This window comes from Trichocoleus sp. DQ-U1 (assembly GCF_039961925.1).
Lineage (GTDB): Bacteria > Cyanobacteriota > Cyanobacteriia > Cyanobacteriales > FACHB-T130 > FACHB-T130.
The window spans coordinates 1-57,535 of record NZ_JAMPKB010000033.1 but is presented as its reverse complement, the minus strand read 5'-3'; the positions used below and the strand labels follow the sequence as shown (position 1 = coordinate 57,535).

Annotated in this window: 55 protein-coding genes and 1 tRNA gene; 35 read left to right on the top strand and 21 right to left on the bottom strand. The window is 47.2% G+C overall.

Annotated elements, in window-relative coordinates; all coding sequences use genetic code 11:
• Nucleotides 1-72 precede the first annotated feature (72 nt).
• A complete protein-coding gene (gene dnaA, locus NDI34_RS15570; protein WP_190688557.1) occupies nucleotides 73-1,455 on the top strand; it encodes a chromosomal replication initiator protein DnaA in 1,383 nt (460 codons plus the stop codon).
• A gap of 417 nt (nucleotides 1,456-1,872) precedes the next feature.
• Nucleotides 1,873-3,045 (top strand): DNA polymerase III subunit beta, encoded by a 1,173-nt coding sequence (gene dnaN / locus NDI34_RS15565; protein WP_190986293.1) that lies wholly within the window; start codon nucleotides 1,873-1,875, stop codon nucleotides 3,043-3,045.
• Here dnaN and NDI34_RS15560 read toward each other — a convergent pair.
• From NDI34_RS15560 to NDI34_RS15535, 6 genes are all read right to left on the bottom strand, one after another.
• Entirely contained in the window at nucleotides 3,042-4,481 is a 1,440-nt protein-coding gene (locus NDI34_RS15560; protein WP_348233107.1) for a trypsin-like peptidase domain-containing protein, read from the bottom strand. The genes dnaN and NDI34_RS15560 overlap by 4 nt on opposite strands.
• A gap of 127 nt (nucleotides 4,482-4,608) precedes the next feature.
• On the bottom strand, nucleotides 4,609-5,094 hold the full coding sequence (locus tag NDI34_RS15555) for a PD40 domain-containing protein (protein ID WP_190429606.1): 486 nt from the start codon (nucleotides 5,092-5,094) through the stop codon (nucleotides 4,609-4,611).
• Between the two features lie 215 nt (nucleotides 5,095-5,309).
• Complete coding sequence (locus tag NDI34_RS15550) at nucleotides 5,310-5,834, bottom strand: PD40 domain-containing protein (RefSeq protein WP_190410187.1); 525 nt, start codon at nucleotides 5,832-5,834, stop codon at nucleotides 5,310-5,312.
• A gap of 2 nt (nucleotides 5,835-5,836) precedes the next feature.
• Nucleotides 5,837-6,331: a biopolymer transporter Tol gene (locus NDI34_RS15545; RefSeq protein ID WP_348233108.1), complete on the bottom strand. Its 495-nt coding sequence runs from the start codon at nucleotides 6,329-6,331 to the stop codon at nucleotides 5,837-5,839.
• 163 nt (nucleotides 6,332-6,494) lie between these two features.
• Entirely contained in the window at nucleotides 6,495-7,325 is an 831-nt protein-coding gene (locus tag NDI34_RS15540) for a Ycf66 family protein (RefSeq protein ID WP_348233106.1), read from the bottom strand.
• 237 nt (nucleotides 7,326-7,562) lie between these two features.
• On the bottom strand, nucleotides 7,563-7,682 hold the full coding sequence (locus tag NDI34_RS15535; RefSeq protein ID WP_190410189.1) for a photosystem II reaction center X protein: 120 nt from the start codon (nucleotides 7,680-7,682) through the stop codon (nucleotides 7,563-7,565).
• A 271-nt stretch (nucleotides 7,683-7,953) separates the two neighbouring features.
• Between NDI34_RS15535 and NDI34_RS15530 the strand changes: the two genes are divergently transcribed.
• A complete protein-coding gene (locus tag NDI34_RS15530) occupies nucleotides 7,954-8,247 on the top strand; it encodes a YggT family protein (RefSeq protein ID WP_190410190.1) in 294 nt (97 codons plus the stop codon).
• A gap of 61 nt (nucleotides 8,248-8,308) precedes the next feature.
• Here NDI34_RS15530 and accC read toward each other — a convergent pair whose 3' ends face one another.
• Entirely contained in the window at nucleotides 8,309-9,661 is a 1,353-nt protein-coding gene (gene accC / locus NDI34_RS15525) for an acetyl-CoA carboxylase biotin carboxylase subunit (protein ID WP_190410191.1), read from the bottom strand.
• 192 nt (nucleotides 9,662-9,853) lie between these two features.
• On the opposite strand from accC, the gene NDI34_RS15520 reads away from it, so the two are divergent.
• Nucleotides 9,854-9,934: transfer RNA gene (locus tag NDI34_RS15520), tRNA-Leu, on the top strand.
• Between the two features lie 167 nt (nucleotides 9,935-10,101).
• Complete coding sequence (locus NDI34_RS15515; RefSeq protein ID WP_348233105.1) at nucleotides 10,102-10,725, top strand: chorismate lyase; 624 nt, start codon at nucleotides 10,102-10,104, stop codon at nucleotides 10,723-10,725.
• A gap of 246 nt (nucleotides 10,726-10,971) precedes the next feature.
• Here the strand turns inward: NDI34_RS15515 and purF are convergent, their stop codons facing one another.
• The 3 genes from purF to pdhA form a co-directional block, all read right to left on the bottom strand.
• Nucleotides 10,972-12,465 (bottom strand): amidophosphoribosyltransferase, encoded by a 1,494-nt coding sequence (purF, locus tag NDI34_RS15510; RefSeq protein ID WP_190410193.1) that lies wholly within the window; start codon nucleotides 12,463-12,465, stop codon nucleotides 10,972-10,974.
• A gap of 164 nt (nucleotides 12,466-12,629) precedes the next feature.
• Complete coding sequence (purL, locus tag NDI34_RS15505) at nucleotides 12,630-14,987, bottom strand: phosphoribosylformylglycinamidine synthase subunit PurL (protein ID WP_348233104.1); 2,358 nt, start codon at nucleotides 14,985-14,987, stop codon at nucleotides 12,630-12,632.
• Between the two features lie 186 nt (nucleotides 14,988-15,173).
• Nucleotides 15,174-16,208 (bottom strand): pyruvate dehydrogenase (acetyl-transferring) E1 component subunit alpha, encoded by a 1,035-nt coding sequence (pdhA, locus tag NDI34_RS15500; RefSeq protein ID WP_190426886.1) that lies wholly within the window; start codon nucleotides 16,206-16,208, stop codon nucleotides 15,174-15,176.
• A 169-nt stretch (nucleotides 16,209-16,377) separates the two neighbouring features.
• Between pdhA and NDI34_RS15495 the strand changes: the two genes are divergently transcribed.
• The 6 genes from NDI34_RS15495 (at nucleotide 16,378) to NDI34_RS15470 (ending at nucleotide 24,182) form a co-directional block, all read left to right on the top strand.
• The gene (locus tag NDI34_RS15495; RefSeq protein ID WP_348233103.1) at nucleotides 16,378-18,816 is read left to right on the top strand and encodes an IMS domain-containing protein; all 2,439 of its coding nucleotides are present in this window, start codon (nucleotides 16,378-16,380) and stop codon (nucleotides 18,814-18,816) included.
• A gap of 88 nt (nucleotides 18,817-18,904) precedes the next feature.
• Nucleotides 18,905-19,867 (top strand): AEC family transporter, encoded by a 963-nt coding sequence (locus NDI34_RS15490; RefSeq protein ID WP_190688539.1) that lies wholly within the window; start codon nucleotides 18,905-18,907, stop codon nucleotides 19,865-19,867.
• 731 nt (nucleotides 19,868-20,598) lie between these two features.
• A complete protein-coding gene (locus NDI34_RS15485) occupies nucleotides 20,599-21,867 on the top strand; it encodes a DUF4912 domain-containing protein (protein ID WP_348233102.1) in 1,269 nt (422 codons plus the stop codon).
• A 99-nt stretch (nucleotides 21,868-21,966) separates the two neighbouring features.
• Nucleotides 21,967-22,536, top strand: a complete 570-nt coding sequence (locus NDI34_RS15480) for a hypothetical protein (protein ID WP_190410199.1) — start codon at nucleotides 21,967-21,969, stop codon at nucleotides 22,534-22,536.
• 23 nt (nucleotides 22,537-22,559) lie between these two features.
• The gene (locus NDI34_RS15475) at nucleotides 22,560-22,961 is read left to right on the top strand and encodes a DUF2358 domain-containing protein (protein ID WP_190524184.1); all 402 of its coding nucleotides are present in this window, start codon (nucleotides 22,560-22,562) and stop codon (nucleotides 22,959-22,961) included.
• Nucleotides 22,962-22,994: 33 nt separating this feature from the next.
• Nucleotides 22,995-24,182: a TRC40/GET3/ArsA family transport-energizing ATPase gene (locus tag NDI34_RS15470; RefSeq protein WP_190410201.1), complete on the top strand. Its 1,188-nt coding sequence runs from the start codon at nucleotides 22,995-22,997 to the stop codon at nucleotides 24,180-24,182.
• Between the two features lie 148 nt (nucleotides 24,183-24,330).
• Here the strand turns inward: NDI34_RS15470 and NDI34_RS15465 are convergent, their stop codons facing one another.
• Both NDI34_RS15465 and NDI34_RS15460 read right to left on the bottom strand, forming a co-directional pair.
• On the bottom strand, nucleotides 24,331-24,531 hold the full coding sequence (locus NDI34_RS15465) for a chlorophyll a/b-binding protein (protein ID WP_190672816.1): 201 nt from the start codon (nucleotides 24,529-24,531) through the stop codon (nucleotides 24,331-24,333).
• A gap of 30 nt (nucleotides 24,532-24,561) precedes the next feature.
• Nucleotides 24,562-25,581 (bottom strand): succinate dehydrogenase/fumarate reductase iron-sulfur subunit, encoded by a 1,020-nt coding sequence (locus NDI34_RS15460; RefSeq protein ID WP_190410203.1) that lies wholly within the window; start codon nucleotides 25,579-25,581, stop codon nucleotides 24,562-24,564.
• A 453-nt stretch (nucleotides 25,582-26,034) separates the two neighbouring features.
• Between NDI34_RS15460 and NDI34_RS15455 the strand changes: the two genes are divergently transcribed.
• Both NDI34_RS15455 and NDI34_RS15450 read left to right on the top strand, forming a co-directional pair.
• A complete protein-coding gene (locus NDI34_RS15455; RefSeq protein ID WP_190410204.1) occupies nucleotides 26,035-26,460 on the top strand; it encodes an AbrB family transcriptional regulator in 426 nt (141 codons plus the stop codon).
• Between the two features lie 229 nt (nucleotides 26,461-26,689).
• Nucleotides 26,690-27,571, top strand: a complete 882-nt coding sequence (locus NDI34_RS15450; protein ID WP_348233101.1) for a type II CAAX endopeptidase family protein — start codon at nucleotides 26,690-26,692, stop codon at nucleotides 27,569-27,571.
• Nucleotides 27,572-27,582: 11 nt separating this feature from the next.
• Here NDI34_RS15450 and cbiE read toward each other — a convergent pair whose 3' ends face one another.
• From cbiE to NDI34_RS15435, 3 genes are all read right to left on the bottom strand, one after another.
• A complete protein-coding gene (gene cbiE, locus NDI34_RS15445; RefSeq protein ID WP_348233100.1) occupies nucleotides 27,583-28,866 on the bottom strand; it encodes a precorrin-6y C5,15-methyltransferase (decarboxylating) subunit CbiE in 1,284 nt (427 codons plus the stop codon).
• 94 nt (nucleotides 28,867-28,960) lie between these two features.
• Nucleotides 28,961-29,578 carry a cobalt-precorrin-8X methylmutase gene (locus tag NDI34_RS15440; protein WP_190410207.1) on the bottom strand — a complete coding sequence of 206 codons (618 nt, stop codon included), beginning with the start codon at nucleotides 29,576-29,578 and terminating at the stop codon, nucleotides 28,961-28,963.
• Between the two features lie 52 nt (nucleotides 29,579-29,630).
• Nucleotides 29,631-30,416, bottom strand: a complete 786-nt coding sequence (locus tag NDI34_RS15435; RefSeq protein WP_190410208.1) for a DUF1868 domain-containing protein — start codon at nucleotides 30,414-30,416, stop codon at nucleotides 29,631-29,633.
• Nucleotides 30,417-30,450: 34 nt separating this feature from the next.
• Here NDI34_RS15435 and holA point away from each other — a divergent pair, with 34 nt between their 5' ends.
• The 11 genes from holA (at nucleotide 30,451) to NDI34_RS15380 (ending at nucleotide 42,326) form a co-directional block, all read left to right on the top strand.
• Complete coding sequence (gene holA / locus NDI34_RS15430; protein ID WP_190410209.1) at nucleotides 30,451-31,470, top strand: DNA polymerase III subunit delta; 1,020 nt, start codon at nucleotides 30,451-30,453, stop codon at nucleotides 31,468-31,470.
• A gap of 339 nt (nucleotides 31,471-31,809) precedes the next feature.
• Nucleotides 31,810-32,289, top strand: a complete 480-nt coding sequence (locus NDI34_RS15425; RefSeq protein ID WP_190410210.1) for a DUF4168 domain-containing protein — start codon at nucleotides 31,810-31,812, stop codon at nucleotides 32,287-32,289.
• A 98-nt stretch (nucleotides 32,290-32,387) separates the two neighbouring features.
• On the top strand, nucleotides 32,388-32,831 hold the full coding sequence (gene ureE, locus NDI34_RS15420; RefSeq protein WP_348233099.1) for an urease accessory protein UreE: 444 nt from the start codon (nucleotides 32,388-32,390) through the stop codon (nucleotides 32,829-32,831).
• Nucleotides 32,832-32,977: 146 nt separating this feature from the next.
• Nucleotides 32,978-33,679: an urease accessory protein UreF gene (locus NDI34_RS15415; RefSeq protein WP_348233098.1), complete on the top strand. Its 702-nt coding sequence runs from the start codon at nucleotides 32,978-32,980 to the stop codon at nucleotides 33,677-33,679.
• A 96-nt stretch (nucleotides 33,680-33,775) separates the two neighbouring features.
• Nucleotides 33,776-34,393, top strand: a complete 618-nt coding sequence (gene ureG, locus NDI34_RS15410) for an urease accessory protein UreG (protein WP_190410213.1) — start codon at nucleotides 33,776-33,778, stop codon at nucleotides 34,391-34,393.
• A gap of 140 nt (nucleotides 34,394-34,533) precedes the next feature.
• A complete protein-coding gene (gene urtA / locus NDI34_RS15405; protein ID WP_348233097.1) occupies nucleotides 34,534-35,868 on the top strand; it encodes an urea ABC transporter substrate-binding protein in 1,335 nt (444 codons plus the stop codon).
• A gap of 289 nt (nucleotides 35,869-36,157) precedes the next feature.
• Complete coding sequence (urtB, locus tag NDI34_RS15400; RefSeq protein ID WP_190440244.1) at nucleotides 36,158-37,318, top strand: urea ABC transporter permease subunit UrtB; 1,161 nt, start codon at nucleotides 36,158-36,160, stop codon at nucleotides 37,316-37,318.
• 63 nt (nucleotides 37,319-37,381) lie between these two features.
• Nucleotides 37,382-38,512, top strand: a complete 1,131-nt coding sequence (gene urtC / locus NDI34_RS15395) for an urea ABC transporter permease subunit UrtC (RefSeq protein WP_348233096.1) — start codon at nucleotides 37,382-37,384, stop codon at nucleotides 38,510-38,512.
• Nucleotides 38,487-39,266, top strand: coding sequence for an urea ABC transporter ATP-binding protein UrtD (urtD, locus tag NDI34_RS15390; protein WP_190410217.1), 780 nt, complete (start codon nucleotides 38,487-38,489; stop codon nucleotides 39,264-39,266). Before urtC ends, urtD begins: the two co-directional genes overlap by 26 nt.
• A gap of 62 nt (nucleotides 39,267-39,328) precedes the next feature.
• A complete protein-coding gene (gene urtE, locus NDI34_RS15385) occupies nucleotides 39,329-40,030 on the top strand; it encodes an urea ABC transporter ATP-binding subunit UrtE (RefSeq protein WP_190688519.1) in 702 nt (233 codons plus the stop codon).
• Between the two features lie 175 nt (nucleotides 40,031-40,205).
• Nucleotides 40,206-42,326, top strand: a complete 2,121-nt coding sequence (locus NDI34_RS15380) for an ATP-binding protein (RefSeq protein ID WP_348233095.1) — start codon at nucleotides 40,206-40,208, stop codon at nucleotides 42,324-42,326.
• Between the two features lie 123 nt (nucleotides 42,327-42,449).
• Here the strand turns inward: NDI34_RS15380 and NDI34_RS15375 are convergent, their stop codons facing one another.
• Complete coding sequence (locus NDI34_RS15375) at nucleotides 42,450-43,271, bottom strand: hypothetical protein (protein ID WP_348233094.1); 822 nt, start codon at nucleotides 43,269-43,271, stop codon at nucleotides 42,450-42,452.
• Between the two features lie 112 nt (nucleotides 43,272-43,383).
• On the opposite strand from NDI34_RS15375, the gene NDI34_RS15370 reads away from it, so the two are divergent.
• The 7 genes from NDI34_RS15370 to ureC all read left to right on the top strand — a co-directional run bounded on the left by NDI34_RS15370 (nucleotide 43,384) and on the right by ureC (nucleotide 48,434).
• Complete coding sequence (locus NDI34_RS15370) at nucleotides 43,384-44,271, top strand: urease accessory protein UreD (RefSeq protein ID WP_190440233.1); 888 nt, start codon at nucleotides 43,384-43,386, stop codon at nucleotides 44,269-44,271.
• Between the two features lie 49 nt (nucleotides 44,272-44,320).
• Nucleotides 44,321-44,623, top strand: coding sequence for an urease subunit gamma (gene ureA, locus NDI34_RS15365; protein ID WP_348233093.1), 303 nt, complete (start codon nucleotides 44,321-44,323; stop codon nucleotides 44,621-44,623).
• A 27-nt stretch (nucleotides 44,624-44,650) separates the two neighbouring features.
• Nucleotides 44,651-45,208 carry a DJ-1/PfpI family protein gene (locus NDI34_RS15360; protein ID WP_348233092.1) on the top strand — a complete coding sequence of 186 codons (558 nt, stop codon included), beginning with the start codon at nucleotides 44,651-44,653 and terminating at the stop codon, nucleotides 45,206-45,208.
• A 63-nt stretch (nucleotides 45,209-45,271) separates the two neighbouring features.
• Nucleotides 45,272-45,577 carry an urease subunit beta gene (locus tag NDI34_RS15355; protein ID WP_348233091.1) on the top strand — a complete coding sequence of 102 codons (306 nt, stop codon included), beginning with the start codon at nucleotides 45,272-45,274 and terminating at the stop codon, nucleotides 45,575-45,577.
• Nucleotides 45,578-45,597: 20 nt separating this feature from the next.
• Complete coding sequence (locus tag NDI34_RS15350; protein WP_190676827.1) at nucleotides 45,598-46,062, top strand: cupin domain-containing protein; 465 nt, start codon at nucleotides 45,598-45,600, stop codon at nucleotides 46,060-46,062.
• Between the two features lie 12 nt (nucleotides 46,063-46,074).
• Entirely contained in the window at nucleotides 46,075-46,611 is a 537-nt protein-coding gene (locus tag NDI34_RS15345; RefSeq protein WP_190676852.1) for a DUF1349 domain-containing protein, read from the top strand.
• A gap of 98 nt (nucleotides 46,612-46,709) precedes the next feature.
• Complete coding sequence (gene ureC / locus NDI34_RS15340) at nucleotides 46,710-48,434, top strand: urease subunit alpha (protein ID WP_348233090.1); 1,725 nt, start codon at nucleotides 46,710-46,712, stop codon at nucleotides 48,432-48,434.
• 59 nt (nucleotides 48,435-48,493) lie between these two features.
• Here ureC and NDI34_RS15335 read toward each other — a convergent pair whose 3' ends face one another.
• Nucleotides 48,494-48,928 carry a hypothetical protein gene (locus tag NDI34_RS15335; RefSeq protein ID WP_190426776.1) on the bottom strand — a complete coding sequence of 145 codons (435 nt, stop codon included), beginning with the start codon at nucleotides 48,926-48,928 and terminating at the stop codon, nucleotides 48,494-48,496.
• A 608-nt stretch (nucleotides 48,929-49,536) separates the two neighbouring features.
• Between NDI34_RS15335 and NDI34_RS15330 the strand changes: the two genes are divergently transcribed.
• Together NDI34_RS15330 and NDI34_RS15325 are read left to right on the top strand one after the other, a co-directional pair.
• Nucleotides 49,537-50,676: a hybrid sensor histidine kinase/response regulator gene (locus NDI34_RS15330; protein ID WP_348233089.1), complete on the top strand. Its 1,140-nt coding sequence runs from the start codon at nucleotides 49,537-49,539 to the stop codon at nucleotides 50,674-50,676.
• A 78-nt stretch (nucleotides 50,677-50,754) separates the two neighbouring features.
• Entirely contained in the window at nucleotides 50,755-52,131 is a 1,377-nt protein-coding gene (locus NDI34_RS15325; protein ID WP_348233088.1) for an aldehyde dehydrogenase, read from the top strand.
• Nucleotides 52,132-52,243: 112 nt separating this feature from the next.
• Here the strand turns inward: NDI34_RS15325 and NDI34_RS15320 are convergent, their stop codons facing one another.
• From NDI34_RS15320 to NDI34_RS15310, 3 genes are all read right to left on the bottom strand, one after another.
• Entirely contained in the window at nucleotides 52,244-52,837 is a 594-nt protein-coding gene (locus NDI34_RS15320; RefSeq protein ID WP_348233087.1) for a sulfite oxidase-like oxidoreductase, read from the bottom strand.
• Nucleotides 52,838-52,961: 124 nt separating this feature from the next.
• The gene (gene rpmF, locus NDI34_RS15315; protein ID WP_190410231.1) at nucleotides 52,962-53,135 is read right to left on the bottom strand and encodes a 50S ribosomal protein L32; all 174 of its coding nucleotides are present in this window, start codon (nucleotides 53,133-53,135) and stop codon (nucleotides 52,962-52,964) included.
• A 165-nt stretch (nucleotides 53,136-53,300) separates the two neighbouring features.
• A complete protein-coding gene (locus NDI34_RS15310; RefSeq protein WP_348233086.1) occupies nucleotides 53,301-54,272 on the bottom strand; it encodes a hypothetical protein in 972 nt (323 codons plus the stop codon).
• A 191-nt stretch (nucleotides 54,273-54,463) separates the two neighbouring features.
• On the opposite strand from NDI34_RS15310, the gene NDI34_RS15305 reads away from it, so the two are divergent.
• Both NDI34_RS15305 and NDI34_RS15300 read left to right on the top strand, forming a co-directional pair.
• Nucleotides 54,464-54,952, top strand: a complete 489-nt coding sequence (locus NDI34_RS15305; protein WP_348233085.1) for a DUF2808 domain-containing protein — start codon at nucleotides 54,464-54,466, stop codon at nucleotides 54,950-54,952.
• Nucleotides 54,953-55,118: 166 nt separating this feature from the next.
• Nucleotides 55,119-56,714: a DUF1565 domain-containing protein gene (locus NDI34_RS15300; protein ID WP_348233084.1), complete on the top strand. Its 1,596-nt coding sequence runs from the start codon at nucleotides 55,119-55,121 to the stop codon at nucleotides 56,712-56,714.
• A gap of 76 nt (nucleotides 56,715-56,790) precedes the next feature.
• On the opposite strand, the gene NDI34_RS15295 is transcribed toward NDI34_RS15300, so the two are convergent.
• A partial coding sequence (locus NDI34_RS15295) for a chemotaxis protein CheB (RefSeq protein ID WP_348233083.1) occupies nucleotides 56,791-57,535 on the bottom strand: 745 nt, incomplete at its 5' end.

The window sequence follows — 57,535 nt, the reverse complement described above, 5'->3', positions numbered from 1 at the left end:
CTGGTTTAAAAGAGCGATCGCTCTTCACAAGAATGGATAATACTATTCTGCACAAAGCCGTAGAGGTGAGGCGTGGATATTTCTCTTGAACAGCTCTGGAGCCAAGTGCTAGAGCGTCTACAGCTACAACTGAGCCGTCCTACCTTTGAAACGTGGATCAAAACTGCCAGCGCTCAAGAGCTGGAAAATAACTGCTTGGTGATTTGCACGCCTAACCCGTTTGCCCGGAATTGGTTGCAGAAATATTACATCAAAACAATTGCTGATGTCGTACAAGATATTCTGGGACAGCCGGTGGAAATTCACATCACGGTTGCCAAAGGAAATGAAATCTCTAGCGCTGATGATGCCGAAATTTCCTGGTCGCTGCCTATAGAAACCAGTGTCCCCGAAATTTCTCCTAACCAGCGACCCAGACCGACCGAATTAAATCCTAAATACGTTTTTTCACGCTTTGTTGTCGGCTCTAATAATCGGATGGCTCATGCAGCTTCTTTAGCTGTGGCAGAATCTCCAGGACGTGAGTTTAATCCATTATTTTTGTGTGGGGGTGTTGGGCTAGGAAAAACTCACTTAATGCAAGCAATTGGGCATTACCGTTTGGAAATTCACCCAGATTCAAAAATATTTTATGTTTCTACTGAGCAGTTTACAAACGACTTGATTGCAGCAATTCGTAAAGATAGTATGCAACGGTTTCGAGAACATTATCGAGCTGCCGATGTACTGTTGGTGGATGATATTCAATTTTTAGAAGGAAAGGAATATACTCAAGAAGAATTCTTTCATACTTTTAATACTTTACATGAAGCTGGAAAGCAAGTAGTAATCGCTTCTGACCGCCCTCCTAATCAGATTCCTCGCCTGCAAGAACGTCTTTGCTCCCGCTTTTCTATGGGATTAATTGCCGATATTCAGCGCCCAGACTTAGAAACACGGATGGCAATTTTACAAAAAAAGGCAGAATATGAAAATATGCGATTACCGCGAGATGTTATTGAATATATAGCGACTAACTATACTTCAAATATTCGGGAATTGGAGGGCGCTTTAATTCGGGCTGTGGCTTATATTTCAATTTCCGGTTTGTCGATGACTGTCGAAAATATTGCTCCAGTTTTGAATCCACCTGCGGAAAAAGTAGCGGTTTCTCCAGAAGCGGTAATGATAGCGATCGCAGAAACTTTTGAGCTTCGCATTGAAGATTTAAAAAGTAATTCTCGCCGTCGAGAAATTAGCTGGGCGCGACAAATTGGTATGTATTTAATGCGTCAGCACACAGATTTGAGTTTACCCAGGATTGGTGAGGAATTTGGAGGTAAAGATCACACCACAGTAATGTATAGCTGCGAGAAAATTACTCAATTAAAGGATAGCGATCCTGATGTAGCTAGAACGCTACGCCAACTTAGCGATCGCATCAATTTTGCTAGCAGAAGCCAAAATAAATCCTGATACTCCTCTCACAGCTAGCCAGTAGCCGTTAATTTAAGTTTTCGGAAAGTACTTATAAAGAATGATTCACCTTTAGAAGGGTTGTGGAAAACTCCTGGTTTTCTGTGGAAAAGCTTGTGGTAAAGCCGTGAAAAATTTTGTGCCATCAGTGGAAAACAATGACAAGTATAAATACCTTGTGGAAAAGTGACTCTTTTTTCCACAAGGTTTCCACAATTCATTAGAGCTGCTAAAACATACACAGGAAATTCATTTGACAACATTTTCCACATTTTCCACAGCTCCAGCAGTTTTGCCTGAAGCAGGTAAGCAGGCTAATCTGGATTGCTGAGGACAAGGGTGCTACGATCTCCTTCTGTGCCAAAAGTACCGCGCTATGAGCGTCGGTTGGCTGAACAACTCCAAGGTTGAACATCTATGAAACTGGTTTGCACCCAAAACGATCTCAGTACCAACCTTTCTCTCGTCAGCCGAGCAGTGCCATCGCGCCCGACACATCCTGTCCTCGCAAATGTCAAGCTGGAAGCTAACAAAAAAACTCAGCTCGTCAGTTTGACGGCATTCGATCTCAGCCTTGGCATTCAGACCAGCTTTCCAGCACAAGTGGAAGAGGAAGGTTTTCTCACGTTACCCGCTAAGCTGTTAAACGATATTGTTTCCCGTCTAGCAGAGGGAGAAATTACTTTAGAGGATAAAGGGGAGGAAGCTACGAGCGAAGGGATTATTGCCACGCTGACTTCTGCCTCTGGGCGTTATAAAGTCCGGGGCATGGGAGCAGAAGAATTTCCAGAACTGCCAGTGATTGAAAATGGCGAAGCTGCCCAATTACCTGCTGCGGCATTAATTGATGGCTTGCGGGGTTCTTTATTTGCCACCAGTCCGGACGAAACGAAGCAGGTTCTCACGGGCATCCATTTAACAGTCAAGCCAGAATATTTAGAATTTGCTGCGACCGATGGTCATCGTTTATCAGTTGTCGAAACGACTAACCAAAGTCAAACGGATGAAGAATCCTCGGAACCGATTAGTCAGACGGCTCCGTTAGAAGTCACAATTCCAGCGCGGGCACTGCGAGAACTAGAACGAATCTTAGGGATGCGCCAGTCGGCGGAAGCGATCGCTCTCCATCTTGACCAAGGGCAGGTCGTATTTGAGTTAGCCGATCAACGTTTGACTAGCCGCACCCTAGAAGGGCAATATCCCGCTTATCGTCAGTTGATTCCGCAACAATTTGAGCGGCAGGTGACAATCGATCGGCGTCAGCTACTCAATGCATTAGAACGAATTGCCGTGCTAGCTGACCAAAAAAATAATATTGTCAAATTCACGATAGACAGCACCAACCAGCAGATTGCCTTATCAGTGGAAGCACAGGATGTCGGTAGCGGACGCGAATCTCTACCTGCACAGATATCGGGAAAGGATCTAGAGATTGCCTTCAACATCACTTATCTCAGAGATGGACTGAAGGCGCTGCAATCCTCCGAGATTCAAATGCAAATGAATACAGGGAATAGCCCGGTGATTTTGACACCGCTAGGAGGTCTCAAAATGACTTACTTAGTGATGCCGGTGCAGATTCGTGCTTAACGAATTGTCAAGAGATAGCGACCTCGACCGCGCGGATTTGAGGCGGTGGCGATCGCTCGATAAACGCCTGTTCGGGGTAAAGTCACACTCATCTGAGAATTGGGATTGCTGCGGCTGATGTTATCATTCTCAGCAATCTTCCGGCCATTTTGATCGACCAAAATCAGATAGGTATCAAAATCAGGACTGGCAAGTGCGATCGTCAGAGGCTGTCCGGCACGACCTTGAAAGGAATATTCCTGAAACAAACTGCCATCAGAAAGCACCTTGGCACCCCGACCCAGAATACCCGCTTGCCGCATCAGCAAACGACTTTGGGAAGTTTGATAGCGATCGCCTCCGGCAGCCGCCATTGCTCGAAGACGGTAAGCACCTACTTGTCTTCCCTCAGAGGAATTGGCAATGATTAGATAAGTGCCACTTGCAGGCAGTGTCGCCACAAGGCTAGCGTTTCCCCTACCGCCCCTATCATCGTCTTGTGCAACTTCATTGCCATTGGGGCCAAGCAGAATTAAGTAGGAATCAATCTGCTGACTCGCCATATCAATTCTGACTTGCTGACCGGCTCTCCCCTGAAAGGTGTAAAGGTCAAAATAGCTATTATCCGCTCGGAGAACATTATCACCACTGCTAAGAGTGGCGTTAATCACCGCACCATTCAAAACAATGGGCTGAGGCGGTTGTCTTCCAGAAGCGGGTTGTTGCCGTTGAGCAGTGGTAGGGGCGCGTCCTTGGCGCACAGCGGTCAAGAACGGCTGTACCCGGTCTACAGAAATCGCAAATCCAATGCCAATGTTTCCCGCAGTCTGACCGCTGGTAAAAATAGCAGTATTGACGCCAATCAATTCTCCTTGGCTATTGAGAAGAGGACCACCGGAATTGCCTGGGTTGATGGCTGCATCGGTTTGGATTAAACCGCGCTGTTGGTCAATCCGGCTAACAATACCAACGGTGAAGGTTCCTTGAAATCGACCAAAAGGATTCCCAATCGCAAATGCCCGCTGACCGACTTGTACAGAGTTTGGAGGAGCGATCGCTACGGTGGGCAAATTGTTCTGTCCGCGAATTTTCAGAACGGCTAAGTCTAGACTGCTGTTAGCAAAAGCAATGATATCGGCTGGAAGTTTTCTACCATCTGAGAGAATAACGGTGACAGTTTGGCGACCGTTTGCCACAACGTGAGCGTTGGTCAATACCAGACCGTCTTGGCTAATGATGCTACCGCTGCCGCTACCGTCACCAGCCTGGATGGATACCACTCCTGGACTAGCGCGTCTATAAACCTGAATATTTGTTTGTTCTTCAGCATCTTGGGCAACAGCGATATTTGACTGTTGCCAGTTAAAGGGAACGATTGCGTCAATTGCATTAGCACCAATGGCAGCGGCGGCTGCGATGATGCCAGAAGTGGCAATACGCAGAACTTTGGTACTCATTATGTTAACTTTTTAAGCTTTTTTGACTGTTCTAGCATATTTAGCAGCGATCGCTTTTAGCGAAGCTCTTTCTATAGAAGAAGCGCATACCGTAACAATGCGGTATCTCGCTCATTTCATTTATCTTCTACTCTTGTAAAGAGCCAGAACTTGTCGCTGAAGTTCCTCTTTCTACAGTTGCAATATGCCATTGCCCTAGCTGGCTAGTTTCAAACGCGACGTAGCGACCATCACCGGAAATAGTGGGATGGCGTACCGAGCCTCGGATGCTGCTAGTGAGCAATTCGGAGCGTTGAGTTTGACGGTCGTAGACAAAGATATCCGTCTTGCCTCGTTCGCTAGAAACATAAGCAATAAATCGACCATCAGCATTCAAAGCGGGTTGATCCTGTCTGGAGTCGCGACGATTGATATTGGGAAGATCGACGAGACGGCGTTGCTGCAAGTCGTAAAGGAAAATGTCTCGATTATTATTGCGGTCAGAAGCAAAGGCGAGATAGCGACCGTCACTGCTGTAGGCGGGATATTCGTCAGGGGTCTGGCTGTTGATACCGCCAGTCAATATTTGCGGCGGGTTGAAGAGCTGGGTATCAAGACAACCAGTTATCCCCATTGTGAATAAAATCGTTAGCCAGCGCCAGTTAATTAGCCATTTCATATCACTTGCGCCTAAATACCTGATGACTGTAGCTGTGAAGTGCGACTACACGAATCAAGCCTGCCTTTATAAGCTAAAAAAATCCCCTGATTCGCCAAAGCTGTGTATTCAGATAAGCGGGTATTTACTTTTTCCAACCATTCCTTCCCAAATACTCAGCACTTTTATCCTCAAGGAGGTGCTGGAAGATTCAGCGTTTGTCCAGAGCGATCGCTAACTACAATATCCCACTGACCATTTTCACTAGATTCAAAGGCAATCGTACTGCCATCAGCGCTAATCGTTGGATTTCGCACTTCTGCTTGCACGTTTTCCGCGAGATTCCTTAACTGGCGAGTTTCCCGGTCATAGAGGTAGATTCCCGACCGACCCTGACGACTTGCAGCAAAGACAATGTAACGACCATCAGCGGAAACAGCAGGGTTAGATGCGATCGCATCCAGGGAATTTAATCCAGGCAAATCAATCAAACGCCGATCCACCGTGTCGAAAAGGTAAACATCCTGACTGCTGCGCCGGTCAGAAATTAGCACAATGTACCGACTGGCGATTTGAGGATTAATGTCAGAAGCTGGGCTATTTAAACTTCGCCCTGCTGAATCAAAGGGAAAACTCATAAGACGACCTGAGCCAGTACAACTACTCAATAAACTGGCTAAGGTAACAAATACTGATAGAAAAAGGTTACGTTTCACGCTCAGGGAGAGGCAGATGGACTGCCATCGGGGATATCTAACTCAATATTAGACCCCCGGTCTAGCACCTCTACATCCCACTGACCGCGACTGCTGCTTTCAAAGGCAATATAGCGACCATCTGGACTAATGCTAGGATTTCGCACCCAACCGCGATAGCCCATTGTAAGAATTTGTGAGGATTTGGTGCTGCGATCGTAAAGTTCAACTTCCGGGCGTCCTTGGTCGCTGGCAATGTAGACAATGTAACGACCGTTCTGACTGAGACTGGGATTTTCTGCGATCGCGTCTTGTCGGTTCAAGCGCGGTACATCTACAAACTGCCGCTGCTGCAAGTCGTACAACCAAATCTGTCGGCTGCCATTGCGGTTAGAAACAAAGGCGAGCAACCGACCATTGCCGCTCAAAGCCGGTTGCTCATCTGTATAACGACTGTTAAGAGCAACTGGCCCTGTTGAGCGATTGACTGGGGTACAGGCAACAACTAACCCAGCCATACTAAACCAGATTCCCCATTTGACCCAGGTATGGATTCCCAAACCGCACGCCAATCTTTTCACGTCAAAGCTGCATTGTTGCTTGCAAAAATAGCCTGACCCAATGAACCAGCCGCGTCTCATGAAACGCGGGGCAGACACGAAGACACCGCCCTTACCAGACTCATTCTTGGTCAAAATTGCTGGAGTTGCCGCCTTCGTCTTCCGGGTAGCCTATGGGTTTGTAGTCCACATAGTCGGTTGGGGTTGCTTCTACATCTTCCCGGCTCTCTCGATTAGGCGATCGCTCCGATGATTCTCCCCTAGGTGGACGACTTCTTCGTGGCTTGGCAGCAGTCTCTGGATCTCGGCTGGGTGGACGAGTCGAGCTGGGACGGCTACTGCGAGACGGTTTTTCCTCCCATGTGTCTGAGACTTCCCAATCGTCCGGTTGTTCGGTTGGGCGAGTTTCTGTTGGACGGGGACGACGCTTGCGAGGACGGTCTCCTTGCGCCAGCCTTTCAGGATTACTATTACTAGGATTACTGTTACTCCGACTGGATGGACGGCGACGCGGTTCATCGTCGTAAGTCTCTACCGTTCGGCTATTGCGAGATTCTTGCGTTCCCCGAATCCGGCGTCTCGGTGGTTCCTCATCCATCGGTTCGAGTTGATCCAACTCGGCTCGATACACGCGGCTTACGGGACGATCGTCATCGACAATTTGCGTATTTCGCTTTGCAACCTCCGTCGCCACTCCACGCATCCGAATACTTTCAAATGCAAAAAAGATAGCAGAGCCGGTCAACAGAAATTGACCGAATTGCAAAATCGGATCGAGTCGCCATCCTTGAAATAAAAGAATGAAGCCGCACAAGAGACCGACCGCTGCAAAAAAGATATCGTGATCTCGCGCTAGCTCTGGACGCACGGTACGCAGAAAGTACAGTGCTGCCCCTGCCACTGCCAGAAAAATACCCAGAAGACTGGCTGAGTTAAGCCCGAAGTTTACCATTGCTGTTTTCCCAAGACAAATCTATGTTAACGAGTTAACCGCAGAAATTGGTACGCAGGTTGGGAATTTTAATTCTAAGTATCCTGGGTCAGCAGGAGAACGAGCGGGCAGAAACTGGCTTGCTGCATCGCATCAGCTCTTCTCCCTTTAACATATAAAACCTCAGTTTTTTTAGAGGGAGCAACTAATTTAATAATTACTCTCTCGATAAACTGAGGTTTCCGGCTATTCCGAAATCTAGGAACGTTGGATTTTATCCTTCTGACTGATAAAAATCAGCGCCACCGTGGCTGGGATGACAACAATTACAGCACCCCAGAGCAGACTATAGAGAAAATTCGCTAATGAAGGCGTCATTTTTTTTCGCTCGCTTTGACAACGATTTCTTTTGATCAATTTTAACGATATGTTATGAACTTGAGAAGCCTATTTGTCGCTTCATTTTGTTTTTACGTCTCTTATACCCCTGTACCAGTCTGGCTGAATAGGATTGAGTGCCACGCTGCGTTAGAATAATGAGAGATTTGGTTACAAAACTTTAACTATAATGCCTTGCCGCGTCAGTTGCATGACAAATACGCGACACGGCTAAAGTTTTGACGCCTGGAAATTTCTTGATTAAGAACCAATGGACGCTGTTTCGCTTGCTAGCTGGATTCTTGGCCCGCTTGTGGGCTTGATGACTTTGCTGTTTATCTTTCGGATCGTCCTTACCTGGTATCCTCAGATAGACCTAAATCGGCTTCCCTTTAACTTGATTGCTTGGCCTACAGAACCTTTTTTAGTGCCATTGCGGAAAATTGTGCCCCCTATCGGTGGTGTGGACATTACCCCGATCGTTTGGGTAGGGATCTTTAGCCTAGTGCGAGAGATTCTCTTGGGTCAGCAAGGACTGCTGACGATGTTTGCTCATACTCATTAAGGCGCTTCGGAGGTTAGTAAAAGTGGGTAACGGAAAAAATTACCGATTACCCACTCCTTACTTACTGCTGGGACTGCATTAATTGCTCAACAAAATTGGTATAAACCTCGCCTTGTAAAAACTCCGGTGTCTCCATAATTTTTTGATGGAAGCCAATGGTTGTGGGCAAACCCGTGATGGCACACTCCCGCAATGCCCGTTTCATCCGCTTAATTGCAGTAGGGCGATCGCTACCCCAAACAATTAACTTACCAATCAGGGAGTCATAGTAAGCAGGGATTTCGTAGTCCGTGTAAACATGAGAATCCATCCGAACACCAAAGCCACCAGGAGGCAGATAGCCGCTGATCCGCCCCGGATGAGGACGGAAGTTGTGGTCGGGGTCTTCCGCATTGATTCGACATTCAATGGCATGGCCTCGGAGAACGATTCGATCTTGAGTCAGCGACAATTTCTCCCCTTGAGCAATGCGGATTTGCTCGGCAATCAAGTCTAACCCAGTGATCATTTCTGTCACTGGGTGTTCGACTTGAATCCGAGTATTCATTTCCATGAAATAAAATTCCCCAGAGGGTGCAAGCAGAAACTCAACAGTCCCGGCACCCGTGTAGTTGATAGACTTAGCAGCCATGACAGCGGCAGTGCCCATTTTTTGGCGCAGTTCTGAACTGAGAACTGGACTAGGGGCTTCTTCTAGTAACTTTTGATGACGCCGTTGGATAGAGCAATCGCGTTCACCCAGGTGAATTACGTTGCCGTAGCTATCGGCTAGGATTTGAAATTCGATGTGGCGGGGACGTTCAATAAATTTTTCCAGATAGACGCCTGGATTGCCAAATGCAGCTTCTGCTTCTCCCTGTGCAGCTTGGAAGAGCTTGACGAGTTCGCTTTCTTCCCGCACCAAACGCATTCCTCGCCCTCCACCTCCGGCGGTGGCTTTGATCATGACAGGATAGCCGATTTCATCCGCGATCGCTAATGCTTCCCGATCGGACATTAATATCCCATCACTTCCCGGCACTGTAGGCACACCCGCCCGTTGCATCGTTTCTTTCGCAGTGGATTTGTCTCCCATTGCCCGAATCGCTTCCGGCGTTGGGCCAATGAAAGAAATCTGGTGATCCGCGCAGATTTCCGCAAATCGGGCATTTTCTGCTAAAAAACCATAGCCCGGATGAATAGCGATCGCATTGCGCGTCAAAGCTGCCGCAATAATATTGGGAATATTCAGATAACTTTTGATACTGGGGGGTTCACCAATGCAAACGGCTTCGTCAGCCAGTTGCACATGAAGGGCGTGTCGATCGATCGTCGAGTGAACTGCAACAGTCGCAATCCCCATTTCTTCGCAGGTACGGAGAATGCGGAGAGCAATTTCCCCTCGGTTAGCAATTAAAATCTTTGAAAAACGCATCTTCTAGTTTTTAGAGAAATGGGGTAGCGCAAGGAACAATCATTATTATTTCAGGATGTTGCCTTCAGCATCAGTACAATATATAGATCGCATCACCTCGCATTAGAACAGTTATTGATACTGATTGAAAGTCTTGTTTCTTCCAAAGAGAACGAAATTGCCTCAAAGATGATACAATTGGTATATATGCAAGCGGATGTGGCGGAATTGGTATACGCGCACGTTTGAGGGGCGTGTGGCTTTGCCTTGCGAGTTCGAGTCTCGCCATCCGCATTACTTTTTCAGTTCTCAGTGCTGCAAGCGCAGCAACGCATAGTATGCACTGAGAACTGAAATTGCAAAAGAACTAAACTCACCACTCAATTTTTTTTGCTGGAATAGGTTTCCGGCAAGAAATTGTTTATGATTTTATATAAGAAAATGAAGTTTTGTAAAGAGCTTTGACTTCAACTGTTATACCCACAAACAGCATTAGCTTACCAAGAGATTGGTATGCTCTCAGTCCGCTTTGGCAGGGAGGCGAAGAAGTGGTGCAGCAAGGACTGCCTCACACACAGCTAGCACCAGCATGGCAGATGCTTTTACTGGGAGATGGCTCCCCGACCCGTCACCTGCAACTTTTGACGGGTGAACCAACAGAAGTAGATGTCATTGATATGTCGCCTGTTGGCATGGATGCTGATGCAGCACCCAATCAAATCCAGGCTGTACCAGGACCTAGGTTGCGACGACAGGTATGGCTGCGTACCACCTCCGGTCAGCGGCTGGCTTACGCGACTTCCTGGTGGGAAGCCAGCCATGTAGATGAGTATTTACAAAACCGTTCCTTGCCAATTTGGGCAAGTTTGGCTCGCCTGCGTACCGAGTTATATCGGGATGTCCAGGGAATTTACTACGGTCAGTCCGATGCTTTAGAATCTGCCTTTGGACAAACAGGACCATTCTGGGGGCGTCACTACCTATTTTGGCATCATGGCCGTCCGCTGACGCTGATTTATGAAGTTTTTTCGCCCTATTTGACAAACTACTTGGGTCCAATGCAGCCGTTGAAGCCAGGGAATTAAGTACAGAGACTTAATTAATTTGTAGGATGGGTAGAGCAGGAGCGAAACCATCGAACCTTTGTCAATGTTGGGTTGAGTAGCAATCAATCGCCCAAACTTTAAAATGACAGAGTTTTATTCAGTTCTCCCATCTTCTTGATACTCTCTGGCATAAATACGCCAAACAAACATAAAGTGAAAAGCTTACACGGGAAGTCACAACTTCCCGTGTAAGCTTTTCAGATTCATTTAACCAGTGACAAAAAGCTAACAGCTAGCTGCTTTTTCCAACATCAGCTTAGAACGCTTAACTTGCTCTGGAATTGAAATGGGATAGTCACCCGTAAAACAAGCAGAACAAAAATTGTTGGGATCTTCGCCGGTAGTTTTTAACATTCCCTCGCGGCTGAGATACGCTAGCGAGTCTACACCTATTTGTTCGGCAATTTCTTCGACTGACTTTGTTGCCGCAATCAACTGATCTTGGCTATCCGTGTCAATGCCATAAAAGCAGGGATGAGTTACGGGTGGAGAGGAAATTCGCATATGAACCTCGGTGGCACCAGCATCTCTGAGGGCTTTGACAAGTTTGCGGCTAGTCGTTCCTCGCACGATAGAGTCGTCAACAATAACGACTCGTTTCCCACTCAGCACATCTTTAAGAGGATTGAGTTTCATCTTGATGCCACACTCTCGCATTGCCTGAGTCGGCTGGATGAAAGTGCGACCAACATAGCGATTTTTAATCAATCCCTCGGCGTAAGGAATACCGGATGCTTGGGAAAACCCAATCGCGGCGGGAATGCCGGAATCGGGTACGCCAATAATGATATCGGTATCCGCTGGAGATTCCTGAGCGAGTTGCCGTCCTAAGCGCAGCCGGTAGCTATAGAGACTCTCGTCATGCATGACGCTATCCGGACGAGCAAAGTAAATCATTTCAAAGATGCATAGTTTCCGCTTGGGTTGTTCTGCCCAGAAGAAGGAAGCCATACCTTCTTCGGTAATCCAAACTAACTCGCCCGGTTCAACATCCCGCAGGTACTCAGCCCCAATAATATCTAAGCCACAAGTTTCTGATGCGAGGACATAGCGCTGAGGATTCGTGTTTAAAATGCCAATCACTAAGGGACGAATACCGTTGGAGTCGCGGGCACCCATCAAGCCGTCTGGCGTTCCGATTGCCAGACTAAAGGCTCCTTCGCATTGCCGAAAGGCTCGGATCGCTCCTTCTAACCAGTCTTTGCCTGCGTTAATTTCTTCTGCGATCGCAAAGGCAATCATCTCAGAATCCGTCGTCGTGACTAAGTTACAGTCGCGTCGCAACAACTCTTCCCGCAGTTTCCCAGTATTGACTAAATTCCCATTGTGTGTCAGCGCAAGGGTTCCTAACCGAGTCTCTACAACTGCTGGCTGAGCATTAACAACGCGGCTGGAACCCGTCGTGGAGTAACGGGTATGACCAACTGCCAAGTTCCCTGGTAGCTGGTTCAAAATGGATTCGTTAAAGACTTGGGAAACCAAGCCCATCTCTTTGTGTAAATGAACCTGCTTGCCGTCAAAAGCGGCAATACCAGCAGATTCCTGACCCCGGTGCTGTAACGCATACAAACCAAAATAGGTCAGTTTGGCGACATCTTCACCTGGTGCATAAACCCCAAAAACGCCACAGGCTTCCTCTGGCTTATCAGGTCGCTGATCGTTCAAGTGGTTAGACTCAGCTGGAGACTCATCACTTGCAAAGGGATGGTTGGGAATCATTTGAGAACTTGGCTCCTACTTGTTGAGGCAGAGAAAAACTAACCAGGCTTAGTAATTCTTAATAATCTCATAACAAAGCGTTAATGTCGCTAGCCGAAGACATAGACCAGGAATTTAGCTCTGTCTGGGTCAGCGATTTCTGGAAGTAAATTGGGGAAGGTTGGCTAAACGGTTAAACGGCGTTGGATAGCATTGTGATAAGCATCGCCCATTTTCTTAATGCTAACGTCTATCAAAGTTTGGCTTTGAGTCGTAAAAACCCGTAACTCGCTGTCCGGTTTTCCGACACGACCCATTTGTTCCCAGCAATCTTCCAGTTGCTCCTTTAAATAGGATTCCCAAATTTCTTGGTGTTCTTGCACGACAGAAACTAAAATTCGCGCTCCCCCTTCACCAAAAAGGATACAATCCCAACGTACAGAGGGTTCTGGAGGAAGTTTCCAGTGAATTTCGGCTCCCAAATTGCTAGCGATGCAAGCTTCCGAGAGAGCGATCGCAACTCCTCCCTCAGCACAATCGTGAGCTGAGCGAATCCAACCTTGACGAATTCCCTCCCGGCAAGCAGCTTGTACCCGGCGTTCCAAATCAAAATCTACGGTGGGCGGTTTACCAGCGACAATGTCATGAATGGCTGACAAATACTCGGAAGCACCTAACGTGACTCCCTCTGGTGAATCCAAACGTTTTCCCAGTAAATAAATTAAATCTCCCTCGGCTTGCCAAGCTTGGCTGCAAATTCGCGTAATGTCAGGAATTAACCCCACCATCCCCACCACGGGCGTCGGATAAATTGGCTGGGGATTTCCGTCAGCGTCCAGGGTTTCATTGTAGAGAGACACGTTGCCGCCAGTCACCGGCGTTCCCAATTCCCGACAAGCTTCCGCGATTCCCCGACAAGCATTTGCGAGTTGCCAATAACCCACTGGCTTTTCTGGACTCCCAAAATTTAGGTTATCCGTGACTGCTAAAGGTTCGGCTCCCACACAACTAAGATTCCGAGCCGCTTCTGCGACGACTGCCTTGGCTCCTTCATAGGGGTCAAGATAGACGTAACGAGCATTGCAATCGACAGTGGCAGCAACCCCTTTGTTGTCTCCTTGGTTAATCGAGTAATTTGGGGAAGGTTCTAGCGGACGCACCCGCACCACGGCTGCATCTGCACCACCTGGAACAATCACAGTATTGTTTTGCACCTGATGGTCGTACTGACGATAAACCCAACGCTTAGAGGCAATTGTCGGAGTATCTAACAAAGTCAAGAGAATCTCATTCCAGGTGAGAGAACGACCTTGAATTTCAATGCCTGCGCTGGTACAAGTCGGAAGGCGATCGCTTGTCCACTCCCAAGCTAGACGAGCATACTCAGGAGGTTCTGCTAACAATTCTCGGTGATAGATTGGCGTATTATCTGCTAAAGCCGTTGCTGGAATTTCTGCCGCCACGCCGCCTTGGAACAAAATTCGCACAATCGGCTGCTCAATCACAGTGCCTGCAACGACAGCTTGTAGACCCCAGCGGTGGAAAATATCAATTAACTCCTGTTCGCGCCCCTTGTAAGCAACAAACAGCATCCGTTCCTGAGATTCGGATAGTAAATATTCATAAGGCACCATCCCTGTTTCCCGCACGGGAATTTTGTCTAAATCCAGTTCAATCCCAACGCCGCCTTTCGCTGCCATTTCTGACGTGGAACAGGTAATGCCTGCTGCACCCATATCCTGCGCGGCGGCAACAGCACCCGTTTTAAAGGCTTCTAAGCAAGCTTCAATGAGGGATTTTTCTAGGAAAGGGTCGCCCACTTGTACCGCTGGACGGTCATCCATCGACTCATCACTAAGTTCCGCACTGGCAAAACTTGCCCCGCCCATCCCATCCCGCCCAGTCGTAGAACCTACATACAGCACTGGATTTCCAATTCCTACTGCTCCAGATGTAACAATTTCCGGAGTTTCCATCAATCCCAGTGCCATGACATTTACCAGGGGATTGCCCGAATAAGCTGGATCAAAATAAACTTCACCGCCCACAGTCGGGACTCCCACACAATTGCCATAATGGGAGATTCCCGACACCACACCATTGAACAGTCGCCGCGTCTTGGCATCTTCGAGAGAACCAAAGCGGAGGGAGTTTAACAAGGCGATGGGACGCGCACCCATTGTAAAGATATCCCGGAGAATCCCGCCGACTCCCGTTGCAGCCCCTTGAAACGGTTCAACTGCTGAGGGGTGATTGTGAGATTCAATTTTAAATGCGAGTTGCAGTCCGTCGCCCAAGTCTACAACACCAGCATTTTCTCCTGGCCCGACGAGAATGCGATCGCCGTCAGTCGGAAACTGCTTGAGTAATGGTCGTGAGTTCTTGTAGCAGCAATGCTCCGACCACATGACGCCAAACATCCCTAGCTCAGCTTTATTCGGATGACGCCCTAGCCGTTGGACAATGTCTTCGTATTCTTCTGGTTTTATACCTTCTGCGGCAATTTCTTCGGGGGTAAACGGAGCGGATGAGATTGTAGACATGGAACCCTTGCACGAACGGCACAGGGTTATTGTATCGATATTTCCCCGCTACTTATGCGGTAAATGTGCTTGTAACTTTAACGGATATAAAATTGTGTCAATTTTAAGGAGTTTTAAAGCGCATCTAAAAAAAATAGAGTAGGCATTGCCTACCCTATATTTGACTACCGTTATTAACGCTAACTGTTAATCATCCCCGGCAAAAATATAACGGTACAGTTCGCTAGGATCGGGTTCTGGGCTTTCCTCGGCAAACTGCACCGCATCGTCGATGACGGCTTGGATTTTCCGGTCAATTTCCTTGAGTTCTTCTTGGTCTACCAGATTGTGTTCTACAAGATGAGCAGCCAACTTTTTGATTGGATCGCGGGCGAACCAATATTCCTTCTCATTTTTAGAACGAAGTTCGTCAGGGTCAGCGAGAGAGTGACCTCGGAAGCGATAGGTTAGGGCTTCAATCAAGGTTGGCCCTTCACCCGCACGGGCACGCGCGATCGCTTCCTGGGCGACTGCACGAACTGCTAACACGTCCATCCCATCAACCTCAACACCTGCCATACCAAAGGCATGGGCTTTCTTGAATATCTCTGGTACAGAAGTTGCCCGTTCGTGCGCCATACCAATTGCCCACTTGTTGTTTTCCACAACATACAAAATTGGCAGTTTCCACAGCGCCGCCATGTTCAAACATTCAAAAAATTGACCGTTATTCGCCGCACCGTCACCAAAAAAGCAGGCAGTTACTTGATCGGAACCGGCATCTCCCAAGGCTTCGCGGCGGTACTTACTGGCAAAAGCCGCACCCGTAGCAACAGGAATCCCTTCAGCCACAAAAGCATAACCTCCCAGCAGTTTATGCTCCGAGGAAAACATATGCATCGAGCCGCCGCGCCCTTTACTACAGCCGGTTGCCTTACCAAACAACTCAGCCATTACCTCTTTTGCAGGCACCCCAGCACTCAAAGCATGAACGTGGTCGCGGTAGGTGCTGGAAACATAATCCTCATCTTGGCGCATTGCCTTGATGACGCCAGTTGACACAGCCTCTTGACCGTTATATAGGTGGACAAAACCAAACATTTTGCCCCGGTAGTACATCTCGGCGCACTTATCTTCAAAAAACCGCCCCAAGACCATGTCCTCGTAAAGGATCAATCCTTCTTCTTTGGTGATTTGGGTTTGATCGGCGTGAAAGACGGGTAAAATGCGTTCCTGAACCATTGATTTAAGGGATAAACTTGACGTGATTGGTTGAACGGCGGTTTTTATCTACCAAGATAAGCTTCTACTATAGAAGCTAGGGGGTATAATTATCGCACCTATTCTATCGTTTATGTTCGCTCGTACAGATACAGATTAATTTAGTTGCCTGGGGCTGAGGAAGTAGACTGTGAGAATTCCGCTCGATTACTACCGGATTCTGGGCCTGCCGATTCAGGCTACGGCTGAGCAGTTGCAGCAAGCGTATCGCGATCGCGCTCTGCAACTTCCTCGACGAGAGTATTCAGAAATCACGATCGCCGCCCGAAAACAACTGCTAGACGAAGCTTACGCGATTCTGTGCGATCCAGAACAGCGTTCCGCTTACGACGCTACATTTCTGACAAAAACATACGACCTGGATTCAGAATCAGGAACAGCAACTCGTCAGGAAGGAAATGGTACAGCAGACACCGACCTTGACCCTTATACGCCCAGCATCGAAATTCAAGATGAGCAATTCGTTGGGGCATTGCTGATCTTACAGGAGCTAGGAGAATACGAACTGGTGCTGAAGCTGGGACGCCCCTTCCTCAGCCGTGCTAGCACCAGTATCGAAAAGGGTCGTTTGGGCAACCCTCAGCTAGTGCAACCAGATATTGTGTTGACGCTGGCATTGGCGTGTCTGGAACTAGGTCGAGAGCAATGGCAGCAAGGTCAATATGAAAACGCCGCCACCTCCCTAGAGACGGGTCAAGAATTACTATTGAGAGAAGGTATCTTTGCCAGCCTGCGGGGTGAAATTCAGGCGGATCTTTACAAGCTTCGCCCGTACCGAATTTTGGAATTACTCGCGAGTAGTGAAGACAAAGTAACCGAACGCCGTAAAGGATTGCAGCATTTGCAAGAAATGTTGCAAGAACGCGGCGGCATCGATGGCACCGGAGACGATCAATCGGGACTGAACATTGATGACTTTCTCCGCTTCATTCAGCAGCTGCGGAGCTACTTGACCTCCGCCGAACAGCAGAATCTCTTTGAAGCAGAAGCGCGTCGTCCCTCGGCAGTGGCTACCTATTTAGCGGTTTATGCTTTACTAGGTCGGGGGTTTGCCCAACGACAGCCGGGTCTAATTAGACAAGCTAAGCAGATGCTGATGCGCTTAGGCAAGCGTCAGGATGTGCATTTGGAACAGGCGGTGTGTGCCCTTCTTCTCGGTCAGACGGAAGAAGCCAGTCGCGCCTTAGAACTCAGCCAAGAGTACGAACCCCTCGCCTTCATTCGAGAACATTCTCAGGGCGCGCCAGACTTGTTACCTGGGTTGTGTTTGTACGGGGAGCGTTGGTTGCAAGCAGAAGTGTTTCCCCACTTCCGAGATTTGGCATCGGTGCGAGCTTCCTTGAAGGATTACTTTGCCGATGATCAGGTTCAGGCGTACTTAGAAGAATTGCCAGTAGAGGAAGATACAACCAATGAGTGGGCGGTATTGCCGACTCAGCAAGTATCTTATGCTGCGACTCCCGTCTCGCGAGGGACAAGTGACTCCCCAGGATTTCGCAGACCGGAGAGTGTGGTATCTCGTTCCAGTTCGCGGAACGGAAGTGGAGAGAATGGGGGCAGGATGAGCGATGCGGCATCAAGCAACCCGCCCTTGCGTCCCAATGCTGAAGAAAGTTCCTCGCGCGATCGCCTTCAACAATTGGTGGAACAGCAATCTGGCGCAGCTCATCGAACGGCGACAATGACCGCTACAATCGATCGCCCGCAAACAGGGGGAGGATCGAATTTACCGGCGGCAGAACGAGTTTCTCGGTCTCCGGAACCAGAAGGAAACGATCCGGGCTTGGCTGGGGATGCTGCCTCGAAGCGTCAGCGCCGCCGAGGGAATTCACCGGAACAAAATGAACAACCACGGGCAACAATCGCGAGTCGGTTGCGGAGACCAGATTCTGTGTCCAAGGCATCCCCCACAGGGGGAGATGTATCAGGTCGTCGTTCAGGTGGTCGTCTTCAACGTTCCGCAGCTTCCTTGCGGTCGGCAAAAACCGGACGGCTTCTTTTACTGGGGCTTGCCGGGATTCTCAGTTTGGGAGTCTTGCTAATGCTAGCGACCGCTGCTTTCAGTTGGCTCCAGAGAAGTTTCTCAGGCCCGCTCTTAGAAGGAGAGCAACCAATGGTACAGCTAGCTGCTCCTCCAGTACCCATTCCCGAACCAGGCAGTAAACTACTGAGTCCATCTGGCCCTCTAACCCAGGAGACGGCTCGACAATTGGTTCAGATTTGGCTTGCTAGTAAAGCCGATGCCTTGGGTGAAGAGCATACCGTCGAAAAATTACAGCAAATCCTTGCCGATCCCGCTTTATCTCGTTGGCAAAAACGTTCTCAAAGCACAAAGAACAGTAACTCGTACTGGAAGTACAGGCACAAGGTCGAGGTGAAATCTGTTGAAATGAGCGATCGCAATCCCGATCGCGCCAAAGTGGATGCACAGGTGAATGAAGCCGCAGATTTCTATAAGGCAGGTAAGCTCAATCAAGCTTCTTCCTATGATGAAAGCCTGCGCGTGCGTTATGACCTAGTACGCAAAGATGGTCAGTGGCTGATCCAGGACATGAAGGTTCTGAGGTAGTCATTGGGGATTAGTCATGAGTCGGCTCGTCATTAGGCGACCGATTGTTAACGCTTGACCGTGGCTGATAACCAGTGGCTAATAACGAATGACCGAAACCTTATTTCATGCCTATACCCCCATCATCCTGTGGACGGTACTCGGTTTCATACTCTTTAGGTTTATCCCCAGTTCCTTACCCAGGTTGCTGGGTCGCGGTCTTTATTGGGTTGGGGTGCCGCTACAAATTCTGACACTGGCTCGTCAGGCAAACTTATCAGAAAATGCTGGAGTAGTGCCGCTAATCGCCATAGGAGCTTTGGCGGTCGGTTTTACTTTTGCATGGCTAAGTTTGCAGGTCTGGAAACGCTTCAGCCGTGAAAATGGCGACAGTAAAAAGTCTTCTTTTCTGCCTTTTTTAGACCGCCCTCGCTACGGAAGTTTCATCCTGTCTGCCATGCTGGGCAATACAGGTTTTGTGGGTTTAGCGATCGCTCCTTCTTTGATTAGCGCTCAAGCTGTGGGTCTAGCCGTCTTCTACAGCGTCACGAATAACATCATTGGTACCTATGGAATTGGTGTCTTTATCGCCAGCTACTTTGGGCGACCCGCAAAGCGAAATCATTGGTGGATTCAACTTCGAGATATCTTGACCGTTCCTGCCTTGTGGACATTTAGTTTCGGATACCTCACTCGCTCGGTTGAACTGCCGACTCTACTAGAATCAGGACTGCAAGCTTCTGTAGGGTTTGTCATTGCTAGCTCCTTTGTGCTAATGGGGATACGGCTCGCTCAGCTGCAAGGATGGAAGAGTTTTCGGGTTGCCTTACTCCCTGCCCTAGTGAAAGTTGTGGTGATGCCAGGACTGGTGGGTATTGCAGCCACCCTAATTGGTTTATCGGGCGATGCCCGCTTGGCAATGGTTCTCATGGCAGGTGTGCCCACTGCCTTTGCAAGTTTGATCCTGGCGGAAGAGTACGATCTCGACCCAGATTTAGCCGCCAGCAGTATTGTCCTAAGTATCGGACTGCTACTGTTGATGATTCCGGTTTGGCTGCTTGTATATGGTTAATCCGAAAACGCCAATACAGGAGTTCTCGTTTCTGCCTCATTAATCTAGCTTTCTTGCCGATTACCAAAAGTTGAGCCTCTGAAGAAAGCGTTCCCAAGGCAGGGGAGCTTCAGAATGAGACCAATCTCTCTTTGCCTCTAATGATTGGGGAAGGATTGGGGCAAGGACAGATTTCAACGATTGCCCCAAAAAAGTGAATGGGTTTCGCTTATTTTGTCAAGATTCTCTGACATTGTAGATCTGCATGGGAACGTTTCCGACAAATTGACAAGTTACGGCGATCCCAATCCGTTTGCAATGTCAAAATATCATGACAATTCGATCCCCAAGTCCCTTATAACTTCGTAGATATACCTATAATCGGCTGAAACACCCCTTGACCTAACCCGGTATTTTTCTGCAACATGAAATTAACAAAGCGATCCCGCGATCCCAAAGAAATGCTCTAATCAGCAAATTTCTAAAATCCTGGGCGCTCAGTTAGATTCTCAATCCAGCCAAGAAAGCCAGTCAGTCTTCTTGGCGTCACAAAAGCAGCCCCTATTCAAGACTGACACCGGCTCATTCAAGACCGCAGCTAACCATTGAGACGTTACGGATTTCAGCAAGGGGATAACATGGCACAACCTTCCGAAGTTGAAGAGATGCGAAATAGCATTTTGTGCTGCTTTGCTAGTCAGTCTCTAGAGAAGTAACCTAACTGCCGCCCAAACTACCGGAGACTATTTGTTATGGCAAAAGAACGCCCACCATTGGAAGAGATGACATTAAGGCAACTCCGTAAAGTTGCTAGCGAATGCAGCATCTCTCGATACAGCAGAATGCGTAAAGAGCAACTGCTAACAGCAATTAAAGAAGTTCAACGCACCAAGATTTCTCTCGGTTCAACTCGTATAGTGGAGGCGCAAGAAGAAGTGGAAGCAGCAAAATTTGAACTGGGTCAGGAAGATCGCACAGGTGGAACCCTTGCATCCGTAGATGAAGGTCTAGGGGATCTTCCGGGTGGCTACGGTGAAAGCCGGGTTGTCCTGATGCCTCGCGACCCCCAATGGGCATACACCTACTGGGATATCCCCAACGATCATAAAGAAGATTTACGCCGTCAGGGAGGACAACAACTAGCGCTGCGACTCTATGATGTCACCGACGTGAATCTGGAATATCAAAGCCCTCACAGCATTCAGGAATATCCTTGCGATGAGCTAGCGCGGGAATGGTATTTGCCGATGCCCGTGAGCGATCGCGACTATGCTGTAGACATCGGCTACCGTTGTGCTGATGGTCGCTGGCTCGTCTTAGCTCGTTCCGCTCCCGTCCGCGTTCCTCCCGTTTATCCTTCAGATTGGATTGAAGACCAATTCATCACCGTTGCTTGGGAAGAAGACCTACGCGGCAAGACTTTCCTCGAACTGGTTCCCCCTGCCAAGAAAATGGCAATGGCTGGCTACGGTAGTGTAGCCACAGGTGGCAATCCTATTTACGACGAAATCTTCGGCATGGCTCAGACCGTCGAAGCTCAACGGGTAGCCGGTTCGTTGTTTGGCTCCATGCAGCAAGTACCTGGTTCGATGCAGTCAGTGTCCCTTGCCGAACAAGCTCTCAGTTCCTACGTCTTCCCCTCTGGCGTTGGGATGTGGGCAGTTCCTACCGTATCTGGTCTTACCATGTCTGGTGCGGGAATGTCCGGTGCTGGCTTCTCAGGTTCCGGCATCCCGATGCGTCCTCGCCAGTTCTGGTTGGTTGCCGATGCGGAACTCATTGTTTACGGTGCTACCGAGCCAGATGCTACAGTCACAATTGGCGGTCGTCCCATCAAGCTGAATCCAGATGGCACCTTCCGCTTCCAGATGTCCTTCCAGGATGGTCTGATTGACTACCCGATTATGGCAGTAGCGGCTGATGGCGAGCAAACTCGCTCGATTCACATGAAGTTTAACCGCGAAACGCCATCGCGCAATACCAACACCAAAGAAGATGCCGTTGAGGAATGGCTCTCTTAAAAAGATGAAGGATGAGGAATGAATTCCTCCTTCTGTCCTCAATTTTCTGTCTTTTGAAGTTTCCCCCGGCTAAGGCTGGGGGTTTATTATTTGGAAATTATGAAACCTGAAGACATTACCAAAACCCTTACAGAACTATTTGATGCCGCAGCGATTGAAGCAACTGCCCCCGGCTTGTGGCAAGTAGAAACGACTCAGATGCGGCTGTTAGTTCTGCTTTCCGATGACAGTTCTTGGTTGCGAGTTCTCTTACCGATTGCACCCGCTCAAGAAGCACAACCGTTTGTAGAACAGCTGCTAGAAGCCAATTTTGATGACACTCAGGAGACTCGTTACGCCCTGAATCAGGGAGTGCTATGGGGTGTATTTCAGCACAATCTTGAGACTCTAAATGTAGAGGATTTTTCAGGAGCGATCGCGCGACTGATTTCTCTGCATCAGACAGGTTTATCTGACTGCTTTAATCAGCTCGTTGAAAGTCGAATTAGTCAAATTATCCTGGCTGCCAAGCAGCAAGGACAATCCCTCGAAGCCACACTCCAAACCCTCGATCGGTTCTATGAAGAAGGTCTCATGGGCGATCTGGACCTGCCTCCAGAGGCTCGTGAAGAAGTGCTAGCAGCATGGCGGCGTCAGTTAGAACGCCTCTGGACTGAAATCGAACCGTAGCTTCTTGTCACCCTCTAAGTCTTATGGACATCATTCAAATCCTCAAAGACGACTACCAAAGATTTCCAGAAAACCAAACCTACAGCATCTATGCAGAAGACGTTTTTTTCAAAGATCCGCTGAACAAATTTAATGGTCTTGAGCGTTACAAACTCATGATTGGCTTTATCAAAACCTGGTTTATGAACGTCAAGATGGATTTACATGACATTCGCAAATCCGGAGATACAATCCAACTTGAGTGGACTTTGAGCTGGAATACCCCTCTGCCGTGGAAACCTCGTATCGCCATCCCAGGCTGGAGTGAGTTGAAACTCAACACTGATGGAATGATTGCTTCCCATATCGACTACTGGAAATGTTCGCGTTTTGATGTGTTGAAACAACATTTGTTACCCTTAAAACAGGGAAAAAATAATAAGTAACGTAAACAATTCTCAGATAGGAAAAAAGCATTCATGCGCGTAATTTTGATGACCGGCAAGGGTGGGGTTGGCAAAACTTCTGTAGCCGCCGCTACTGGCTTGCGTTGTGCCGAACTCGGTTACAAAACCCTTGTTTTAAGTACCGATCCCGCTCACTCTCTCGCCGACAGTTTTGACTTGGAACTGGGGCACGATCCGCGACAGGTTCGCCCAAACTTGTGGGGGGCTGAATTAGATGCTCTGATGGAATTAGAAGGCAACTGGGGCGCAGTTAAGCGTTATATTACCCAAGTTTTGCAGGCAAGAGGCTTGGAAGGCGTACAAGCGGAAGAATTAGCAATTCTTCCCGGCATGGATGAAATTTTCGGTTTGGTACGCATGAAGCGCCACTACGATGAAGGCGAGTTTGACGTTTTAATTATTGACTCAGCTCCTACTGGTACGGCTCTAAGATTGCTCAGTCTACCGGAAGTCGGCGGCTGGTATATGAGACGTTTTTACAAGCCGTTACAGGGGATATCAGTAGCGCTCAGACCTCTAGTTGAACCGATCTTCAGACCAATTGCCGGTTTTTCCTTGCCCGATAAAGAGGTAATGGACGCTCCCTTTGAATTCTACGAGCAGATTGAAGCTTTAGAAAAAGTATTGAGTGACAATACTCAGACTTCGGTGCGCCTCGTCACCAATCCCGAAAAAATGGTGATTAAAGAGTCTCTCCGCGCCCATGCTTATTTAAGTTTATACAATGTTGCTACGGATTTAGTGGTGGCAAATCGGATTATCCCCGAGCAAGTGACCGACCCTTTCTTTCAACGTTGGAAAGAAAGCCAGCAGCAATATCGGCAGGAAATTCACGAAAACTTCCATCCCTTACCAGTAAAGGAAGTTCCGCTTTACTCAGAAGAAATGTGTGGGTTAGAGGCTTTAGAACGGTTAAAGGAAACGCTCTATAAAGATGAAGATCCCACTCAGGTGTATTACAAGGAAACCACTCTGAGGGTTGTGCAAGACCAAAATAACTACAGCTTAGAACTTTACTTGCCCGGTATTGCCAAAGATAATATCCAACTAAGTAAAACCGGCGATGAATTAAACATTACGATAGGCAATCACCGCCGCAATTTGGTGTTACCGCAAGCCTTGGCAGCCCTGCAACCGGCTGGAGCAAAGATGGAGGATGATTATCTTAAAATCCGGTTTAGCACTCCGGTTCAGGTGTAGCCAGTTAATTTGGGTAGATATTAAGGCAGAATCTAGATGCGTAGGGGCGTGTTTATACCATGCCCCTACGGATGGAATTAGCAACTCACAAATCCACGCCCCTACGAATGGAATTGGCGGTTAACCAATCCATGTCTTTAAGTGCGGATTAGCGCAAACCCAGCCAGGTAAAAAAATCCTGATGGGTGAAAAACTCCAGTACCAATAAAGCAACAAACCCTACCATTGCGAATCGTCCGTTGATTTGCTCGGAGTAGAGCGTCCAGCCGAAAGCAGGCTCTGGTTGGTTGTAATTTTCTGCGGGTGTTTCTACGGGTGATTGTTCTGGGGAAGTTGTTTCAGGATTCATTGTTTTTACTTCAATCGTGATTCAATATGATTAAGACTCAAGGCTTTGGACAGATTCAATGAGCGATCGCACTACCTCAGCCCCAGCAGACGGCTCAAACCCCAAAGGAAACTTACCGCGAGCCAGCATTCTTAATCCGAGTGGCCCCAGGCTAATCATCCCCTTGATGTCTCTAAAAGAATTTCCCACGACTTGTAAACCAAACCGACGTTCATCAATCCAACCACCTTCCTTCACTAGATCAATTAATACTTTCCGGTGACGGATTGAACGACTGGCTTGATCGTCCTTGCGGTCGAGAATTTGCTGTTTAATTTTGCCGATTTGATCCATTGGTGCCACATCCATCGGACAAACCGTATTACACATAAAACAGCGGGTACAACCCCAGACGCCTTTGGTGCCTTCGTTGTAATTTTCCAAACGGGATTCTATTTCGGCGTCACGAGAATCCGCTACCATTCGATAAGCCTTTGCAAGGGCGTGAGGTCCTACAAAATCCGAATTGACCTCACGGGCGTTGCATTCAGAATAGCAGGCACCACACAATATACAATTGCCTGTTTGATTAAGGCGATCGCGTTCTTCGGGTGTCTGTAAAAACTCTCGTTCCGGTATAGGATTTGCCCCCGTACTCACATAGGGTTCAACTACTTCAAGATGATCCCAAAAACTACGCATATCCACCACCAAATCTTTAATGACCGGCATATTGCCCATTGGTGCAATAGTAATTTCTGGGATGGCATCTAAAGGTTTTTGCGGGGCATCTGAAAGGGTAGCACTCGCTGCTATCTGTTGCAGCCTTTGCACTTCACTGCCAATATTTTCCTTACACGCCAAAGCGGAACGACCGTTGATTCGCATTCCACAACTGCCGCAAATTGTGTTGCGACAATTCTTGCGAAAAGCTAAACTTCCATCCTGCTCCCACTTAATAAGATTTAGGCAGTCCAGAATTGTGTTACCAGGATCGACATCCAACGTATAAGTCTGTACTACAGGAGAGGAATTTTGCTCCTGCCGGATGACCTTAAAAAGGACTTGCATGCTTCAAAGCTCTTCATTGCTCTTAACTTCTAGTCTAAAGCTGAATTTAGGATCTGTAGACAAATACAAGCTTTGTTTGGCATGACTTGACTTGGGGGTGTAGCTGATTTTTAGATGCTGAAGGCTTGAAGGATAAAACAGACAGCTCTCCTGTCTTCCCTTCCAAAAGATAGATTTTCAGAAGTAAATACTTTACACTTTATACTTTAAACTTTACAAAATCTCTAGTCTCTAGTCTCTAGTCTGTCCTTTAACGATCTGCTATCTGGTAGTAAGAACCTCAACTTTTACCCAATTACGCAATTTTGCTGCAATCTAAGAATTTGGAGGATGCTCTTGTAAATATCCTTGTGAAAGTTGAGTGATTTAACGATATATTTTTTTAGTCAGCCAAATATTGGCATTAGACACTCTTTACTATACTGTAGATTGAAGTGTATTTTGCATATAGCGATGAGTGAAACCGCAACAGCTCCATTGACAGGGAAAGCACTGCTTCAAAAAGTAAAAGAGCTTTCACACTTACCACGGCGAGAAACAGCAAAACGCTGTGGCTATTACACCGTAACAAAGAACAACCAGACTCGCGTCAACTTAACAGACTTTTATGACGCAGTTTTAGGCGCGAAAGGTGTTCCCCTCGATCCAGAAGGAACAAAAGATGGTCGGGGTCGCGAACCAACCTATCGTGTAAGCGTACACAAAAATGGTCAAATTGTTATTGGTGCAACTTACACTGAGGCAATGGGATTAAAGCCTGGTGATGAGTTTGAAATTAAGCTGGGTTACAAGCATATTCACCTAATTCAGGTGGATGGCGGCAGTAAGACTGGAGACGATACCAGTGATGAAAGCGAAAGTGAGGAGGCGACTGCATGATAAGCGGTAATGCTTTCTGATATGGCGTTGCTTCTAACAAATTTATCGGGAAATTTGAAAGAACCAACTGCCTCTCCTTTCAAGGGAGCATCCTAGGGAAAGCAAATACATCTTTTGTGGACTAGACATAAAAGCTGCGGGGGTTCATGCTTACCCCCAGCGGTAAATAAGGCAGTTTTTTCCCAAACTTGAGGTGTTACGCTTGAGCCAATGAAAGCTGTCTTTAACAATGCCTATTTTTGATCGAGCCGATTGGTGGCTGGTATCACTTCCACAAACTCCTGCTGTGTTGAAGGCGATCGCTTTCTTCATTGTCTGGCTAGTTCTTTGGTTGCCAGTTGCGATTCCTTTGGCAGCAGTGCTAAAATGGCGACCCTTTCACCCCTTGGCTGTAGAGCAAAAGCTCCCTTTATTAGCTTCGCTCTATTTAATTGCCCCTGCGATCGTATGGGGTGCCGCTTGGGTGGAGGGGGCTTTTTTTTCAGATTATGGGTTGGGCTGGAAAGCTTCAATATTCATTTCACTAGGACAAGGCTTCGCTTTAGGGGTGCTAAGTCTGCTAGTGGTATTTGGCATCCAAAAAGCGTTGGGCTGGATCGAGTGGCGATCTCAAGAGAATCCCCTCCCTGAAGATACACAGAACCCACCGCAAAATCTGTGGTCGGTAGTCGGATCTGTCTTACTCCCAACATTGTTATTGGGATTATTGATTAGTGGAATTGAAGAGTTAATTTTTCGGGGATTTCTGCTTACGGAACTCCAGCAAGATTATTCAACTTGGGTAGCGGCGGCAGTTTCTAGCTTAATTTTTGCGCTGCTTCATCTGGTTTGGGAACAGCAGGAAACATTGCCTCAGCTGCCGGGATTATGGCTGATGGGGATGGTGTTAGTGCTGGCTCGTGTCTGTGATGATGGGAATCTAGGCTTGGCGTGGGGACTTCACGCCGGATGGATTTGGGCGATCGCAAGTTTGGATACGACGAGAGTGATTCGCTACACTGGCACGGTTCCCCCTTGGGTAACTGGTTTGGGAGAAAAGCCTCTGGCGGGTGCGGCGGGAATTTTTTGTCTGCTGGGAACTGGGATTTTAATCTGGCAAATTTATCTTTAAAATGAGCATCTTTAAAATGAGCGATTTGCTGCCAGAATCGTGACCGGATTCAGCGGGGAAAACCGAGTCAGCGATCCCACCGGCACAGAACGCGATAACTGCACTTGCAACAAGTGATAATCCCATTGCTGACGCGATAACCAACTCAAAGCCTCATTCAGGTGTTCTAGTGTGGCGAGTGCCAGTACCAAGCGCCCTGAAGCCGTTAAATGCGAATTGCAGGTATCGAGAATTTCAGTTAAATTGCCGCCGCTACCGCCAATAAAGATGCGGTTAGGTGCAGGGAGGCTGTACAAAGCTTCTGGGGCGCTGCCATGAATAGAAATCACATTTTCTACTTGGAAGCGATCGCAGTTCTGCTGAATTAACATCGTGCCAGCAGCCGTTTTCTCAATCGCATAGACGCGAGAAGTGGGGAATAAACGGGCAATTTCAATCGAAACTGAGCCAGTACCTGCCCCAATATCCCAAATAATTTGTCCCGGCTGTAGCGCCAGTTCTCCCAGTACGAGAACCCGCACTTCCCGCTTCGTCATCAAGCCAGGGCGATCGCTAAAACTCAAGAAACTCCCATCCGGGACTCCCAGCATGGGCAGCGCATCCAGATTCGGTAGGAATGCGTCCCCACTCCTACTCCCTGAATCAGACGGACGTAGCAAGACAACAACATTCAAAGAAGCAAAATCTTGCTCTTGTAGAGCCGTAATTAATTGTCTTCCGACACAGGGAAAAGACCGAACTCGCTCATCGGCACCGCCTAAATTTTCACAAACCCAGAACTCATAAGTGCTAGGTAAATCTAAAGCGAGTAACAGACGAGCGATCGCTTCCGGCGTATTTTGAGTATCGGTTAATACAGCAATCTTCTCAATGCCCTGTTGCAGCGCTTGGGTTAACTCATCCAGCGATCGCCCGTGGGCGCTGATGACACGCGCATCCTGCCAGGGAACCTTAATCCGGTTAAAAGCCAGCTGAACCGAACTCAGATGCGGATAAAACGTTAATTCTGCTGAGGGTAGTTGTGCCACCAACAGCCGTCCTAGTCCAAAAAAGAGGGGATCGCCACTCACCAATACGACAATGCCGCCAGAACCCGCAGACAGGCGATCGCGAATTTCCTCAACTACCTTTGTCAAGTCACCCAGAATCAAACGTTGGGCGGAGGCATCGGGAAAGTAAGAAAGATGGCGATCGCTCCCAATTAACAGCGTCGCTTGCTCTACAATCTCCCGCACACCATGACTCAGCCCATCTGCACCATCCAAGCCGATTCCAACAACGTGTACCAGTGTCATGAATAGCGGCTGAATGCACCCGATGGCGGGAAGTCGCTGCGATACCGACTCAACGCAAATCGATTTTTCGTGACCCTAAATAGGTAGCGAATCCCTAACATTCCTCTGCCTCCCAAGCCAATAGGAGTAAAGCATTCACAATCGCGGCGGTAATCGGTGAACCGCCCTTGCGCCCCTCAATCCGAATTTGGGGTACGGGCGTCTTTTCTAGTACCGCTTTAGACTCTACGACGGAGATAAATCCAACGGGTGCGCCAATCACTAAAGCCGGTTGAATGGGTACCGAGGGTAACTCTGCACACAAAGCCAGCAGAGCAGTGGGAGCATTACCAATCGCATAAATTGCCTCTGGAAATTCTTGCCAACATTTTAGTAAGCCGGTTTCCGTGCGCGTCTTGCCAGGAAGAGCAACGCTTGCTTGTTCCACAGCGGCAACCAGGGGATTGTTAAAGGTTTGCGCCACCATTCCCGCCACTCCCTGTTTGACCATGCCAACGTCTGTAACAATCGGCACGCGACGCCGCAAGGCAGCGATCGCGCTTTCAATCGCCCCCTCACTAAATCGAATTAATTGGGCAAATTCAAAATCAGCGGTGCTGTGGATGGCTCGACGTACAATTGCGTACTCGGAGGGGCTAAAGCGGTGTTCGCCAATTTCTCGATCGATGAGAGCAAAACTTTGCTGGAGGATGGGATGAATGGGTAAGCTCATAAATCAGGAGTCAGCTAATAGCGATTTGTAAGCCGCTATTAGCCGATTGTTTTTAAAAAGTTAAAACGGGCCAATCAGGTTCCCGATAATACCGGGTCATATCGTCAAATTTTCGCAATTGCGCTTGGTGTGTCCAAATTTCTGGAGAATTTTCCAACCATTGGTTGTTAATTTGAGAAAGTTTTTCACACAAGCGAGCGCGGTTCAAATCTGGTGAAATATCGCCAAAATAGCCCAGCGTCACATGGGCAGTAAAACGATATTGCTGTTCAATCCCCAACTCTATCAAACTCCGACTTTGATAGATAAACCGGCGAAACTTCAACATTCGCTCGTAAGTGCCTTCGTCCTTGGGGACTAAACAAACCGCGACTGCACGGGGCATTACCATCAACCCCAGCAACTGCCAAAGCATCGGATTGCCGCCAGTGAGAGATGGCTGGGACTGCTCGAAAATTTGAGCAATGCGATCGCGCAGTTGTTCTTCAAACTCCGGATTCTCACTCGTGGTGTGCCGATAAGCACTGTCCCAAATCAAATCTGCTAAGGTCACATGAAAACTCTCAGCAGGGACTGGCACAATAAAACCAGGATCTAGCTGCTGTAGGAGTTGCTCTTGGCACGCTTTCAAGCTTTCGTAAAACGTCGCATTCTCGGATTCTTCTCCCGCAGGTGGCGTGATCGCCGAATAGCCAGGGAAAGGCACGGCTTGTCTTGTCCCTGACGGGGAGGGCTTAAACTTCGGAGACTCCTGTATATGCTGTACTTGGGACTCGTAGGTTGCAGGTAGTGTTAGCCGTGCTACCCGATTTAAATAAGTGTGATAAGTCTCGTCCAATCTTAATAGCCTCGTACTTTTCAGAGATGCTTTAATGCCAATTTACCTCTACTGGGGTGAGGATGATTTTGCCCTGGAAAAAGCTGTTGACTCCCTGCGCGATCGCATTCTCGACCCCCAATGGGCTAACTTTAACTATGACAAAATTTCTCAAGCGCTACCCGATGCGGTCATCACTGCTTTAAACCAAGCAATGACACCACCCTTTGGCAGCGCCTACCGTTTGGTATGGTTGGTTGATACTACTATATGCCTGCACTGTTCGGAAGATCTGCTGGCTGAACTGGAGCGTACGATACCGGCGATTCCTGAGTCTTCAGTATTTTTGCTAACGACTCGCTCTAAACCCGATGGGCGTCTCCGGTCTACAAAGCTGCTGCAAAACCATGCTGATATTCGAGAATTTTCGCTCATCCCGCCCTGGAAAACTGAAGAACTGCTAAAAAAGGTGCGTCAGGTTGCCCAGCAAGTCGGTGTAAAACTAACCCCCGCAGCTGCCGAACTGTTAGCCCAATCTGTGGGAAATGATACCAGACAACTTTGGAACGAACTGGAAAAGTTGCAGGTTTACGCCGGTATCCCGAAGCCTCTTCCCACCGCTTCTGACCAAGCAGACGTATCCCAAGACGCGATCGCCCTCGAAGTCGTTGCTACCCTAGTAACCTCTAACACCCAAAACAGCTTGCAGCTCGCATCGGCGATCGCCAAGGGGAATACCGCCCACGCCTGTTCGCTGGTTGCCGACTTAATCGGTCATAACGAACCCCCTTTGCGGATTGTCGCCACCCTAATCGGTCAATTTCGTACCTGGTTGTGGGTGAAACTGATGGTAGAGAGCGGTGAGCGAGATGAACGGGCGATCGCCACTGCGGCAGAAATCGGCAACCCCAAACGAATTTACTTTCTGCGCCAAGAAGTCAAAGACTTCTCTGTGCGTCAACTCACCTTAACCTTACCCTTACTCCTGGAATTGGAAGTCGCCCTCAAGCGAGGAGCTGACTCCATTTCAACGTTACAAATGAAAGTTATCGAACTGTGTCAATTGTATCAATGAAGGCATAAACACGTAGGAAGACTTCTTTCCTCCCTACCTCTACACCTAGAGGTAGGGAGGAAAGCGCTACCTATACCACCCAATCGTTACAGCTTTGGTAACACCCCGCTTTTTATGCGAAAGTGTGGTAAAATCCTCACACTCATAATATCCGTAGTTAGTTGTAGATTACTACTCGATCCTTACTCCGTAGGGAGAAGGCTTCTGTTTTCTGAGGTACCAACACGAGATGTAAATCTACGAATGCCCATCTCTAGCTGGAACTTCTCACCCTTAAAACAGTTCAGAAAAAGTAATCCGTGTGTGTTTTGATTTTCTATTTTTTGGTCGCACTAGATCATGATGACTTTATACAGTTCACGTCGCTCTCTGAATCGAGTCTTATCTCAATGCCTGAGTGTTGGTACTCTCGCTGCTCTAAGTCTGTTGTTAGGTTTTGCACCCGGTCTATCCGAGCGCTCTCATAGCCTTGACTTTAGTTCTCAGGCATACGCTCAATCACCCTTCAGCTCTAAGGACTTAAGCAACTTCGCCAGGGCTGTTTTGGCGATGGAACCGGGTCGCCAAGCTGCCTATAACGAGATCAAAAGAATCGTGGGCAGCCCTCCAAATATTGCTTGCAGCCAGCCGAATAGCCTGCGATCGCTTCCAGGAAATGCACAGGCCATTGCCATCAATTACTGCAAACAGTCTCAAAAGATTGTTGAGAGCAACGGTTTGTCCATTGGATTATTTAATCAAATTACGGTGGAGGCGCAAAAAAATTCGGAGGTAGCAGCACAGATAAAAAATGAAATGATCCGTCTGCAAGCTCAGTAAAAAATAAACTTTTGCTGACCCTGCTTGACTCGGATTTTGATGTCATCTGTGCTGATGTTAGTAGCATCACTATAACTTGCTGACTAAAGATTCCAGTGATGCTAACGATAACGCAACGCTTTCCCGCCAATTTGGATGCATCGGTCAACTTTACTCTTTTTCTGACTGCCGAGGAGCGCACGCGCAGCCGCTATCGCTTTGAAACTGCTGAGGGACAAGCTTTGTATCTGCGCTTACCTAGAGGAACCGTGTTGCGCGATCGCGATCTCCTTCAATCTGAAATCGGTGATATCGTCGTGAGAATCGTGGCTAAACCGGAACCCGTTCTCACTGCGACTGCCCAGAAACCCCTCGATTTGCTGCGGGCGGCTTATCATCTAGGCAATCGCCATGTACCGATAGAAATCGCTGCCACTCATTTGCGGTTGTCTCCCGACCAAGTTTTAAAGTCAATGCTGGAACACCTGGGGATGGAGGTACGAGAGGAAATCTCGCCTTTTTATCCAGAAATGGGTGCCTATGGACACCATCATCACGCTTAGTTAATCGGGTAATCGGTAATGGGGGAGTTTTAAGTTTTGAGTTTTGATTTGTAGAAACGCGATAATCGCGTCTGAGTTTTAACGAGAACCGATACAAAACTCTAGGCTTCATCCTAAAACTCTTCCCCACTCCCTACGTACCAACAATGACTAACGAGCAATTACCGATTCCCCATTCTCCAGTTAACCTGCTGTGTCTTATGCAACTGGTGAGTCCCGCGTTGCCGGTAGGTGCTTATAGCTATTCCGAAGGGCTGGAAACCCTCGTCGATGCTGGTGTAATTGAGAACCTGCAACATCTGGGACACTGGCTCAAACAGGAACTGGGTTATGGGGCAATTCGGTTGGAAGCGGCGGTGATGCTTCGGGGATATCGGGGGGCAATTGCTGGGGATTTGGAGGCTTTAAGTTATTGGAATGTCTGGTTATCTGCTGCTAAGGAAACACAGGAGTTGCAAGCACAAAGTTGGCAGATGGGGCGATCGCTCATTCGATTACTTTTGGAATTACAGCCCCAGGTTCGGTCAATGGTGGATGCGATCGGGAATCCTTGTAATTATGCGATCGCTTTCGGCATTGCCACCGCCCATTGGCAAATCGACGCTGCATCTGCCCTCTTGGGCTACTTACACAGCTGGGCAACCAATTTGATCGCAGCCGGGGTCAAATTAATTCCCCTCGGACAAACGGCTGGGCAACAGCTACTCCTAGAACTACAACCCATCTTGATTCAGGCTGCCAAGGAAATTTTAGCGTTAGAAGATGACGCCCTGAGTAGTTGCGGCTGGGGATTAGCATTGGCGAGTATCGCTCACGAAACACAGTACACGCGCTTATTTCGGAGTTAAAAGAAATCGGCACAAAAACTAGTAAAAGCTGGGAATAGCTTATCGTTAATTGCCTTGCTACGATGAGCAATTAGCCATTCGCTTTCAGAAAATTTTATGAATGCTTTTCGGGTTGGAGTAGCTGGCCCAGTGGGTTCGGGAAAAACTGCCTTGGTTGAAGCCTTATGTAAGGCGATGCGGCAAAAATATCAAATTGCTGTAGTCACGAATGATATTTATACCCAGGAAGATGCCCAGTTTCTCGTGCGAAGTCATGCCTTGGAAAGCGATCGCATCCTGGGTGTCGAAACTGGCGGCTGTCCCCATACTGCCATCCGCGAAGACGCTTCCATGAACATCGCCGCCATTGAACAAATGGAACAGCGATTTCCCGATTTAGACTTAGTGTTTTTAGAAAGTGGCGGCGATAACTTAGCGGCTACCTTCAGCCCAGAACTGGTAGACTTGACAATTTACGTCATTGATGTTGCAGCCGGTGACAAAATTCCGCGCAAAGGTGGTCCCGGAATTACTAAATCCGATCTTTTAGCAATCAACAAAATTGATCTTGCTCCTCAAGTGGGAGCAGATTTAGGGGTCATGGAACGCGATGCGCGGAGGATGCGGGGAGAAAAACCCTTTATCTTTACGAATTTGAAGACTCAGCAAGGATTAACGGCTGTGGTGGACTTTATCCGCCTAAATCTGGGCGAAATTTCAGAAACCGCAAGCTGACCTTTCCGAAAGCTGTTCCAAAAATTCGGTTCTTTGTATCATTGATAACAATTTCTTGCCAGAACATCGCTCTAATATCACTGCTTAACTGTATATGTTCTCTATCATTGGGCTGATTCAGCCAGGAGTACGGTAACGGTATGGCAAGGCGATTAGGGCGACGTAAATTTCTTCTATACGGTTCTGCTACTCTGGGAACCAGTATTCTTCTCAAAGCTTGTAGCAGCACTCCCACTTCTACCTCTGAGACTGCCAGCCCAACAGCGGCGTCTCCCTCTCCCAGCGCAACAACCGTTGCGGCTGCCGGTGCAGGAAACACCATCAAAGTCGGGATTCTGCACTCTCGCAGCGGCACGATGGCGATTAGCGAAAACAGCGTTGTAGATGCTGAACTGTTGGCAATTGAGGAGATTAATAAAGCCGGTGGCGTCCTCGGCAAGCAAATTCAAGCAATTGAGGAAGATGGTCAATCCGACTGGCCTACTTTTGCAGAGAAAGCGAGAAAGCTAATCGATCAGGATAAAGTTGTCACCGTTTTCGGCTGCTGGACTTCCGCCAGCCGCAAAGCAGTGCTGCCAGTATTTGAAGAAAAAGGTCATATGCTCTGGTATCCCGTGCAATACGAGGGTCAAGAGTGCTCCAAAAATATTTTCTATACGGGTGCTGCTCCCAACCAACAAATCGAGCCAGCAGTCGATTGGCTATTGCAAAATAAAGGTAAAAAATTCTTCCTAGTTGGCTCAGATTACGTTTTTCCGCGTACCGCGAATACGATTATTAAAGAGCAGTTAAAGGCAAAAGGCGGCGAAACCGTCGGGGAAGATTACTTACCCCTAGGCAATACAGAAGTTACGCCCATCATCACTAAAATTAAAGCTGCTCTGCCTGATGGAGGGGTCATTTTTAATACCCTGAATGGGGATAGTAATGTGGCTTTCTTCAAGCAGATGCAAGGTGCAGGGTTGGGACCAGATAAATATCCCGTAATGTCTGTCAGTATTGCCGAAGAAGAAGTCAAAGCAATTGGCACAGAATATCTCAAAGGTCAATATGCCGCATGGAATTACTTCCAAACGGTAGATACCCCGGCGAATAAAAAATTTGTCGAAGCTTTTAAGGCAAAATACGGTCCAGATCGGGTAACAAATGACCCGATGGAAGCAGCTTACATTGCTGTTTATCTGTGGAAACAAGCTGTCGAGAAAGCAAAAACCGCTGACGATTTAGAGGCAGTCCGAAAGGCTGCGGTTGGTCAGAAGTTTGAGGCTCCAGAAGGCACTGTAACGATGGAAAGTAACCATCACATTTCTAAGTTTGTACGGCTAGGTGAAGTCGCAGATGATGGTCTCTTTAAGATTGTCTATGAGACGAAATCAGCAGTGAAGCCAGTTCCTTGGAACCAATTCGTTGCTGCAACTAAGGGTTTGGGATGCGACTGGTCAGATTCCAAAAAAGGTGGTCAGTACAAAATTTAAGCGGTTAAAAATTAGTCCTTAGTTATTAGTCGTCAATCTTGAGAAGATTGGTTGGGTTTCGTTACCTGATGGTGTTGGCTAATTAAGAACCTAACCCCCATCCCCCTTCCCTATGAGGGAAGGGGGAGTCTGGAAGCCTCTACCCTTGTAGGGAAGGGTTTGGGGAGAGGTCAAAAATTAATGCCAACAGCATCCGTTACCTCAACCCAACCTAGGGGATTTGAAAGCTAATAACTAATGACTCACGATCCATGACTAATGACCCATGATTAATGGCTGAGGAAGCGGTGTGATAGCAGGATTGCTGGATGGGATTTTTAATGGAATTAGCATCGGCGCGGTTTTGTTAATTTCAGCACTGGGACTAGCCATTGTCTTTGGACTCATGGGTGTCATTAACTTAGCTCACGGTGAGTTGATGATGCTAGGAGCCTACACAACGTTTGTTGTACAAAATGGCTTCAAAATATTGGGTAAGCCTTGGTCTGAAACCTATATTGTTTTTGCGCTAATTTTGGCTTTCCTGGTGACAGCAGGTGTGGGATTAGTTCTGGAACGGGGAGTGATTCGTTATCTTTACGGACGCCCGCTAGAAACACTGCTCGCAACTTGGGGCGTTAGTCTGATTTTGCAGCAATTCGCTCGCAGTGTTAGCTGGGTGTTAGTCATTGGCATTGGGATATTTTGCCTTTTGTTTTTTGGCGCTTTTTGGATTCTGTCCCGCCGCTCAGATTTTGAGCGTATTCGTAACTGGGTAATTGCAATCATGTTGCCGATATCTCTAGGCGTTGCAAGTGCCACAAGTGCAGTTTTGGGACAAACTTATAAACTGGCTGTCACCAAGCCTTGGTTTGGCGCTCAAAATGTAGACGTGACGGCACCCAACTGGTTACGAGGAGGATTGCGGCTGGGTACGTTGCAGATGCCCTATACGCGGCTATTTATTATTGCGCTAACCATTGTTTGTGTTGCTGGAATTTATGTATTTTTGCAACGGTCTTCATGGGGCTTAAGAATTCGCTCGGTCATGCAGAATCGTAGTATGAGTGCTTGTTTAGGAATTCCGACTGCCAAAGTTGATGCCATTACATTTGCTTTGGGTTCTGGATTGGCTGGAATTGCCGGTTGTGCGATTAGTTTGCTGGGTTCAGTGGGACCAAATACAGGGCAGAACTACATCGTCGATACATTTATGGTGGTTGTTGTCGGTGGCGTCGGTAAGCTGGTGGGCAGTATTGTGGCAGCGATGGGAATTGGCACGATTAACTACTTAATCAGTTCTAAAGTCTTAGTGCCGATGGTGGCACCGATAAAGCCTTTAGTGGATTTCTTTGAGTTTTTCGGCACAACCAGTATGGCGAAGGTGATGGTATTCGCCTTAATTATTGCGTTCCTTCAGGTGCGGCCAGGAGGGATTTTTCCACAGAAGGGACGTAGCGTTGATGCTTAAACAAAGACAATCGAGTAGAGGCTCAAGGCGATGATTTTGGATGCGGTTCTTGAAGTTAAGGGCATGAAGCAGCAACGTAGACGAGCGGTGCTGATGGAAGTGGGGATAACGATTGCGATCGCTTTGCTGCTCATTTTCGTAATGCCAGCAGTTCTCACAGGCTTTCGTCTCAACTTGCTAGCGCGATTCTTGGCATTAGCGATCGCTGCCCTCGGCATTGATTTAATTTGGGGCTATACGGGTATGCTCAGTTTGGGGCATGGTGTATTTTTTGCGCTCGGTGGCTATGCCTTGGCAATGCACTTGCAATTAGCTCCTCTCAAGAACGGTTTACCAGAATTTATGAGCCTCTTCGGCATTACAGACCTACCTTGGTTCTGGAAGCCGTTTTATTCGTTTAGTTTTGCCGCCGCAGCCGTTGTGATAATTCCGGCTGTATTAGCCGCAATATTGGGTTATTTAGTATTTCGCAACCGGATTCGGGGCGTTTACTTCTCAATTTTGACCCAAGCAGCGACGATTGTATTTTTTAATTTCTTCAACGGGCAGCAGGGATTTTTTAACGGCACCAATGGTTTAACCAATTTCAAAACATTATTAGGGGCAACAGTCAGTGATAGTCAGACGCAATTTGTTTTCTACGCGCTAACAGTCTTATTTTTGGCAGGTGCTTATGCTTTGTGCCGGTGGCTGACTAGCGATCGCTTTGGACGAGTTCTGGTTGCGATTCGGGATGATGAGAGCCGGATGCGCTTCTCTGGCTATAATCCCACGGGATTTAAAGTCGTAGTGTTTGCGATTTCCGCTGCTTTGGCTGGAATTGGGGGTGCTTTATTCACCCTTCAATCTGGTTTAATTTCACCGAAAGCAATGGATATTGCCTTTTCTATTGAAATGGTAATTTGGGTAGCCGTGGGAGGTCGTGCCAGCTTAATCGGAGCCATATTTGGAGCGCTATTAGTCAACTTTGCCAAAAGTCTTTTGAGCGAACAATTTCCGGGCATTTGGGTATTTTTCCAGGGAGCATTATTCCTAATTGTGGTAACAGTTCTTCCCGATGGTGTAGTCGGCTGGCTGCGCTATCAGGGTTTCCAGCACCTGCTGACACTTCTAGGACGGAAGCAGGTAGCAACCTATCCCAGCCTTGAAGAAGATCCAGAGGTACAGCATGAACGCGAAAATATTAGAAACTGAAAATTTAACGGTTAATTTTGATGGTTTTAAAGCACTGAACCATCTGAATTTCAGCATGGATGTCGGAGAATTACGGGTCGTAATTGGTCCAAACGGTGCCGGGAAAACAACCTTTTTGGATGTCATTACTGGCAAAGTACAACCAACTGAGGGACGGGTATTATTTAAGGGGAGAAACGTGAAAGCACTCTCCGAACATCAAATCGCCCGATTGGGAATTGGGCGAAAGTTCCAAACCCCCCGCATTTACCTCAACCTGACGCCCCGCGAAAACCTAGAACTTAGCTGCAATCGTAATAAAAATGTCTTAGCAACACTGTTTGGGCGTCCTGCTACTGGCGAACGTAGTAAAGTAATGAGTTTGCTCGAAACGATTGGTTTAAGTGCAAAAGCAGATATCCGCGCTGGTTTACTTTCTCATGGGGAGAAACAACGCTTAGAAATTGGAATGTTAGTTGCTCAGTCGCCCGATTTATTGTTGGTGGATGAACCCGTTGCAGGGCTAACTGATGAAGAAACTGACAATATTGGGGAACTACTGATCGCTTTAGCTCACAGTCATTCTATTTTGGTCATTGAACATGACATGGAATTTGTGCGCCAAATTGCTCGTAAAGTAACTGTGTTGCATGAAGGCTCGGTGTTGTGTGAAGGCACGATTGAGGAAGTACAAAATGACCCTCGCGTTATAGAAGTTTATTTAGGAGAGCAGTTAGATCCTCAGGGAGAACCGCTTAAAGAAATTGAGGAGTAAAAAGAAGCGCTAAATTAAGCAATTAAAAAACGATCGCGTCTTATTCAACCAAGCACAATAAAATGCTAAAAATTTCTAATTTAAATGTCTATTACGGTGAAAGCCATATCCTCCGCAATGTAGATTTGAGCGTCCCCTTAGGGCAAATGGTGTGTCTAATTGGACGTAATGGTGTTGGCAAAACCACTCTACTCAAAACAATTATGGGGCTACTTAAACCCCGTAGCGGCACGATTACTTTTGCTGATGAGATAATAATAGACAAATCTCCAGATCGACGGGCGCGGCTAGGAATTGGTTATGTTCCTCAAGGACGGGAAATTATTCCGCGCTTGACGGTGAAAGAAAATTTGTTGCTAGGTTTGGAGGCGCGACGTGAGGGCAGAAGTGGTAAGGAAGAAATCCCAGAAGAAATATTTTCCCTCTTTCCTGTTTTAAAAACAATGCTGTCTCGGATGGGCGGCGATTTAAGCGGAGGACAACAACAGCAACTCGCGATCGCTCGCGCTTTGATGGGGAAGCCGCAGTTACTTGTACTGGATGAACCCACAGAAGGCATTCAACCCTCGATTATTTTAGAAATAGAAGCAGCAGTGCGCCGCATTATTGAATCTACCGGCATTTCTGTTTTATTGGTCGAGCAACACTTGCATTTTGTCCGACAAGCAGATCGGTACTACGCGATGCAAAAAGGCGGTATCGTCGCGTCTGGCTCGACTAGCGAACTCAGTCAGGATGTAATTCAACGGTTTCTGGCTGTCTGACGCACATAGCTAAAAATCTTTGCGAATAAACCGTAGAACTTGCAACCAAGGTAGGCGCTTTTACGCCTCCGAAAATAGAGCGGTCAGTTTACTCTCACAGCCGCTAAACTGTGGAGAGCCTTGTGACAGATTATCTGTCTGGAGGACGAAACACCGCATCTATATTAACTCAGAGATGTTCAAGCAGCTGCAACAGCTTCAACCCAAGCTGCTAATTTTTACCTTTGGGGCATCTTTGCTACCCGTGATGTTCCTGAGTGCTGTAGCGTGGCGGTTTGTGCAGCAGCCGCTCATCGACTTAGAAAAGACTCGGCTCGACGATCAAGTTTTAGCCTTTCGGGGATACACTGCGGCTACTGAGAAAGGATTGCAAAATTTATCCTCTAGCTATGCAATCTGGACAGATTTATACAACGCAATTGGGAAGCGAGATGAGGCTTGGATAAAAAAGGAAGTCTCCGAGCAACTTGTTCTTTCTACCGATGTCGATCATGTGAAAGTGGTGGATCGTAGGGGAGAGATTTTGGGAGAGCGGGGTGACGCTTTGCGAATTCCGAATGTAGCTGAGCGGATAACAGATGCGAGTGCTACCAACAAGCCAACGACGATGTTGATTGATAGCGGCTTGCCTCAGATATTGCTCTTTTCAACAGCGCCTGTTTACAACAGCGATGGTACGGGGAAGTCACCCGGAACTTTAATTTTAGGGCAAAATTTAGATGAAACTTGGTTGCGTAACTTTCTTAATTTCTCTCAACCTACCACTAAACTGCAAGTTATTTCTCTAGATGGCAAATCAATCATTTCTAGCAATGCTAAATCCAGCATTGAGCCTTGGGAACAAGTAAATTTAAAGTCGCAGGTGTTACGCAAGATTCAAAAAGGTAAAACAGTTTATCGGATCGAACCAAAATCTGGTTTGAATACGATATATGCTCCGATTACTTCCCGCAATCAGCCTATTGCCATTGCCAAAATTCAAATTGTCTCAAAGTATTTTAATCAAGCTTCCATCAACCTAAACCGTGTGATTTGGCTAGGACTGGGATTGGCTACCTTGTTATCGATTGCGATCGCACATTTGCTAGCCAAACAAATCGGCAACCCGATTATCCAGCTCTCCGAACGCAGCAAAACCTTAGCCGCAGGTGATTTGACTACCCCCATTCCCGGTATCGGCGCGGGTGGTGAAATCGGTCAACTTGCTCATGCTTATCAAGAAATGGCTCAGGCGCTAAAAGCCCTCATCGGAAACCTAGAGCAACGAGTTGCAAAGCGTACTGAGGAACTAGAACAGGCGCGTCAGACTCTTGAAGAACGGGTGCAACAGCGTACTGAAGAGCTTTCGCAAAAAAACCAGCAATTACAGCAAGCCCACGACCAACTACAGCAACTGAATACTGAACTAACTACCAACGCTCAACAGCTCAGTCAAGCATTACGCAATTTGGGAAGGGCGCAGGCGCAACTCATTCAAACTGAAAAAATGTCTAGTTTGGGTCAACTTGTTGCTGGCATTGCCCACGAAATTAACAATCCGATTAATTTTATTTATGGTAATCTTCCCCATATCAGTGACTACACAAAAAATCTACTGAACCTCGTACAACGCTATCAAAAAAGTTATCCTGATGCTGAAATACAGCAATATATTGAGGACATCGATCTCGATTTTTTAACGGGCGATCTGCCTAAAATTATTACTTCAATGAGGGCTGGCAGCGATCGCATTCGTCAAATTATTCTATTACTGCGAAACTTTTCCCGACTCGATGAAGCTGAAAGGAAGCGCGTCAACATTCATGAAGGAATTGATAGCAGTTTGCTAATTGTGCAGCATCGCTTGCAATCAGGCGGAGACTGGAAGGCGGAGGGAAATCCAGAGATTCAGGTAGTTAAGCAGTACGGCGTTCTGCCACCCGTTGAATGCTATCCGGCGCAGCTTAACCAGGTATTTATGAATATTTTCAGCAATGCAATTGATGCTCTGGAAACTTTCAAAGATCAACCCGAAAAACGGATTTACATTAAAACTGAATTTAGTGCAGCTAAGCAAATAATTATCAAAATTAAAGATAATGGTTTCGGGATTCCAACAGCGATTAAATCAAAAATATTTGACCCTTTCTTTACAACCAAACCTGTCGGAAAAGGCATAGGTTTAGGACTAACTGTATGTTATCAAATACTAGAACATCATCAAGGACGTATTGCTATTATCTCCGAACCGGGGCAGGGAACAGAAGTTATCATTGAATTACCCATTAAATTAAACAATCCAATTGGTAATCCCTAAAAGGTGCTGATTGCCTTTTTCTAAGCAATCAACAAGCTAGTAAGTTTTAATTTATCGGATTTTTTGCACTTGATAAGTAATACTTACAAATTAGAGAATTACTATTTTATTTGCTATTTAAAATTAATTTTTATTTCTAGGATCTCCAAAGAGATAGTAACCAGTAACTTTTTTAAAAGCCTCGGAAGTTTTATCACCAAGGCAACCATCTACACTTAAATAAATTCCTGAAAATTGATTTAAAAACTGTTGCAGTTCTTTGCCGTTATCAATCTTAGAATCTGGTGAATAATATACCAAAGGTTGCTTTTCGCCAGGTTGGATATCTACATCTTTTTCTCCAACCTCACTGGTTTCTGGATTATCCCAAGTAATTGTTCCTCGATCGATCATTCGGCGCAGAAGTACGGCGGCACCGTATTGCTGCGATACGGCTGTATTTGACCAGGTGCCATCGTCAACGTATTTTCCTTTAGTATAGTGGTTTGAAGCACTCCACAAATAAGGTGAAAGAACATCAGAATGGTAGAGGCGATAACCCCAACCGTTGTAGCCTTCTAACTTAAAAAGAATGTTTGGAAGGCTCCAATTTTTCCATTGGTCAAATTTATCAAAAGTTAAAGCATCAATGGCACTTTCTTCCCATGTAAAAGGAGGATTCCCACTAGACGGGCGATCTTTTGGTTCGCGTATAGTTTTTCTTGTCAGCGGATCTCCATTATGCAGGTGAGTATTGAAATTTAAGGAAGATTCCATGTTGTGAATAATGGCTATCACATACCAGGGAATCGCCAGTCTTTTCGCTACCGCATCATATCTAGCCCGATTTGTATCAATGGTATCTAAAATATTATCTACTTGCTCAATTTTATTTTTAGTGATTTTGCAGCTATCAAAGAGTTGCTGGTATTCGTTTTTTAAGTTTTCAAAGCTGATAGCTGCCATAAGAATCTCCAGTATAAAGACTTAAGAATATTCGGTTGAATCGAGTTTAATGGTATTTTTGTTTAAGATGATTTTCCGGAGTAAAAAATTAACAATTTATACACCAAATTTAATGAAAGACCTCGATCCGGCAGTAGCAAATCCCTCATCCTCTGGATGGCACGGCATTCTTAACTTGGAGTTTTCTAAAACCCAAAGCAAAACCCAGGTGATTAGCGATCGCGTAAAAGCACCGCTGAAGGTACAGCGCCCATTTTATCCAGAAGGGTCGGAGATTTGTCATAGTGTAATTTTGCATACAGCGGGGGGTGTTGTGGGGGGCGATCGCTTATCGCTTAATTTCCACCTCCAACCCAACGCCCAAGCCTTAATCACTACCGCTGCCGCCGGTAAGGTTTATCGCAGCAATGGATTGCCAGCGAGTCAAACGATTGAAATCGAGGTGAACGCGGGTGCTACTTTGGAGTGGCTACCGCAGGAAACAATTATTTTTGACGGTGCGATGTATCGACAAGACTTGCGGGTAGAATTAGCTCCAGAAGCAAGTTGGCTGGGTTGGGAAATTACACGCTTTGGACGCAGTGCCAGAGGGGAGAGATTCTTACACGGAGAGTGGCGATCGCATACTGAAATCTGGCAGCAAGGACGCCCTCTGTGGATTGACAGGCAATGGTTACCCGGCGGGACAGAAATCCTCGACAGTCCTCACGGTTTAGCTGGGCAATCCGTTGTAGCGAGTTTAGTCTGGATTGGGCAAGCGGTGTCACCAGAGATTGTAGAAAAAGCACGAAATCTAGGGAATCATTCACCCTTTTTTAAGAAAGGGACAGGGGAAAATCTTCACCAAGCAGGCATTACTCGTCTTCCTGCTGGGCTATTGTGTCGCTATCGCGGTTCTTCTACTTCCCAGGTGCGAAACTGGTTTATAGATATTTGGAATTTGCTGCGATTGCACTTTTTAGAACGCCCTGCTTGTCCACCGAGAGTTTGGCAAATTTGAGCGAATCGTAGTAGACATAGAGAACACGAAAGAATGTAAGAGGTTATCAATGCAACTGACGCCACAGGAAAAAGATAAGCTGTTGATTTTTACGGCGGCACTATTAGCGGAACGCCGCAAGGGAAGAGGTTTAAAACTGAATTACCCAGAAGCGATCGCTTATATTTCCGCTGCTATTCTGGAAGGCGCTAGAGATGGACGTACCGTTGCCGATTTAATGAGTTATGGGACAACCCTACTGTCACGGGAAGAAGTCATGGAAGGTGTGCCAGAGATGGTGCATGAAGTGCAGGTAGAAGCGACATTTTCCGATGGTACAAAACTGGTTACAGTTCACAACCCAATTCGTTAGATAATCCCGTAGATAGAAGGATTGTTTATGAAGGTTGCATTTATCATTTACACGGGAATGACCGCTTTAGATTTTATTGGAGTTTACGATCCAGTTACTCGTCTCAAGACAATGAATTTTATATCCGATTTGGAATGGGATATTTGTGCCTATTCTCAAGAAGTCAGCGATAACGCTGGACTTCGTTTCACTCCGAATAAAGTAGGTGAATCTCTCCAACCCTACGACATGATTATCGTACCCGGTGGAATTGGCACCCGAAACTTAGTTGACGATCCTGAGTTAATGACATGGCTGAAAACCTCAGCAACTTGCAAGTTCAAAGTTTCTGTGTGTACGGGTTCTTTACTACTCGGCGCAGCGGGATTTTTACAAGGGAAAACAGCAACAACCCATCCCAATGCTTTCCAAGACCTTCAAAAATATTGTAAGTCTGTCGTAAACAAAAGAGTTGTTGATGAAGGTGACGTAATTACCGCCAGAGGCGTTACTTCGGCAATTGATTTAGGTTTATATCTTTGTGAAAAGTTCGCCGGATACGAGATTAAAGAAAAAATCCGTCAGCAAATGGATTATCAGACATAATTTTACAAAAATAAGGTAACAAGAGTTAGCCCTTTTCATAAAAAACTAAAAGAGGAAGTTGAAATGATTCCTGGAGAAATGCTTGTACAAGCAGGGGAAATAGAACTGAATGCTGGTCGTCCTAGTATAAAAGTGCAAGTAGCAAATACAGGCGATCGCCCGATTCAAGTTGGTTCTCATTTCCACTTCTGTGAGGTGAACGAATCTTTAGATTTTGATAGAGAACAAGCAAAGGGAATGCGCCTGAATATTCCAGCAGGCACGGCGGTACGCTTTGAACCAGGAGATGAAAAGGAAGTAGAATTAGTGCCATTTGTTGGTAGCCGTCAAGTATATGGCTTCAATGGCAAGATAAATGGTTCGCTATAGCGATCAATGAGGATAATTAAATGACTTTACCGATACAAGAAATTGTACTAGCGCCTGGAGAAGGCAGGCACCTTACTATTGGTAACAGCGAAGCTACATTTAAAGCAGTTGGTGCCGATACTCACGGAAACTTAGGGCTGTTTGAGTTTAGCCTAGAACCAGATGGGACGGGGGCGCAACCACATATCCATCGTCAGATGGAGGAGATGTTTTATGTCCTAGAAGGAGAAGTGGAAATCCTCGTCGGGGATAGAACAGTACAAGGACAACCAGGGGCATTTGTACTTGTCCCTCGCGGTACACCTCACGGGTTCGCTAACCGCAGCACAAAGCCAGCAAAGCTGTTAATAATGTTTTGTCCGGGAGGGGAACGCGAAAAGTATTTTGAGGGACTGGCTGAACTGATGAAAGACGGGCAAAAACCAGATCGGGAAGCTTTGCTTGAGTTAATGCGGAGATTCGACCAGGAACCAGTAGAAATTTAGAAAAAAATGGCGATGGAATGGTATAACGAACCGCCGATTTGGAACGTCCAAGGCAATGCAATTACTATCACATCCGCTGGAAAAACTGATTTTTGGCGAGAGACTCACTACGGCTTCATTCGAGATAACGGTCACTTTTTTTATCAGCAAGCGAACAGAGACTTCATGGTTGAGGTGAAAGTTAGCGGTGAGTATCGAGATTTGTACGATCAAGCCGGATTGATGCTGCGCTTAGATGAGGCGAATTGGTTAAAGTGTGGCATTGAATTTGTCGAGGGTGTACAACAAGTCAGCGCTGTGGTAACAAGAGATTACTCAGATTGGTCTGTTGTCCCGCTGCCAGATAACCCGGCTTCTCTTTGGATGCGCGTACATCGACGTGGCACTGCTGTAGAGGTGCAATACTCTCTGGATGGCACCCAGTACACGATGCTACGCCTTGGTTATCTCACGCCAGTTGAGACGGTGAATGTAGGGATAATGTGTGCTTCTCCAGAGGGAAATGGCTTCTCAATGAAATTTGAGGGATTCAAAATTAATCGCTTGTAACCCAAAAAACGCCAAGAATAGCCCAAAACTTTGCGTACCTTTGCGCTTCCCTTTGCGTACCTTTGCGTTAAAAATATACCACTCTAGAGGAGTCAAGGATGAGTTACAGAATGGATCGCCGCGCTTACGCCGAAACCTATGGCCCGACAGTCGGCGATCGCGTTCGTCTTGCTGACACCGAATTATTCATTGAAGTGGAACAAGATTTCACGACCTACGGCGATGAAGTGAAATTCGGTGGTGGCAAAGTCATCCGGGATGGCATGGGACAATCTCCCATTTCTAATGCCGACGGTGCCGTCGATCTAGTGATTACCAACGCCTTAATCCTCGATTGGTGGGGGATTGTCAAAGCCGATATTGGCATTAAAGATGGCAATATTTTTAAAATTGGTAAAGCTGGAAATCCCTACATTCAAGACAACGTAGATATTATTATTGGCCCTGGAACCGAGGTCGTTGCCGGAGAAGGAATGATTCTCACTGCTGGCGGAATTGACAGCCACATTCACTTTATTTGTCCGCAGCAGATTGAAGTCGCGATCGCATCCGGCATCACCACCATGATTGGCGGCGGTACTGGCCCCGCTACAGGTACAAATGCGACTACTTGCACTCCCGGCCCGTGGAATATGTACCGGATGCTGCAAGCCGCTGACGCCTTCCCGGTAAATCTAGGCTTCTTGGGGAAAGGGAATAGCAGCCAGCCCCAAGGACTAATCGAACAAGTCTTAGCCGGGGCGATAGGTTTAAAACTGCACGAAGACTGGGGCACCACACCCGCGACGATTGATACTTGCTTGAACGTTGCGGATAATTATGATGTGCAGGTAGCCATTCATACCGATACCTTGAACGAAGCCGGTTTTGTAGAAACCACCATCGCCGCCTTTAAGAATCGCGTTATTCACACTTACCACACCGAGGGAGCCGGTGGAGGTCACGCGCCGGACATTATCAAAGTATGCGGCGAAGCGAACGTCCTGCCCTCTTCCACCAACCCGACGCGCCCTTATACCGTCAATACCCTAGACGAACATCTGGATATGCTAATGGTGTGTCATCACCTCGACCCCAGCATTCCCGAAGATGTCGCCTTTGCCGAGTCGCGGATTCGCCGAGAAACCATTGCCGCTGAAGATATCCTGCACGATTTGGGCGCATTCAGCATGATTTCCTCTGATTCTCAGGCGATGGGGCGGGTAGGCGAGGTAATCATTCGCACCTGGCAAACGGCACACAAAATGAAAGTTCAGCGGGGAAACCTTTCCCCATTGCTACCAGGAGAGGGGCAAGAGAGGGCAGATAATTTCCGGGCAAAGCGCTACGTTGCTAAATATACAATCAATCCAGCCATTACCCACGGGATTTCGCAGTATGTTGGTTCGGTAGAAGTGGGGAAACTAGCGGATTTGTGCCTCTGGCGTCCGGCATTTTTTGGCGTCAAGCCAGAGATAGTCATCAAAGGGGGCGCGATCGCTTACGCTCAAATGGGCGATGCCAACGCTAGTATCCCCACACCGCAACCCGTGCATATGCGCCCAATGTTCGGCAGTTTTGGAGGCGCGATCGCTGCCACTTCTCTAACTTTTATTTCCCAAGCGGCACTCGAACAAGAGATTCCCAACCAGCTTAAGCTACAAAAGCCAGCCGTTGCCGTCAGCGGTACGCGGCAGCTCAGTAAGCGAGACATGAAATTAAACGATGCCCTGCCTCACATGGAAGTAAATCCGGAAACCTACGAAGTGCGAGCCGATGGGGAATTGCTGACTTGCGAACCGGCAACCGTTCTCCCATTAGCACAACGCTACTTTTTATTCTGATTAAATTGGTAGTAGAGAAGCGATTAACTTGCTAGAGATGCAACTAATCGCTTCTCTACTTATCTATTTTTCAAAACTAATACCCCTTCCGGATTCACCTCGTATTGTGCCCCCACATAACCAGTGCGGTCATACAGAATTTGGTGAATGTGTTGGTCTAGTTTTGCTTCATCAGAAATTTGAGGTCGATAATATTCTTTGATTTGCTCCTCGATGCCCATCACCTCAAGACGGTCGTGAAGTGCTGCGGGTTCTCCTGCTAAATAAGCATTTCGTGCCGCATCATCGCTCAAGAAGCTCATCAAGATTGGCAACGGAACCCCGCCAATCGTCATCCTGCCACTGCTCAGCAGTAGCACCCCTAGAAAGATAGATAAAAGTATAGAAAAGTAGATGCCCGCGATCAGTTTTACAGGAACTTTAGGCGAAGGACGATAATCAGGGCGTTGTTGTTTGCGAATGGTTCGACTAGATTCAGGTGCTAAGCGACCCATACTTTCCAACTTTGAATCTGCTCTTCATTGATGACTGAAATTGGGGGGGTCGGTCAATCTATCCTGAGGCGTAAAAATTTAAAGAGAGGGGAAACAACGCAGTCAACATAGAACGCAGACCGCCAAGTAGCGGAGCGTTTAAAGCGATCGCTTCCACGTCCATCCTGTAGATAAAGCTGTCTCATTACCAACCACTCAAATTTTTATCTTGAGCGCGATCGCCCAAAAGACCTCTTTTATCTATCCATCCGCACGAGGAAATTGACTTCGCTACTGCCTATCTTTCCCGTTTTGCTTAATTTATAGATGTAAATAAACTAGATATCTGCGATTTTTTCTTTCCAGCAATGAGCAGCCAGATGTATCAGATGACAGAAAAGTATGACCGTCATCCTAAAGGTTTATAATTAATTTTCTGTTGCTAAGGTCATTGGGCTAGTCCAAACACTGGATAGAAGCCAAAGAAGCAAAGATTCGGTAAAGATCCCCAACAATCCTTCTGTAGAATGAGGCAAAATGATACCTTAGGCGTAAAGAATGTTACGTGATGCACGATTAATTTACAAAAATTAATTTCAATAAACTTGAGTTGTTAACCTATCGCTTCCATGAAGAATCATTCGAGTCTCAATCAACCTTCTAAAACTGACCGCATTCTCGTTGTGGATGATTCTCCCGATAACTTGTTTTTGGTTCAAACCATTTTAGAAGAAGAGGGATATGAAATTACCTTGGCGGAAAATGGTCGTTCTGCCTTAAACGAGATTGAACAATCTCCACCAGACTTGGTCTTGTTGGATGTGATGATGCCGGGGATGGATGGATATGAAGTCACGAGGCGAGTCCGTGATAATACTAAGTTGCCATTTATCCCGATTTTACTGATCACAGCCCACGATCACGCCAGCGTGGTAGAGGGATTAGATACCGGAGCAGATGATTTTATTCGCAAGCCAGTGCAAGTTGACGAATTGCTGGCGCGGGTGCGATCGCTTCTGCGGCTGAAGCATAGTGTGGACGAACGCGATCAAATTGCCCGTCAGCGAGAAGATTTCGTTTCCTGGCTCACCCACGACTTGCGGACGCCGATCGTCGCCGCAGAGCGGATGCTGGCTTTATTTAGGCAAGGAGCCTTAGGAGAACTCTCGCCAGGAATGCAAGAAGCGATCGCTACAATGGATCGCAGCAACCGCAACTTGCTAGCGATGGTGAATACTTTATTAGAAGTCTATCGCTATGAAGCCGGTCGTAAAACCCTGAGCTTCTCACCAATTGACCTGCGGAAACTACTTCAGGAAGTAGTTCAAGAACTTTCTCCCTTAGCAGAGGAAAAGAATCTCACCCTGAAGCTGGATTTAGGGGACAGCGCCGACAATCATCCGCTTGATTTCAAAGTAGTCGGCGATCGCATGGAAATCCATCGGGTTTTAACGAACTTAATCGGAAATGCTATCAAATTTACAGATAACGGTTCAGTTACTGTCCATGCGTCGGTAGGCTCCCATACAAGTAACTCCGCTAATTCTGCCATCGTTATTGACGTTAACGACACAGGTCCTGGTATCACCCTAGAAGACCAGAAAGTTTTATTTGAGCGATTTCGCCAAGGGAACCACAAGCGTTCTGGCAGCGGTTTAGGGTTACATCTATCGCGTAGAATTGTGGAAGCTCATCAAGGTGAAATAGAAGTCAAATCCGAGTTGGGTAAAGGTAGTTTATTTAGAGTTCGCTTGCCTGCTCAAATATGAAATTTTATTGTTGGATTTTAGATTTTGGATTTCAAAGGGTATAGAGTCTAAAATTTAAAATCCAACCTTGGAGAAAAAATGCTAGTACCACAAAAAGTTAGTAACATCGTATTTCAGCAACGAAAGTTTTTTGCAACTGGAAAAACTAAAGACATATCATTTAGAATTCAACATTTAAAAATTTTAAAGCAAGCGATTTTAGAAAATGAAGCCGCTATTTTTAAAGCTCTGCAAACCGACTTAAATAAACCAGTATTTGAAGCTGCTTTATCAGAAATAGGAGTTTGCTTAGAGGAAATTAATTATGCTTTAAAAAATATTAATATCTGGACAAAGCCTAAAAAGATAAAGGCACCGATTACCCAATTTTTAGGCTCAGCTCAGCTTTATTCTGAACCGTTGGGCGTAGTTCTTATTGTCGGAGCTTGGAACTATCCCTTGCAGCTACTAATTTCGCCTCTCGTGGGTGCGATCGCAGCCGGTAACTGTGCGATTTTAAAACCTTCAGAAATAGCTGCAAATACATCGCATCTGTTAGCTGAGATTATCCCTAAATACTTTAATCCTGAAGTAGTGGCTGTTGTAGAAGGCGGTATTGAAACTAGCCAACAGTTACTCGAAGAAAAGTTTGACTATATCTTTTTTACAGGCAGTAGCGAAGTCGGAAAAATTGTTATGGCGGCAGCAGCCAAACATCTGACGCCCGTTACCCTGGAATTGGGCGGCAAAAGTCCTTGTATTGTAGATGCCGATACTCATCTGGAATACACTGCGAAAAGGATTGTTTGGGGTAAATTCATGAATGCAGGTCAAACTTGTATTGCCCCAGATTATCTTTTAGTAGATAAAAGAATTAAAAGAGATTTGCTCGCACAAATCAAAAATTGTATTCACGATTTTTATGGGGATGAACCGGAAAAAAGCCCTGATTATGGCAGAATTATTAATCAAAAACACTTTAACCGTCTTTGTAAATATCTAGATGGGGATGTTTTGATTGGTGGAGAGACTAATCCATCCGAGCGATACATTGCGCCTACTGTCATCGATCGAGTGGGCTGGGAAGATCCAGTCATGCAAGAAGAAATCTTTGGCCCAATTCTACCAGTCCTGGAATATACAGAGTTGAACGAAGCGATCGCTCTCGTCAACGCCAAACCGAAACCCTTAGCCCTTTACTTCTTCTCAAAAGACAAACAAAAGCAACAAACCGTCTTGCAACAAACCTCTTCAGGGGGTGTTTGCATCAACGACACCGTCATGCAAGCTGGCGTTCTAGATTTACCCTTCGGCGGCGTCGGAGAGAGCGGCATCGGTCGTTATCACGGTAAGGCAAGTTTTGAGACATTCTCCCATCAAAAAAGCGTACTCAACAAATCTTTTCTCGTTGATATGAAGTTGAGATACGCTCCCTATAAGGACAAGCTCAAAATCCTGAAGTGGCTAATGAAATAATTAGTAATGAGAAAAAAGTTTTAAATTGTAGAGGCGCGATTTATTGCGTCTGAGTTTTGAATTAAAGAATTCTTTTATAACTCAAAACTCAAAACTCTCTTTTCCTACTCCCTTAATAGCTATATCGCTCTTCTGCCCACGGTTCTCCCCGCCGGTGGTAGCCATTGCGCTCCCAAAAACCCGATTCCTCTTGCGGGAGAAATTCTAAGCCGTTAATCCATTTGGCGCTTTTCCAGGCATAAAGATGAGGGACAACTAGCCGCATCGGTCCGCCATGTTCCGCCGGTAGCGGTTCCCCAAATAGAGTGTGAGCAAAAAAGTTTTCTTCTCGCAGAAAGTCTTCTAAAGGAATATTCGTGGTGTAGCCACCGTAACAGTGTTCCATAACATGAACAGCTTTCGGGTCAACTTCCACCAGCTTCATAAAGTCTGTCACCTTAACGCCAGTCCACTGCACGTCGAGTTTAGACCAGCGGGTGACGCAATGGAAATCGGCAGTAAAGTTATGTTGGGGCAGAGCCATAAAATCTGCCAAGCTGAAAGTCTTTTCGGTTGCCAAACCCCAGACGCGAAATTGCCAGTTGTCAGTATCGATCTGAGGAGTGTTGCCGTAGGTCAGCACCGGGAAGCCTTTCGTCAGATATTGACCGGGAGGAACCCGTTCGCTCTGCTCCGATTCTGGTTTTTTGAAAAATTTTCCTAGCATGAGTCTAGTAGAGATGGCGTTTTGTGTACTCTAATTCTTAATATGCACTTATATCCAAAAAAATAGCGCCCAAAGGCGCTCGGAAATTCTAGGAAGCTGAGACGAAAAGCAACCTCTAGGATAATTATTCTTCTTCGGCTTCTTCTTCCTGGGTTGGATACACAAACTTAGAACGCCCAGTCAGAATCGATTTGCCCAAAGACAGAGCTTTCTGAGCTTGAATTGTCGCCTTGTGCTTCCAGGTGGCTTTGCGCTTATCGCGCTTGGATTTTGATGTTTTCTTCTTAGGAACCGCCATGATCGTAACTCCAGCAATCGTTTACAGCCTTCCTATTCTAAGAGATCCCTTGACCAGTTCAATCTAGTCGGGCGAATTTCTCGACTGTCTCACCCTTGTTCGTTCCCGATGAGGCACTGAGCAGAGAGGTGTGCGCGGTGGTTCACACGCTGATTTGCGCGGTTTTTATCGCCCCTGTCCGGTGGTTCCCGTTCCAGTGGTTGGCGTAGTGGGATTGGGAATGTTCTCTGTTGGATTGGGAATGTTTTCTGTTGGATTGGGAATCGTTTCCGTGGGATTTACATTACCGCCAGGAAATGCTGGTGAAGAGGGAATCGTTGGCGAGGTGGGAGCAGTTGGTGCATTTGGTGCAGTTGGGGCTGCGGTTCCGGGTGCCTGGTTCTGAGGAGTACCGGGGGCTGCGGGAGCGGCTGTTCCCGGTGTCTGGTTCTGAGGAGTCCCTGTAGGCGCTCCGGGCGCGACATCCCTAATGTTACCGGGCACTGCGGTTGGTGGGGGAGGTGTAGCAGGTGCCCCCTGTGCTGGTGCTGGGGGGGGTTCGGCAGTAGCGGGGACGGGCTGATCGGAAGGCGTCACGTCATCGACAAAACCGAGTAAAGACTTGGTATTGGGGAAGTAGGTTGCCCAGCGCGGGGTATCGGGGCGGCTTCTCCAGGCTCCGCGAGTTACTTTTAAAGAAAGAATCGGCGCGATCGCTCCCTGATTTTGCCCCAGAATCATCACCGCAACGTCAGTCACTAAAATGTCGCGATCGAAGCTACGCTGCGCCGCGGCTCTAGCCACCACCTCGGCTCTGCGGACAAAACCTTCGTAAGTTTCTGTTGGCTGACGAACCAGGGCAACTTCAGAGCGAGCAGTGTAAGCTTGGGCAATCTGCGGTATAAAAGCAGCCGTTGCCAGCCAAGTTGCTCCCCCACAACCGAGCAATGTCACTAAACTAATAGGTGCAATTCGCTTAGCTGCAAAAGACTTCATCAAATTAGCAGTCCTCTGACTCCACCCTCTCCCTTGAAACTCGATTGCTGATAAAACCTTCAAACCATCAGAACCCGATTCGTGCATAGTTGCCACCCGGTTTTTGCCCCGCCCTAAAATCACCGATTTTCGCCTTCCTACTTTAAAGATAATGCCCAACAAAAATGTAGTTCATCTACATCATGGCTGAGAATTACCTCCCACTGTAGAGGGATTTTGCCATAGATCACGACAAAATTGAATTCAAAATAGTTCCGAGTAAATGAATCTTTTCTTGTCGTTGGTACTTAGCTATGCGTTCTTTTTTAGTTTTCAGCTCAACCCTAGCGGTAATAGCTAGCATTTGGGGAGTCTTGAGTCCTTCATCTAGGGCGATTCAGCTAGCAGATGGAACTGTTTCCTTTGAAAAACCGCCTCGCTTAATAGATGCTACGACTACCTTTGACCGGATTAATGTCTGGGGAGCTACCTATTATTTCACCGTCAGTTTGCCAGAAAATGCTGGTGAACCGCTTGGGCAAGTGACGATTACCCAAAACGAGGGATTAGAGATAATTCGATTTAAACTTAACGACAGCGAAGCATTTGTAGGGAAGCCTGAAAACAAAGGTGAGAAGTTAGGGCTGGGAAAAGTCATAAGAGATAGCCAGACAAACACCATTTCAGTCATGTTTGATCCTCCCGTACCTCCAGGTAAAACCGTTACGATTGGTCTCGATCCGGTACGTAACCCCTTCAGTAGCGGCGTATATCTGTTCCGAATCAAAGCTTTCCCAGCCGGAGAGAAAGCTTACGGTTTAGATTTGGGAGTAGGACGCCTGCACTTCTATTCGCCCTTTTAAAAGCTTGTCTTTCTCTTAACCATCATTGCCGAATTTTCCGGATAGGCTCTTATAGGGGATGTAGCCGTCTGAATTGCTTGCATAAAACAAGTAAATTTGCAAGCGATCGCTACTCTGGTTGCAGATTTTTGTTACCACACCCCAATTACTCTGTTTCAATATCACTATGGCTCAAACTTTTTTTATCAATCCAGCGACCGGAAATGATAGCGCTGCTGGCAGCCAGTCAGCGCCGTTTAAAACGATTACCAAAGCTCTCCAACAAGCACAATCTGATACGACCATTCAACTGGCAGTCGGGAACTACAATGCAGCCAACGGTGAAGTCTTTCCCCTCAAGGTGCCAACTGGGGTCAAGGTTGTGGGGAATGAAGCCAATAAAGGCAGTGGCATATTGATTGAAGGAAGCGGAACCTACAGTAGCCCTAACTCTTCTGGCGGTCAAAATGTGACGGTCACTTTAGCCAATAATGCTCAACTCCGGGGCGTAACTGCGACCAATCTGGCTACACGCGGAACTGCCGTCTGGATAGAATCGAATGGCTCCACGGTTGCCAATTGCACCTTCACCAATAGCAAGCGCGAGGGAGTCTTTGTAACTGGTGATGGCAACCCGGTCATCACCAATAATGTATTTACTAAAAATCTGGGCAATGGCATCTCGCTAGCAGGAAATGCCAAAGGCGAAATTCGAGGCAATACTTGCCAAAATACGGGTTATGGCATGAGCATTGCGGATAGTGCCTCTCCATTGGTGGTAGATAACCAAATTTCAGGCAACCGATCTGGGATTGTCATCTCTGGAAATGCGCGTCCCAAGCTGCGGAATAATCTGAGCGAACGAAACTCTGATGATGGTGTGACAGTGATTGGAAATGCCTTACCGGATCTGGGCAGTGCCACCGAAGCAGGAAAAAATATCCTGCGCTACAACACTAAATTTGATTTACAAAATAGCAGCTCAAACCAGCTGGTTGTGGCGGGAAATCAAATGAATCCCGACAAAGTAAAGGGAAGCGTAAACTTGCTCGACAATCAGCTTCCTCCTACTGATACGGCTGGCGGTGGCGGTGGCAGTGGCGGTGGTGGTGGCGGTGGCGGTGGCGGTGGCGGTGGCGGTGGTAGTGGCGGTGGCGGTGGCAGTGGCGGTGGTAGTGGCGGTGGTGGCGGTGGCTCTCCAGTCCTTGAGCTAACCGATATTAAAGGTCATTGGGCTGAGACTTTTATTCAGGAATTAGTGAAGCAAGAGATTATCAGCGGTTTTCCTGACAAAACCTTCAGACCCGATGCCAGTCTGACGCGAGCGCAATATGCTGCCTTATTGACAAAAGCCTTTACCCCACCTGCCAAACGAGAAGCGATCGCTTTCAAAGATGTGGCAAACAGTTTCTGGGGTTACGCTGCGATTCAACAAGCCTATCGCGGTGAATTTCTCTCTGGGTTCCCCGATAAAACCTTCAAACCGAACGACAATGTCCAGCGCGTCCAAGTGATTGTCTCTTTGGTGAATGGACTAAAGTTAACCGGGGGCGCTGTCACCGCGTTAAACTTCTTCGATGACCGCACGGGCATTCCTGACTATGCCAAAGATGAGGTCGCAACAGCCGCCCAGAAGCAGCTGGTTGTCAATCACCCGACGCTCAAAAAACTTAACCCCACCCGCGATGCAACGCGGGCAGAAGTAGCGGCAATCGTTTATCAAGCCTTGGTGAATGCTAACCGAGTCTCAGCCATTAACTCACCCTATATCGTGACTGCTTGAGCGAGGCTGGAACTACCTCACCTTGATTAAATGTTTCGATCGGCTTTAGGGGCGAACAGTTGTTCGCCTCTACTTCTCAAGTCAACACTGAAGAAACCACGAGATTCACGAGGGTAGATCCGATCTCATCGAGGGGGAGAACGAAATCTACTTTTCCCTTTTCAATAGCGGCGCGGCGCATCTCAAAAAATTCTGATGTACTTTCATTTTGGGCGATCGCTAATCCACCCATCTTTTTAATCGCCTGCACCCCACTTACACCATCCCCGCCACTCCCAGAGAGAATCACCGCGATCGCTCGCTCTTTAAAACTTGCCGCCAGTGACTGCAACAGCAGGTCGGCAGAGGGGCGTGCAAAGTCCACGAGTACCGCCCCAGACAAGCAGAAAGTCCCCTCCGGGGTGACGAGCAGATGCTGATTGGCAGGAGCCATGTAGACCATCCCTGGTTTCAATGGCTCTCCTTCTTGTGCCTGCTTGAGTGGCAAGGTCGGGGGGCGATTTAAAGCGTCGGTTATCAAACTGGAGGCAGACTGAATATCGGGTTTTTGCACCACAATAATCGCTGCCGGAAAGTCCGGGGGGAAGGCAGGCAGGATGTGGCTGAAGGCTCTCAGCCCCCCCTCGGATGCCGCCAGCACCACTACTTTGAAAGGGGAGCGCGAATTTCCATTTCCGTCTGCACTCTCGCCTGATTCCTCACGCATGGCTAGCGGCACTGTCGCAGGGAATTCACCTTGGATCAAGCCATTGCCGGATAAAATCCGAGCGTTGTTCCGCTTGTTTAGCTTTTGCTTCATAACGCTGTGCTGACAAGATTTG

Coding starts and splice junctions, on each gene's coding strand:
- NDI34_RS15375 (WP_348233094.1), bottom strand. CDS start 43,271: ATGGCAGCTATCAGCTTTGAAAACTTAAAAAACGAATACCAGCAACTC.
- ureA (WP_348233093.1), top strand. CDS start 44,321: ATGCAACTGACGCCACAGGAAAAAGATAAGCTGTTGATTTTTACGGCG.
- NDI34_RS15300 (WP_348233084.1), top strand. CDS start 55,119: ATGGCTCAAACTTTTTTTATCAATCCAGCGACCGGAAATGATAGCGCT.
- NDI34_RS15530 (WP_190410190.1), top strand. CDS start 7,954: ATGGACGCTGTTTCGCTTGCTAGCTGGATTCTTGGCCCGCTTGTGGGC.
- NDI34_RS15535 (WP_190410189.1), bottom strand. CDS start 7,682: ATGACGCCTTCATTAGCGAATTTTCTCTATAGTCTGCTCTGGGGTGCT.
- NDI34_RS15470 (WP_190410201.1), top strand. CDS start 22,995: ATGCGCGTAATTTTGATGACCGGCAAGGGTGGGGTTGGCAAAACTTCT.
- urtE (WP_190688519.1), top strand. CDS start 39,329: ATGCTAAAAATTTCTAATTTAAATGTCTATTACGGTGAAAGCCATATC.
- NDI34_RS15320 (WP_348233087.1), bottom strand. CDS start 52,837: ATGCTAGGAAAATTTTTCAAAAAACCAGAATCGGAGCAGAGCGAACGG.
- dnaN (WP_190986293.1), top strand. CDS start 1,873: ATGAAACTGGTTTGCACCCAAAACGATCTCAGTACCAACCTTTCTCTC.
- accC (WP_190410191.1), bottom strand. CDS start 9,661: ATGCGTTTTTCAAAGATTTTAATTGCTAACCGAGGGGAAATTGCTCTC.
- NDI34_RS15350 (WP_190676827.1), top strand. CDS start 45,598: ATGACTTTACCGATACAAGAAATTGTACTAGCGCCTGGAGAAGGCAGG.
- NDI34_RS15425 (WP_190410210.1), top strand. CDS start 31,810: ATGATGACTTTATACAGTTCACGTCGCTCTCTGAATCGAGTCTTATCT.
- NDI34_RS15460 (WP_190410203.1), bottom strand. CDS start 25,581: ATGCAAGTCCTTTTTAAGGTCATCCGGCAGGAGCAAAATTCCTCTCCT.
- rpmF (WP_190410231.1), bottom strand. CDS start 53,135: ATGGCGGTTCCTAAGAAGAAAACATCAAAATCCAAGCGCGATAAGCGC.
- ureG (WP_190410213.1), top strand. CDS start 33,776: ATGAATGCTTTTCGGGTTGGAGTAGCTGGCCCAGTGGGTTCGGGAAAA.
- NDI34_RS15455 (WP_190410204.1), top strand. CDS start 26,035: ATGAGTGAAACCGCAACAGCTCCATTGACAGGGAAAGCACTGCTTCAA.
- NDI34_RS15415 (WP_348233098.1), top strand. CDS start 32,978: ATGACTAACGAGCAATTACCGATTCCCCATTCTCCAGTTAACCTGCTG.
- NDI34_RS15475 (WP_190524184.1), top strand. CDS start 22,560: ATGGACATCATTCAAATCCTCAAAGACGACTACCAAAGATTTCCAGAA.
- NDI34_RS15555 (WP_190429606.1), bottom strand. CDS start 5,094: ATGGGGATAACTGGTTGTCTTGATACCCAGCTCTTCAACCCGCCGCAA.
- ureC (WP_348233090.1), top strand. CDS start 46,710: ATGAGTTACAGAATGGATCGCCGCGCTTACGCCGAAACCTATGGCCCG.
- NDI34_RS15355 (WP_348233091.1), top strand. CDS start 45,272: ATGATTCCTGGAGAAATGCTTGTACAAGCAGGGGAAATAGAACTGAAT.
- NDI34_RS15440 (WP_190410207.1), bottom strand. CDS start 29,578: ATGAGCTTACCCATTCATCCCATCCTCCAGCAAAGTTTTGCTCTCATC.
- NDI34_RS15330 (WP_348233089.1), top strand. CDS start 49,537: ATGAAGAATCATTCGAGTCTCAATCAACCTTCTAAAACTGACCGCATT.
- NDI34_RS15540 (WP_348233106.1), bottom strand. CDS start 7,325: ATGGTAAACTTCGGGCTTAACTCAGCCAGTCTTCTGGGTATTTTTCTG.
- NDI34_RS15450 (WP_348233101.1), top strand. CDS start 26,690: ATGCCTATTTTTGATCGAGCCGATTGGTGGCTGGTATCACTTCCACAA.
- purL (WP_348233104.1), bottom strand. CDS start 14,987: ATGTCTACAATCTCATCCGCTCCGTTTACCCCCGAAGAAATTGCCGCA.
- NDI34_RS15325 (WP_348233088.1), top strand. CDS start 50,755: ATGCTAGTACCACAAAAAGTTAGTAACATCGTATTTCAGCAACGAAAG.
- NDI34_RS15360 (WP_348233092.1), top strand. CDS start 44,651: ATGAAGGTTGCATTTATCATTTACACGGGAATGACCGCTTTAGATTTT.
- NDI34_RS15480 (WP_190410199.1), top strand. CDS start 21,967: ATGAAACCTGAAGACATTACCAAAACCCTTACAGAACTATTTGATGCC.
- NDI34_RS15545 (WP_348233108.1), bottom strand. CDS start 6,331: ATGGCTGGGTTAGTTGTTGCCTGTACCCCAGTCAATCGCTCAACAGGG.
- cbiE (WP_348233100.1), bottom strand. CDS start 28,866: ATGACACTGGTACACGTTGTTGGAATCGGCTTGGATGGTGCAGATGGG.
- holA (WP_190410209.1), top strand. CDS start 30,451: ATGCCAATTTACCTCTACTGGGGTGAGGATGATTTTGCCCTGGAAAAA.
- NDI34_RS15380 (WP_348233095.1), top strand. CDS start 40,206: ATGTTCAAGCAGCTGCAACAGCTTCAACCCAAGCTGCTAATTTTTACC.
- urtC (WP_348233096.1), top strand. CDS start 37,382: ATGAAGCAGCAACGTAGACGAGCGGTGCTGATGGAAGTGGGGATAACG.
- NDI34_RS15370 (WP_190440233.1), top strand. CDS start 43,384: ATGAAAGACCTCGATCCGGCAGTAGCAAATCCCTCATCCTCTGGATGG.
- NDI34_RS15345 (WP_190676852.1), top strand. CDS start 46,075: ATGGAATGGTATAACGAACCGCCGATTTGGAACGTCCAAGGCAATGCA.
- urtD (WP_190410217.1), top strand. CDS start 38,487: ATGAACGCGAAAATATTAGAAACTGAAAATTTAACGGTTAATTTTGAT.
- NDI34_RS15465 (WP_190672816.1), bottom strand. CDS start 24,531: ATGAATCCTGAAACAACTTCCCCAGAACAATCACCCGTAGAAACACCC.
- purF (WP_190410193.1), bottom strand. CDS start 12,465: ATGATTCCCAACCATCCCTTTGCAAGTGATGAGTCTCCAGCTGAGTCT.
- pdhA (WP_190426886.1), bottom strand. CDS start 16,208: ATGGTTCAGGAACGCATTTTACCCGTCTTTCACGCCGATCAAACCCAA.
- NDI34_RS15560 (WP_348233107.1), bottom strand. CDS start 4,481: ATGAGTACCAAAGTTCTGCGTATTGCCACTTCTGGCATCATCGCAGCC.
- ureE (WP_348233099.1), top strand. CDS start 32,388: ATGCTAACGATAACGCAACGCTTTCCCGCCAATTTGGATGCATCGGTC.
- NDI34_RS15490 (WP_190688539.1), top strand. CDS start 18,905: ATGACCGAAACCTTATTTCATGCCTATACCCCCATCATCCTGTGGACG.
- NDI34_RS15485 (WP_348233102.1), top strand. CDS start 20,599: ATGGCAAAAGAACGCCCACCATTGGAAGAGATGACATTAAGGCAACTC.
- urtA (WP_348233097.1), top strand. CDS start 34,534: ATGGCAAGGCGATTAGGGCGACGTAAATTTCTTCTATACGGTTCTGCT.
- NDI34_RS15335 (WP_190426776.1), bottom strand. CDS start 48,928: ATGGGTCGCTTAGCACCTGAATCTAGTCGAACCATTCGCAAACAACAA.